Annotated in this window: 48 protein-coding genes, 1 tRNA gene and 1 pseudogene (1 of these 50 cut by a window edge); 30 read left to right on the top strand and 20 right to left on the bottom strand. The window is 61.7% G+C overall.

The annotated features are described in order from the left end of the window. The 5 genes from PYH37_RS26670 to PYH37_RS26690 all read right to left on the bottom strand — a co-directional run. On the bottom strand, positions 1 to 450 hold the start of the coding sequence (locus tag PYH37_RS26670; protein ID WP_280734471.1) for a peptidoglycan -binding protein. 582 nt of this gene lie to the left of the window's left edge; 450 of the gene's 1032 nt are visible here — the first part of the coding sequence; its start codon is at positions 448 to 450; its stop codon lies off the left edge, out of view. Positions 451 to 453: 3 nt separating this feature from the next. Then, complete coding sequence (locus PYH37_RS26675) at positions 454 to 1554, bottom strand: MotA/TolQ/ExbB proton channel family protein (RefSeq protein ID WP_280734472.1); 1101 nt, start codon at positions 1552 to 1554, stop codon at positions 454 to 456. A gap of 361 nt (positions 1555 to 1915) precedes the next feature. Further along, positions 1916 to 2716, bottom strand: a complete 801-nt coding sequence (locus PYH37_RS26680) for an inositol monophosphatase family protein (protein ID WP_280734473.1) — start codon at positions 2714 to 2716, stop codon at positions 1916 to 1918. Between the two features lie 278 nt (positions 2717 to 2994). Further along, complete coding sequence (locus PYH37_RS26685; protein ID WP_280734474.1) at positions 2995 to 4137, bottom strand: tetratricopeptide repeat protein; 1143 nt, start codon at positions 4135 to 4137, stop codon at positions 2995 to 2997. A 9-nt stretch (positions 4138 to 4146) separates the two neighbouring features. Beyond that, positions 4147 to 4800: a thiamine phosphate synthase gene (locus PYH37_RS26690; protein WP_280734475.1), complete on the bottom strand. Its 654-nt coding sequence runs from the start codon at positions 4798 to 4800 to the stop codon at positions 4147 to 4149. 103 nt (positions 4801 to 4903) lie between these two features. On the opposite strand from PYH37_RS26690, the gene PYH37_RS26695 reads away from it, so the two are divergent. Next, a complete protein-coding gene (locus PYH37_RS26695) occupies positions 4904 to 5683 on the top strand; it encodes a sulfite exporter TauE/SafE family protein (protein ID WP_280734476.1) in 780 nt (259 codons plus the stop codon). Positions 5684 to 5800: 117 nt separating this feature from the next. Beyond that, positions 5801 to 6061, top strand: a complete 261-nt coding sequence (locus PYH37_RS26700; protein WP_280734477.1) for an ArsR/SmtB family transcription factor — start codon at positions 5801 to 5803, stop codon at positions 6059 to 6061. A gap of 279 nt (positions 6062 to 6340) precedes the next feature. Here PYH37_RS26700 and PYH37_RS26705 read toward each other — a convergent pair whose 3' ends face one another. Further along, positions 6341 to 6514, bottom strand: coding sequence for a YdcH family protein (locus PYH37_RS26705; RefSeq protein WP_136508173.1), 174 nt, complete (start codon positions 6512 to 6514; stop codon positions 6341 to 6343). Between the two features lie 210 nt (positions 6515 to 6724). Here PYH37_RS26705 and PYH37_RS26710 point away from each other — a divergent pair, with 210 nt between their 5' ends. The 5 genes from PYH37_RS26710 to PYH37_RS26730 all read left to right on the top strand — a co-directional run bounded on the left by PYH37_RS26710 (position 6725) and on the right by PYH37_RS26730 (position 9515). Further along, entirely contained in the window at positions 6725 to 6928 is a 204-nt protein-coding gene (locus PYH37_RS26710; RefSeq protein WP_209603333.1) for a YdcH family protein, read from the top strand. Positions 6929 to 6981: 53 nt separating this feature from the next. Then, a complete protein-coding gene (gene purE, locus PYH37_RS26715) occupies positions 6982 to 7446 on the top strand; it encodes a 5-(carboxyamino)imidazole ribonucleotide mutase (protein ID WP_280735972.1) in 465 nt (154 codons plus the stop codon). Next, positions 7443 to 8492: a 5-(carboxyamino)imidazole ribonucleotide synthase gene (locus tag PYH37_RS26720; RefSeq protein ID WP_280734479.1), complete on the top strand. Its 1050-nt coding sequence runs from the start codon at positions 7443 to 7445 to the stop codon at positions 8490 to 8492. Before purE ends, PYH37_RS26720 begins: the two co-directional genes overlap by 4 nt. Positions 8493 to 8682: 190 nt before the next feature. Continuing rightward, positions 8683 to 8808: a type B 50S ribosomal protein L36 gene (gene ykgO, locus PYH37_RS26725; RefSeq protein WP_065998194.1), complete on the top strand. Its 126-nt coding sequence runs from the start codon at positions 8683 to 8685 to the stop codon at positions 8806 to 8808. Between the two features lie 92 nt (positions 8809 to 8900). Further along, entirely contained in the window at positions 8901 to 9515 is a 615-nt protein-coding gene (locus PYH37_RS26730; RefSeq protein ID WP_280734481.1) for a tetratricopeptide repeat protein, read from the top strand. 414 nt (positions 9516 to 9929) lie between these two features. On the opposite strand, the gene pyk is transcribed toward PYH37_RS26730, so the two are convergent. Then, positions 9930 to 11369, bottom strand: coding sequence for a pyruvate kinase (pyk, locus tag PYH37_RS26735; RefSeq protein WP_280734482.1), 1440 nt, complete (start codon positions 11367 to 11369; stop codon positions 9930 to 9932). Then, positions 11369 to 11749 (bottom strand): annotated as a pseudogene (locus PYH37_RS26740) (DUF1036 domain-containing protein); the annotation flags it as partial. The gene pyk and the pseudogene PYH37_RS26740, both read right to left, overlap by 1 nt. Positions 11750 to 12035: 286 nt before the next feature. Between PYH37_RS26740 and PYH37_RS26745 the strand changes: the two are divergent. The 3 genes from PYH37_RS26745 to PYH37_RS26755 all read left to right on the top strand — a co-directional run bounded on the left by PYH37_RS26745 (position 12036) and on the right by PYH37_RS26755 (position 13724). After that, positions 12036 to 12830 carry an N-formylglutamate amidohydrolase gene (locus tag PYH37_RS26745; protein WP_280734483.1) on the top strand — a complete coding sequence of 265 codons (795 nt, stop codon included), beginning with the start codon at positions 12036 to 12038 and terminating at the stop codon, positions 12828 to 12830. Between the two features lie 21 nt (positions 12831 to 12851). After that, positions 12852 to 13157, top strand: a complete 306-nt coding sequence (locus tag PYH37_RS26750) for a DUF1244 domain-containing protein (RefSeq protein ID WP_280734484.1) — start codon at positions 12852 to 12854, stop codon at positions 13155 to 13157. A gap of 294 nt (positions 13158 to 13451) precedes the next feature. After that, the gene (locus PYH37_RS26755; RefSeq protein ID WP_280734485.1) at positions 13452 to 13724 is read left to right on the top strand and encodes a DUF2312 domain-containing protein; all 273 of its coding nucleotides are present in this window, start codon (positions 13452 to 13454) and stop codon (positions 13722 to 13724) included. Between the two features lie 75 nt (positions 13725 to 13799). Here PYH37_RS26755 and PYH37_RS26760 read toward each other — a convergent pair whose 3' ends face one another. Both PYH37_RS26760 and PYH37_RS26765 read right to left on the bottom strand, forming a co-directional pair. Next, a complete protein-coding gene (locus tag PYH37_RS26760) occupies positions 13800 to 15656 on the bottom strand; it encodes a peptidoglycan L,D-endopeptidase MepK (RefSeq protein ID WP_280734486.1) in 1857 nt (618 codons plus the stop codon). A gap of 180 nt (positions 15657 to 15836) precedes the next feature. Then, the gene (locus PYH37_RS26765) at positions 15837 to 17381 is read right to left on the bottom strand and encodes a sigma-54-dependent transcriptional regulator (protein ID WP_280734487.1); all 1545 of its coding nucleotides are present in this window, start codon (positions 17379 to 17381) and stop codon (positions 15837 to 15839) included. Positions 17382 to 17671: 290 nt separating this feature from the next. Between PYH37_RS26765 and PYH37_RS26770 the strand changes: the two genes are divergently transcribed. Genes PYH37_RS26770 through PYH37_RS26780 form a run of 3 tightly spaced genes read left to right on the top strand, consistent with a single transcriptional unit; the run spans position 17672 to position 21381 of the window. After that, positions 17672 to 19546: a M3 family oligoendopeptidase gene (locus PYH37_RS26770; RefSeq protein WP_280735974.1), complete on the top strand. Its 1875-nt coding sequence runs from the start codon at positions 17672 to 17674 to the stop codon at positions 19544 to 19546. Between the two features lie 54 nt (positions 19547 to 19600). Beyond that, positions 19601 to 20758 (top strand): aminodeoxychorismate synthase component I, encoded by a 1158-nt coding sequence (locus PYH37_RS26775; protein WP_280734488.1) that lies wholly within the window; start codon positions 19601 to 19603, stop codon positions 20756 to 20758. Then, positions 20755 to 21381: an aminotransferase class IV family protein gene (locus PYH37_RS26780; RefSeq protein WP_280734489.1), complete on the top strand. Its 627-nt coding sequence runs from the start codon at positions 20755 to 20757 to the stop codon at positions 21379 to 21381. Before PYH37_RS26775 ends, PYH37_RS26780 begins: the two co-directional genes overlap by 4 nt. Here the strand turns inward: PYH37_RS26780 and PYH37_RS26785 are convergent. Continuing rightward, entirely contained in the window at positions 21346 to 22296 is a 951-nt protein-coding gene (locus tag PYH37_RS26785; protein ID WP_280734490.1) for a GGDEF domain-containing protein, read from the bottom strand. The two genes, PYH37_RS26780 and PYH37_RS26785, sit on opposite strands and share 36 nt — an antisense overlap. A 146-nt stretch (positions 22297 to 22442) precedes the next feature. Between PYH37_RS26785 and PYH37_RS26790 the strand changes: the two genes are divergently transcribed. The 8 genes from PYH37_RS26790 (at position 22443) to PYH37_RS26825 (ending at position 32406) form a co-directional block, all read left to right on the top strand. Beyond that, positions 22443 to 23324 (top strand): heme-dependent oxidative N-demethylase family protein, encoded by an 882-nt coding sequence (locus tag PYH37_RS26790; RefSeq protein WP_280734491.1) that lies wholly within the window; start codon positions 22443 to 22445, stop codon positions 23322 to 23324. 247 nt (positions 23325 to 23571) lie between these two features. After that, complete coding sequence (locus PYH37_RS26795) at positions 23572 to 25023, top strand: homospermidine synthase (RefSeq protein ID WP_280734492.1); 1452 nt, start codon at positions 23572 to 23574, stop codon at positions 25021 to 25023. Between the two features lie 300 nt (positions 25024 to 25323). Continuing rightward, positions 25324 to 25689 (top strand): outer membrane lipoprotein Omp10, encoded by a 366-nt coding sequence (gene omp10 / locus PYH37_RS26800; RefSeq protein ID WP_280734493.1) that lies wholly within the window; start codon positions 25324 to 25326, stop codon positions 25687 to 25689. Between the two features lie 318 nt (positions 25690 to 26007). Next, on the top strand, positions 26008 to 27888 hold the full coding sequence (locus PYH37_RS26805) for a 5'-nucleotidase C-terminal domain-containing protein (protein ID WP_280734494.1): 1881 nt from the start codon (positions 26008 to 26010) through the stop codon (positions 27886 to 27888). 279 nt (positions 27889 to 28167) lie between these two features. Further along, on the top strand, positions 28168 to 29202 hold the full coding sequence (hemH, locus tag PYH37_RS26810; protein WP_280734495.1) for a ferrochelatase: 1035 nt from the start codon (positions 28168 to 28170) through the stop codon (positions 29200 to 29202). A gap of 143 nt (positions 29203 to 29345) precedes the next feature. Further along, on the top strand, positions 29346 to 30338 hold the full coding sequence (locus tag PYH37_RS26815; protein WP_280734496.1) for an SPFH domain-containing protein: 993 nt from the start codon (positions 29346 to 29348) through the stop codon (positions 30336 to 30338). Positions 30339 to 30348: 10 nt separating this feature from the next. Continuing rightward, entirely contained in the window at positions 30349 to 30804 is a 456-nt protein-coding gene (locus PYH37_RS26820) for an NfeD family protein (RefSeq protein ID WP_280734497.1), read from the top strand. Positions 30805 to 30963: 159 nt separating this feature from the next. Further along, positions 30964 to 32406, top strand: coding sequence for an outer membrane beta-barrel protein (locus PYH37_RS26825; RefSeq protein ID WP_280734498.1), 1443 nt, complete (start codon positions 30964 to 30966; stop codon positions 32404 to 32406). Between the two features lie 105 nt (positions 32407 to 32511). Here PYH37_RS26825 and galU read toward each other — a convergent pair whose 3' ends face one another. Beyond that, positions 32512 to 33399, bottom strand: a complete 888-nt coding sequence (gene galU / locus PYH37_RS26830; RefSeq protein ID WP_280734499.1) for a UTP--glucose-1-phosphate uridylyltransferase GalU — start codon at positions 33397 to 33399, stop codon at positions 32512 to 32514. Positions 33400 to 33701: 302 nt separating this feature from the next. Between galU and PYH37_RS26835 the strand changes: the two genes are divergently transcribed. After that, the gene (locus tag PYH37_RS26835) at positions 33702 to 34919 is read left to right on the top strand and encodes a lytic murein transglycosylase (protein ID WP_280734500.1); all 1218 of its coding nucleotides are present in this window, start codon (positions 33702 to 33704) and stop codon (positions 34917 to 34919) included. Positions 34920 to 35024: 105 nt separating this feature from the next. Continuing rightward, positions 35025 to 36296: an SGNH/GDSL hydrolase family protein gene (locus tag PYH37_RS26840; protein ID WP_425336123.1), complete on the top strand. Its 1272-nt coding sequence runs from the start codon at positions 35025 to 35027 to the stop codon at positions 36294 to 36296. Between the two features lie 95 nt (positions 36297 to 36391). Here PYH37_RS26840 and PYH37_RS26845 read toward each other — a convergent pair whose 3' ends face one another. Both PYH37_RS26845 and gltB read right to left on the bottom strand, forming a co-directional pair. Further along, positions 36392 to 37849: a glutamate synthase subunit beta gene (locus tag PYH37_RS26845; RefSeq protein ID WP_280734502.1), complete on the bottom strand. Its 1458-nt coding sequence runs from the start codon at positions 37847 to 37849 to the stop codon at positions 36392 to 36394. Positions 37850 to 37949: 100 nt separating this feature from the next. Then, on the bottom strand, positions 37950 to 42674 hold the full coding sequence (gene gltB, locus PYH37_RS26850) for a glutamate synthase large subunit (RefSeq protein ID WP_280734504.1): 4725 nt from the start codon (positions 42672 to 42674) through the stop codon (positions 37950 to 37952). 590 nt (positions 42675 to 43264) lie between these two features. Between gltB and PYH37_RS26855 the strand changes: the two genes are divergently transcribed. After that, positions 43265 to 44311: a threonine aldolase family protein gene (locus tag PYH37_RS26855; RefSeq protein WP_280734505.1), complete on the top strand. Its 1047-nt coding sequence runs from the start codon at positions 43265 to 43267 to the stop codon at positions 44309 to 44311. A gap of 165 nt (positions 44312 to 44476) precedes the next feature. On the opposite strand, the gene PYH37_RS26860 is transcribed toward PYH37_RS26855, so the two are convergent. After that, positions 44477 to 44938, bottom strand: a complete 462-nt coding sequence (locus PYH37_RS26860; RefSeq protein ID WP_280734506.1) for an Hsp20 family protein — start codon at positions 44936 to 44938, stop codon at positions 44477 to 44479. A gap of 452 nt (positions 44939 to 45390) precedes the next feature. Here PYH37_RS26860 and PYH37_RS26865 point away from each other — a divergent pair, with 452 nt between their 5' ends. After that, on the top strand, positions 45391 to 46374 hold the full coding sequence (locus PYH37_RS26865; protein ID WP_280734507.1) for an alpha/beta fold hydrolase: 984 nt from the start codon (positions 45391 to 45393) through the stop codon (positions 46372 to 46374). A 43-nt stretch (positions 46375 to 46417) separates the two neighbouring features. Here PYH37_RS26865 and hisN read toward each other — a convergent pair whose 3' ends face one another. Beyond that, a complete protein-coding gene (gene hisN, locus PYH37_RS26870) occupies positions 46418 to 47191 on the bottom strand; it encodes a histidinol-phosphatase (RefSeq protein ID WP_280734508.1) in 774 nt (257 codons plus the stop codon). 412 nt (positions 47192 to 47603) lie between these two features. Further along, a complete protein-coding gene (locus tag PYH37_RS26875) occupies positions 47604 to 48485 on the bottom strand; it encodes an N-formylglutamate amidohydrolase (protein ID WP_280734509.1) in 882 nt (293 codons plus the stop codon). A gap of 193 nt (positions 48486 to 48678) precedes the next feature. Here PYH37_RS26875 and cpdR1 point away from each other — a divergent pair, with 193 nt between their 5' ends. After that, complete coding sequence (gene cpdR1, locus PYH37_RS26880) at positions 48679 to 49041, top strand: response regulator CpdR1 (RefSeq protein WP_037389271.1); 363 nt, start codon at positions 48679 to 48681, stop codon at positions 49039 to 49041. Positions 49042 to 49327: 286 nt separating this feature from the next. Continuing rightward, positions 49328 to 49402, top strand: a tRNA-Val gene (locus tag PYH37_RS26885). A 65-nt stretch (positions 49403 to 49467) separates the two neighbouring features. Here PYH37_RS26885 and PYH37_RS26890 read toward each other — a convergent pair. Continuing rightward, complete coding sequence (locus PYH37_RS26890) at positions 49468 to 50148, bottom strand: peroxiredoxin-like family protein (protein ID WP_280734510.1); 681 nt, start codon at positions 50146 to 50148, stop codon at positions 49468 to 49470. Positions 50149 to 50263: 115 nt separating this feature from the next. Then, positions 50264 to 53548, bottom strand: coding sequence for an adenylate/guanylate cyclase domain-containing protein (locus tag PYH37_RS26895; RefSeq protein WP_280734511.1), 3285 nt, complete (start codon positions 53546 to 53548; stop codon positions 50264 to 50266). Between the two features lie 133 nt (positions 53549 to 53681). Here PYH37_RS26895 and PYH37_RS26900 point away from each other — a divergent pair, with 133 nt between their 5' ends. The 3 genes from PYH37_RS26900 (at position 53682) to PYH37_RS26910 (ending at position 56469) form a co-directional block, all read left to right on the top strand. After that, the gene (locus PYH37_RS26900) at positions 53682 to 53888 is read left to right on the top strand and encodes a hypothetical protein (protein WP_280734512.1); all 207 of its coding nucleotides are present in this window, start codon (positions 53682 to 53684) and stop codon (positions 53886 to 53888) included. Between the two features lie 12 nt (positions 53889 to 53900). After that, a complete protein-coding gene (gene ilvD / locus PYH37_RS26905) occupies positions 53901 to 55739 on the top strand; it encodes a dihydroxy-acid dehydratase (protein WP_280734513.1) in 1839 nt (612 codons plus the stop codon). A gap of 154 nt (positions 55740 to 55893) precedes the next feature. After that, positions 55894 to 56469 carry a nucleoside 2-deoxyribosyltransferase gene (locus PYH37_RS26910; RefSeq protein ID WP_280734515.1) on the top strand — a complete coding sequence of 192 codons (576 nt, stop codon included), beginning with the start codon at positions 55894 to 55896 and terminating at the stop codon, positions 56467 to 56469. 21 nt (positions 56470 to 56490) lie between these two features. On the opposite strand, the gene PYH37_RS26915 is transcribed toward PYH37_RS26910, so the two are convergent. Further along, complete coding sequence (locus tag PYH37_RS26915; RefSeq protein ID WP_280735975.1) at positions 56491 to 56895, bottom strand: GFA family protein; 405 nt, start codon at positions 56893 to 56895, stop codon at positions 56491 to 56493. Positions 56896 to 56971 lie beyond the last annotated feature (76 nt).

Raw genomic sequence — 56971 nt, forward strand, 5'->3', positions numbered from 1 at the left:
GCGCAATGCCGCGATCTGCTGGTTCAGCAACTCGATCTGGCTCATCGCGCGGGCGCTGACCTGCTGCTCGGCCTCCAGTTGCGATCCCAGGCGACCGATCTTCTGATTGGCAGCTTCGCTGCTGCCGGCCCCCTCATCGAGCAGTGACTGCAGGCGCGACCGCTCGCCTTCCGACTGGGCAAGCGATGCCTGGAGGTTCGCCAGCGAATCCTCGAGGTCCTGCTTGCCGCTCTTTTCGAGCGCAAGAAGCTGCGTGAGTTCGTTGATCTGGCTGTTCAGCCGGTTCAGCACCTCGTCCTTGCCGGTGATCTCTCTGCCAAGCAGGAACTGCGCCAGGACGAAGACGCTGAGCAGGAACATGATGGCCATGAGCAAGGTCGAAAGGGCATCGACGAACCCCGGCCAATAATTGATCGTCCGCGGATTACGGCCTCTTCGGGCGAGCGCCATCGATCATTCACCCCCGCTCTCGTCAGCATGGCTGAGCTTTGCCTGCGACGCGGCTCTCTCGCTGTGCACAGCGATCCGATCGGCTTGCCCGATGCGTGATGCAAGCTTGTCGAGCGTCTTGCGCATCGATTTCGCCTCCTCCTGTTGCGCTTCGATCCAATCGCGCAACATCTGCTGCTCGCCGCGCATGTTCTTGACGAGACCCTGGATGCCTTCGGCGAGACTGGCCATCGCCGCGGTCGTGCGCTGGTTCACGCCGCCGTCCTGAGAAAGACGGCTGAGCTGATCCGTAAGCCGACGCAATTCCTCGACCGGCGCACCGTCCGGCGTCTCGATAGACAAGCCGGACCCGACATCGGTCACCGAAGAGAGCCAGTTTTCAAGCTCGGTATAGAACCGGTTTTGCGCGCGACCGGCCTGCAGATCAAGGAACCCGATGATCAACGAACCGGAAAGGCCAAACAGCGAGGCGGAAAAAGCCGTCCCCATACCGGTCAGCGGCGCGGACAGGCCGCTCTTCAGAGAGCCCAGGAGATCCTCTGTGCTGCCGGCGCCTGCGTCCAGTGACTGGATGACGGTGTTGATGGAGCCGATCGTGCCGAGCAGACCCCAGAAGGTGCCAAGCAGACCGAGAAAGACGAGAAGACCGGCAAGGTAGCGCGTGATGTCGCGCGACTCGTCAAGCCGTGTGGCAATGGAGTCGAGAATGGACCTGAGCGCGATCGTCGAGATCCCGGTCGTGTGGCGGCCGCCGATCAGAGACCGCATCGGAGCGAGAAGGACCGGCTCGCGTCCGACCTTGTCGGCGCTTCCGGCAGCACGGAAGGAATTGAACCAGCGGACCTCGGGTCTTAAGCCCAGCACATGGTTGAATGCGAGAAGGATGCCGATCAGCATAACGCCGAGGATCAGCCCATTGAGGCCGGGATTGCCGGCGAAGGCGTCGCGCGCCTGGCGGAAGAGGATCGCAGCGACGAACCCGACGATGATCAGAAAGATGACCATCGTCCAGAAATAGGGCATGGGGCTTGAAAGCTTGTGCGGATTGTAGTCTTCCTCCGCGCCCTCCCGACCGCGCCATCCGGACAGATTCAGTTTCGTCATAAGTTTGCCAATCTCCGGTTTCGCGGCAACGCCGCGCGCCTGTTCGGACGAGCAAAGTTGCCACAACACATTGATTGCAGGACCATTCCCCGCCCGGTGGATTGCGGTTTTGAGGAACGACGCTGCTGGTGGCTCGAGGCCACGTGTTGGGCCCGGAGACTAGTGGAACTTTGCGCCAAATTGAAGGGAAAACAAAAGCCTCCCGCACTTAAGCTGCCGAAGCCTGGCGGGTCCGATCGGATCTTCCTGAGCGCGACGAATTCTCACGTCGATCCGGCGCAAACAAAACGGATCGATACAGGGGCGGGAGGCCCATAGGACGGGAAAACGGTTCGCGGTCTGCTCGTCCGCAGGCTCTCGATTACTTTACCGGAACGGGGCGGTGGAGCACTTCGTTCAGCGCCTTGGCGATATATTCGTTGCCGCAGACGATCGAACCGCTGTCCACCGGCCTATTGCCGCCTTCGATGTCCATCGCCCAACCGCCGGCTTCGCGAATGAGCAGAACCCCGGCAGCAATATCCCAGGCGGCAAGGTCGTGCTCCCAGAAGCCGTCGAAACGGCCGGCAGCCACATAGGCCAGATCGAGCGCGGCGGAGCCGAAACGGCGGACACCGGCGACTTCGCCCATCACGTGACGAAGTTCAATCAGATATTTGCCGTGATGGCCGCGGCCAAGATGAGGCGTGCCGGTACCGATGACCGCATCCGAGAGGCTTTTGCGGGCACCGACGCGTAGGCGGCGGTCATTAAGGAAAGCGCCGCCACCCTTCTCAGCGGTGTAGAGCTCATCTGTCGCGGGATTAAAGACCACTGCGCCGACGATTTCGCCCTGACGCTCCAGCGCGATCGACACGGCAAAATGCGGGATGCCGTGGAGGAAATTGGTGGTGCCGTCCAGCGGATCGACGATCCAGCGATGGGCGCCGTCGGTTCCCTTGATTTCCTCGCCTTCTTCGCCGAGGAAGCCATAGGTTGGGCGTGCTTTGAGCAGTTCTTCGCGGATGATCCGTTCCGCCTTGCGGTCGGCCTGCGAGACGTAGTCGCTCGGCCCCTTCAGCGAAACCTGCAGGTTCTGCACTTCTCCGAAGTCGCGCGCCAGCGATTTGCCGGCCTTGAAGGCGGCCTGAACCATGACATTGAGAAGGGCGGAACGAGCCATGTGGCAATCCTCTGATAGCAAAGCCCGGCCGAGCCATCGCGACCGGACATAGAACCTGTCTGACGTTCGCGCACCGAAGAACCGCGCAAGGCGCGATCGAAGCTGCGAATCCGTCGTCAAAAAACCGAGTGAAATCACTCCGTCCGCGGAGGGCGATGCGAAACATGGAAGCCGCGGACAAACCGGGGCCTCCAGACCACAAAAACCCCGGAAGTTCAAGCGAAATAGATCGCCGCCACGCCCGGAAGCATCACAGGATGCGCCTCCCGCGCCTGATGTCAGGACGAGCGAAACTTGTTCGCAGCCGCGAGTGCCGATTTTTGCTGCGCATCGTTGAGGCCGAGATAAAAATCCTCGAGCGCATCGTCCTTGAGCCCTGCCCGGCGGGAGAGAACGTACCACTTCGCCGCCTCTATCGGATCTGGCCGCGTGCCGATTGCGTTGACGTAAAGATGTGAGAGCCGGTTCTGCGCAACGACATTGCCGCCGTCCGCCGCACGCTTCATCCAAGCAAAGCCCTCTTCGAGATTGCGGTCGCCGGCGATTCCCTCGATCAGCCAGATCGCCATGTCGAGCTGCGCGGTGTCGTAGCCGGCCCGGGCTGCCCTGAGCAGCCATTCGCGCGCACGCGCACGCTTGCCGTCATCGATGCCGTCGACATTGAGGTAGATTTGCGAAAGGGCATATTGCGCGTCGGCGATGCCCTGTTCGGCGGATTTCTCGTAATAGGGCATCGCTGCCTTCAAACCCCTTTCGCCGGGCATGTCGGCGACGAGCGTTTGCCCGTAATTGAACTGGGCGGAAGCATTGCCGAGGTCAGCGGCCTTCTTCATCAGCTCTTCGGATTTCTTCCTGTCGCGCTTGACATAGCGCCCTTCCATCAGGATCAGCGCGTATTTGAACATGGCGGCAGGATCGCCGCTGTTCGCCGCCTGACCGTACCAGAAGGCGGCCTCTTTGGCGTTGCGCACCACGCCGAGCCCCTGCTCGAGGATGGAGGCGACAAGCGTCTGCGCCGCCGGATCGCCGAGTTGGGCGCGCGGCAGAGCGAGATCCATCGCCGTCAGATAATAGCCCCGCTGGAAGGCGCCATAGGCGTCATCCACCTTGCCGGTGAACGGTTTTTCCGCCGGAAGCGCGGGTAATTCGGCGCCCATGCGATCGATGACGTTGACGCCCTCCGATGGCTTGCCGCCACCGCCGGACTTCGGCTTCGCCGCTGCGCCGCCAGCTTTCTGCTCCTCACCTTCCGGCAGTACCGCGCCGTTGAACGGCGTGATCCGTCCGCGTTTCGGCACGCTTCCCTCGTCCACGGGCTGGGCGGGAGCCGGTTGCTGAGCCCGGGCCGGCATCGCGGCGAGGGCGATGGCGGCGGCAAGGGCTGCGGCCCGGCAGGATTTCGAGAGAAAACGGCTCAACATCGGCACGTCTTAATCTTCAAACCGTGGCGCTTTTTCGTCAAGCAATGCGTTGACCGCGGCAACGACCGACGGCGCCTGGGACGGCTCGCCGAAGACGGCAAGCCGGAGCGCCACGAACTCGGCACCGGTTTCGGCAACCGCAAGCGCCGATTGCGGATCGGTGCCGCCCATGACCACGCACGGAATCTCGATCATCGACGCCCACCATTCGGCGAGCGCCAGATTTTTCGGATGCGCCTCCGGCTTTATGTCGCCATCGGTGCGGCCGAAGAAGACGTAATCCGGCCTGAGTTCGCCGATTGCCAAGGCATGATGCCGGTCGGAGGCGTTACCGCCGCCGACGATCAGCTTCGGCGTGTGCTTCTCGATCGCCTCGCCAAGCACATCCGCTCCCCCGGCGATGTGCAGACCATCCGCCTTGGCGCGGCCGGCGACCCGCGTGTCGCCTTCGATGAGGGCAGCGGCGCCTGCCTTCTGAATAACCGGCACGAGCGCTTCGGCATGCTTCTGAAATTCAGCATCACTGAGACCGTACTGCGGCAGGATGACGGAGGCGACATCGCCGCCCTTCAGTGCATCGTCGAGAACCTTCGAACGTTCGGCGACATCCGGCATATCGGGTGCGACCAGCACGAGGCGGCAGCGCTTTTCTGTATTGCTCATGTCGTCCGCTCCTGGCGAGGTGCGCTTCGCAGGCGGAAGGCGGCACTCGATTTCGTTCGGGAAAACCGATAGACGGAGATGACAAAAGGATCAACCACCGCCGATGCTTCCCGATCTCGACTTCTATCTCGTCGCCGTACCGGCAGTCCTGCTCGTTGGCCTCAGCAAGGGAGGCATGGGAGAAGCCCTGTCGCTGATGGGTGTTCCAATCCTGTCGATGGCGGTCTCGCCCGTCCAGGCCGCAGCGCTGCTTCTGCCCATCCTCATCGCCATGGATGTCGTCTCCTTATGGATCTGGCGCAAGCATGGCGACCGCACGACGCTCGTCATGCTGCTGCCCGGCGCGATCGCCGGAATCGCCATCGGCTGGGCGACGTCGGCCTATGTGCCGCGCGATGCGCTGAGGCTGATCATCGGCCTCATCACCGTCGTTTTCGTGTTGCGCTATGTCTACACCGTCTGGCGCAGTCGCAGCGGCGCCGCGATCCCTCCCAAGACGCAGCGGCCCGGCCCAGCCGCGCTCTGGGGCTGCTTTGCCGGCTACGGCAGCTTCGTTGCCCACGCCGGTGGCCCTCCCTTTCAGATCTATGCCCTGCCGCTGAAGCTCGCTCCGCGCGAATATACCGGCACGATCGTCCGCTTCTTCGCGGTCCTCAACGCAGTGAAGCTCATCCCTTATTTCGCGCTCGGACAACTCGACGCCAGCAACCTGACGACATCCGCGACTCTCTTTCCGCTGGCGATGGTGGCCACCGCCTGCGGCGCGTGGACCGTGCGAAGGATGAAGCCTCAGGTCTTCTATCCCTTCATGTACACGATGGCCTTCTTTGCCGGATCGAAACTCGTCTGGGATGGGCTCGCAACCCTGCTGGCGAGCAGCTAGCGCGGAGCACCTGCGTCGCTTGGGACGTCGATCGAGAACCGGATGTTGCGCAGCAGCAGCAATGTCGCAATGCACAATTTTCTTGCCGCTCACTTGGAATTCGCTTAACGTCCGGCCATGAGCATCGCGGACCCATTCGACGCCATCGCGGATCCGAACCGGCGCCACCTGCTGGAAGAACTGCGGCGCGCGCCGAAGACCGTCAACGAACTCGCCGAAGGGCTGCCGATCAGCCGGCCGGCCGTATCGCAGCATCTGAAGGCACTGCTCGACTGCAATCTCGTGTCGGTATCTTCGAGCGGCACACGGCGGATCTACGCGATCCACAAGCCGGGCTTCGACCGGCTGAACCTGTGGCTGGATCAGTTCTGGTCGTGATGCGCTCCGCGGGCGCGCGTTTTTGTGCGTCTGGGAAATGCACGGCGGCTACTGCATTAATCGGAACCGATTTAAGGATAAAAACATGCAGCAATTCAAGGTGCTACAGTGACCTTTGTGCGTCTGAAAAGACGCACGGCGCTGTAGAAGCAAATTGACCGGGCAGCGAGCCCGGTCAAGCGATCCGCATCTTCGATGTATGGGAATGATTCTTGACGTTCTTGCGCCATCTCGAGGGAGAGACGACGCCTCTGACGTTACAAGGAAAATGCCCTGCAATTAGTGTGTCGAGGAACGGAGTCTTTCGATTTCGTCCTTGATGCGCAACTTCCTACGCTTGAGCTCGCTGATCAACTCGTCCTCGCAGGAGGGGGAGTTGAGAGCTGCGTGAAGCTCCTGTTCCAGAGCGCCATGTTTCTTCTCAAGCGTTGCAAGATGAGCCTCAATGGTCATTGGCATTCCCTTCCTTTTGCTTGCATCCGGCACGCAAATGCCGGATGTTCCATGGTGGCAACCTTATTACTGTGCCATGCCATTTTTCATTTGTCGAAGGCGAAATGATGACGTCGGATAACTTCCCGTTACCGCCCAAGATGTGATAGAGCGGCGCATGAAATTCCGGATCGCGGATCAACGCAACCGGGCTTATGGGGATCGCTTTGCATGCCGGACCAGGACCAGGCCGAACTCAGACTCACCATTGCGCGCCTGAGGCAGGAACATGAAGATTACGACGTTGCCATCAACGCCATGATCCAGACCGGCTGCGACGCCCTGCGTATCCAGCGCATGAAAAAGAAGAAGCTGGCAATCAAGGACAAGATCACCAAGATCGAAGACCAGATCATTCCCGATATCATCGCCTGAAACGGATCCTGACAAACGTGACCGACACTACGACCCCGCCCGTCGCCATCATCATGGGAAGCCAGTCGGACTGGGAAACGATGAAGAATGCGGCCGATACGCTCGAGGCACTCGACATCGCTTATGAGGCCCGCATCGTTTCCGCCCATCGCACGCCGGATCGTTTGGCCAGCTTCGCCAAAGGTGCCCGCGACGAAGGCTTCAAGGTGATTATCGCCGGCGCCGGCGGTGCGGCGCATCTTCCGGGCATGTGCGCCGCGATGACGCCGCTGCCGGTCTTCGGCGTTCCGGTGCAGTCGAAGGCTCTTTCGGGCCAGGACAGCCTGCTCTCGATCGTCCAGATGCCGGCAGGCATTCCGGTTGGTACGCTCGCGATCGGCAAGGCGGGGGCGGTGAATGCCGCCCTGCTCGCCGCCGCCGTTCTCGCTCTCAGCGATGAGGATCTCGCCGACCGCCTCGACGACTGGCGTGAACAGCAGACCGTCTCGGTCGCCGAATATCCTGTGGATGAAGCATGAAAACCATCGGCATCATCGGCGGCGGCCAGCTCGGCCGCATGCTGGCCATGGCGGCTGCCCGGCTGAATTTCCGCACCGTCATTCTTGAACCGCAGCCGGATTGTCCCGCCGCCCAGGTCGCGAACGCTCAGATCGTCGCGGCCTATGACGACCAGCGCGCACTCGACGAGCTCGCCACGGTCTCGGACCTCATCACCTACGAGTTCGAAAACGTCCCCGTTTCAGCGGCCGTCAGACTGGCCGCGTCGCGCCCGGTATATCCGCCGCCAAAGGCGCTTGAAGTCGCGCAGGACCGGCTCGTCGAGAAGCGGTTCATCAATGACTGCGGCATTGCGACGGCGCGCTTCCATGCCGTCGACAGTCAGGCCGACCTCGAAGCGGCATTTGCCGATTTCGGCGGGATGGGAGTTTTGAAGACCCGGCGCCTCGGCTATGACGGCAAGGGCCAACGCGTGTTTCGCTCAGCCGAGGACGATCCTTCCGGCGCCTTCATCGCGCTCGGCCAGGTCCCGCTCATTCTGGAAAGCTTCGTGCCTTTCGAGCGGGAGATCTCGATCATCGCCGCGCGCGCGTCCGATGGCAGCACCGCCTGTTTCGATCCGGGGGAAAACGTGCACCGAAACGGCATTCTCCACATCTCCACCGTGCCGGCATCGGTGGGCTCGTCGACAGCCGATGCCGCGCGGGCCGCGGCGACGGCGATACTCGGCGCGCTCGGCTATGTCGGCGTGATCGGAGTCGAATTTTTTGTCCTGGCCGACGGCAGCCTGGTCGCCAACGAGATCGCCCCGCGCGTTCACAATTCCGGACACTGGACTGAAGCCGCCTGCGTCGTATCGCAATTCGAGCAGCATATCCGCGCCATCGCCGGCCTGCCGCTTGGCGACCCTTCACGGCATTCGGACTGCATGATGCAGAATCTCGTCGGCGACGAAATCGATGATGTTCCGGCCTTGCTTGCCGAGCGCAACGTGCTCGTTCACCTTTACGGTAAGACGGAAGCGCGCGCCGGCCGCAAGATGGGCCATTTCACCCGCCTGATCTGAACCGGCCTGATCTGAACCGGAAAGCCACAGCATTGTGGGGCTCGGCAGCAAAATCCCTTCCCTTGCGGTTGACACGATTGGGGGGACACGGTATGTGCCTGCCTACTTAAGGAGCGCGCTGAATGGCGCGCTTTTGATTGTTGGAATTACCGGGCGAATTTTCGTTCCCCGAAACCTGCGGATCAGGAAAATGAAGATCAAGAATTCGCTCAAGTCGCTGAAGACCCGTCATCGCGAAAACCGCCTGGTTCGTCGCAAGGGCCGTGTCTACATCATCAACAAGCAGAACCCGCGCTTCAAGGCACGTCAGGGCTGAGGCTCTGCGGCGGCGCTTGCCGCCAGCCGGATCGGCGGATCTCTTCGGTGATCCCCCATATTTGATTTGATCTTGTTTCATGGCGGGCTACGATGTCCGCCATGCGCTTTTTTGTGATCTTGATTCTGACATGCTCCGCGGTGTTTGCCCTTTCCGAAAGGCCGGGCGATCCGCTCCTGGCAGCCGAGCCCTCTCCCCAGACGGAGACGGCAAGCGTCACGACACCAAAACAACGTCTTGACGGTTTCTTCGCGGAGCTGAAGAAGGAACGCGACGAGGAAAAGGCTCGGGAAGTGGCCGACCGAATCCGGCTCGAATGGCAGGATTCCGGCAGTGCCACCGTGAACCTTCTGATGCAATGGGCGAACAAGGCGATTGCCGACGACAAGCATCCGGTCGCGCTCGACATTCTCGATCAGGTCATCGTTCTCGCCCCGAACTACGTCGAAGGCTGGAACCGCCGCGCCACGCTGCACTATCAGATGGGCAACTATCGCAAGTCGATGTCCGACATAAACCGCGTGCTCGCGATCGAGCCGCGGCATTTCGGCGCCCTCGCCGGTATGGCCGCCATGCTCACGGCTGCCGGCAAGGACGAGCTCGCGATGCGCGCCTGGCAGCAATTCCTCGATATCTACCCGTCGGACCGAAAGGCACAGGAACAGCTCGGCGAACTCGCCGAAAAGCTTGCCGGCAGCCGGACTTGAAGCCCATGACCTAGTGCATGTGTCCTTAAATCGGAGGCAATTTAAGAAAAAAACATGCAGCAATTCAAGGCGCTACAGCGTCCTTTGCGCGCCGGATAAGACGCGCGGCGCTGTAGTGCATATTTACCTATATCTGAGCCGATTTAAGCATCAGCGACATTGTGAGCTTGAAAAAACGCGCGGCACTGTAGCGACACGCCGCTCATCCGGCCTGCCGGCCACATTCCGCCCGTGAAATGCAGAGTAGGACACGCGCGGCAAGCGCCGACCTCGGAAAAATCCTCTCCCCGCCTGCAGGGAGAGGGCTTGGGTGAAGGGCAACCGCCCGCACCTGCGGGGCAAAATCAAGCACAGATAAGACTTGCGCCTCGATCGAACGCAGCGGGAGCTTAGGCCCAAACCGGTGAGCGCGGCTCAGACGCCCGTCAGCCCGTCCGAACCGATATAGGCGATGCGCAGCATGTTGGTGGCGCCGGGTGTTCCGAGCGGCACGCCGGCCGAGATGATGATGCGGTCTCCCGGCTTGCCGAAGCCCTCTGCCGCGACGATCCGGCAGGCCCGGTTGACCATGTCGTCGAGATCGGTCGCGTCCTCGGTGACGACGCAATGCAGCCCCCAGACGACGGAAAGGCGGCGCGCGGTCTGGACGATCGGCGACAGCGCAATCACCGGCACCTGCGGGCGCTCGCGCGCGGCACGCAGGCCGGTCGCGCCGGACGACGTATAGGTGACAATCGCGGCGAGCTTCAGCGTCTCAGCGATCTGGTGGGCAGCGAGCGAGATGGCATCGGCGCCGGTTGCCTCCGGCGGCGTGCGCTGGGCGTAGATGATGCCCGGATAATGCGGATCGCGTTCGACGCTGCTGGCGATCGAAGTCATGGTCGAAACCGCTTCGATCGGGTATTCGCCGGACGCGGATTCGGCCGAGAGCATGACCGCGTCGGCACCCTCGAACACGGCCGTCGCCACATCGGAAACCTCGGCGCGGGTCGGAACCGGCGATGAAATCATTGATTCGAGCATCTGGGTCGCGACGACGACCGGCTTGCCGGCCCGCCGACAGGCGCGCGTCAGTTGCTTCTGGAGGCCGGGAACGGATTCGAGCGGCATCTCGACGCCAAGATCGCCGCGCGCCACCATCAGCGCATCCGAGAGCTCGATGATCTCGTCAATGCGCTCGATCGCCTGCGGCTTTTCGATCTTCGACATGATGCCAACGCGGCCGCGAGCGATCTTGCGGACTTCGGCGAGATCCTCCGGCCGCTGAATGAAGGACAGCGCCACCCAGTCGACCTCTCCTGTTGCCAGTACGGCGTCGAGATCGATGCGGTCCTTCTCAGTCAGCGCGCCGACGCCGAGCAAGGTGTCGGGCAGGCTCACGCCCTTGCGGTCCGAAATCTTCGTGCCGGAAACGACGGTCGTAACGATGCTCTTGCCGTTGGTCTTCTCGGCGCGGAGATGCAGCTTGCCGTCATCGATAAGCAGCCGGTCGCCGGGCTTCACGGCCTCGAGAATTTCCGGATGCGGAAGATAGACGCGGCTCGTGTCGCCGGGGATATCCCTATTGTCGAGGGTGAAGGTCTGGCCGATCTTGAGCTCGACCTTGCCTTCCGCAAACTTGCCGACGCGCAGCTTCGGCCCCTGCAGGTCGGCGAGGATGCCGATCGGCCGGCCGCAGCGCGCCTCAACGCTGCGGATCTTCTCGATCAACGAGCGCATCACGTCGTGGCTCGCATGGCTCATGTTGATACGGAACAGATCGGCGCCCGACTCGTGCAGCTTCTGGATCATCTGCTCGTCGGACGATGCTGGCCCGAGTGTGGCGAGGATTTTAACTTTTCTGTTCCGCTTCATTAATTCTGGCTTTCCTGCGTGCCGGGCGTGTCGGAAAGCTGAACCATCCAGCTGCCCTGCCGCCCCGTGTCATATTCTTTGAACCCCATGCGCTGGAAGCCGCGTGCGAAGCAGTCCTGCACGCCGGTGATCTTGAATTCGTTTTCGGCGACGCACATGTTGACGTCGCCCGTCCAGCGGCCGCCCCGGGCCGCGTCTTCCGCGTAGAGATAATAGTAGCGGGATTGAAGCTCGCCCTCGATCAGCGTGGCGCAGGTCGTTGCCGGTACCTGCCACCAGCCCTCCGTGATCCAACCTTCCTTGGCCCGATAGCCGATCGCCACGCCGACCAGATTTTGCGTCCCGTTGCAAACGCGAAAATCGGCGCGGGCATCGCCGGCAAAAAGGAACGAACCGGATACCGCCAAGGAAAACAGGAGGATAGCCCCCAACGTCGTCGACCCCGGCTTCGCTTTGGAAAAAGGATATCTAGACACGGCTTCCGACGGAACTCCGTTTTGATTTGTGTGGCACTTTCTTGCGACGGCCAGCCCCGAAAGTCAACGTAACTCTAATCGATTATATTCGTCATTCCTGTGACCGAAGGCGCGAGACTTTCGCCTTTTTCTTGCGAGCGGACCCTTTGCATGCGATCAGGAACGGAGGTCGGAAGCGAGCAGGAGCGGAATGCAGCATTATTCCCCTTACGAGATCATCAAGGGCAATCCGGCGAACGGTCTCGTGCTTCTTGCGGATCACGCCATGAACGGGCTCCCGCCGGAATATGGCCGGCTTGGTCTCCCCGAAACCGCCTTTGCGCGTCACATCGCATACGATATCGGCGTCGAACCGTTGGTCCGGCGATTGGCGGGAGCGCTTGACGCGCCGGCCGTGCTTGGCTGCTTCTCGCGTCTGCTGATCGATCCCAATCGCGGCGAGGACGACCCGACGCTGATCATGAAGATCTCGGACGGCGCGATCATTCCGGGCAACCACCCGATCACACAAGAGGAATGGGAGAATCGGCTGAACCGTTTCCATCGCCCCTATCACCGGGCCGTTTCGCAGACCATCGCTCAAACGGCGACCGCGGGCGAGAGAGCGCCACTGGTGATTTCGCTGCATTCCTTCACGCCGGCCTGGAAGAGCATCGTCCGGCCATGGCATGCGGCGGTTCTCTGGGACAACGATTCGCGCGCGGTTTTTCCATTAATCGAGCGCCTCGAGGCAGCCGGCGATATCATCGTCGGGAACAATGAGCCCTATGACGGAGCGTTGCGTGGCGATACCATGTATCGGCACTGCATGACCCCCGGCATCCCCCATGCGCTGATAGAGGTGCGGCAGGACCTGATTGCCGATGCGGCCGGTGTCGACGCCTGGGCGCGCCGCCTTGCGCCGATCTTCGCCGAGCTCAACGCCTTACCGGAGCTTCATGTGTATCACCGTCATCCTTCCCGCACAGGCGCTTATGAAGGCTGACGAAAAAGGAGATGACCTCCGATGACGGAACTCAGCCAAAATCAACGCACCGCTTTCGAGGCGGCCGCCTTTCGTCGGTTGATCGAACATCTGCGGGAGCGCAGCGATGTCCAGAATATCGATCTGATGAATCTCGCCGGCTTCTGTCGCAACTGCCTGTCGAACTGGTACCGGGAGGCCGCCGAAGCTGCTGGCGTAGAGATGACCAAGGAACAATCGCGCGAGCTCGTCTACGGCATGCCCTATGACGAATGGCGGGCGCGATATCAGCAGGACGCCTCCGTCGAGCAGCAGGCGGCCTTCGAGCGCAACCGGCCGAAGGAATGAACGAGAGCCAACTGGGTCCTCGCCTTCCTGTTTAACTTACCGCCCGGGTTGTGACTTTTGGTCGGGGCAGCGGACACTGTCACATGTTTCTTGGGCCGGCATCGATTAAAGGCAAAAGAGACAGCAACGTATAGTGCTGCTGCGACGTTTGCGCGTCTGGGACAGGCACGCCCCGCTGCAGGAGTGGCTTCGGGAAAATACCGCGGTTGTTGCGCAATCGCCCTTGACCTCGGCTGCGGTTCGCGGCAGGTCACAGCACCCAAGAAATTCATTCCCCATAGTAAGGAGAAGATCATGTCGGATGCTCACGGCGTCGCACGCGACCAGCTTCGCGCTTTCATTGAACGGATCGAGCGGCTGGAGGAAGAAAAGAAGACCATCGCTGACGACATCAAGGATGTCTATGGCGAAGCGAAGTCCATGGGTTTCGACGCGAAGATCCTGCGCAAGGTCATTTCCATCCGCAAGCAGGACCAGGATGAGCGCATGGAGCAGGAAGCGATCCTCGATACTTATCTGCAGGCGCTGGGCATGATTCCCGCCGCCGAGGCCGAGGATGCCGCATAGCCGGTCTCTCACCGACTTCAGCAAAAAGCCCGCCGGCGGACCGGCGGGCTTTTTCGTTTCCAGAGTAAATGAAGCTTAGTTGGTGCTGAACTTCTTCACTTCCATGAAGTTCACGGCAGTGCCGCTGAAGCGCGCCGTGTCGACCGTACGAGCGCCGCTGGTGAAGCCAGCCGCATAGACGGTGGTCGGCGCAACCCGGAGCGATTTGCTGACGAATCGCGGCGCTTTGACCGGCTTCGACAACGTGGCAACGCGACCGGTCGAGAGAGCCCATTCAGAAATGATCTTCTTCGTCAGCTTCGGCTCCGTACGGACAGACGACCGGCTTGCCGCGTCGGCATCCTGCTTCTTCGGACGGCCGCCCTTCGTCGGCGCTTCCGCCTGCGTATCGAAGGCGCTGTCAAAAATCGCCGCGCGGGAGTTGCGGCCGGTCTGCGGCGCATAGGCAGCCATCTGGATGGGCGGTACCGTCGTCTCGGGCTCGCTCGTCGGTGCGGCAAGCGCAACGCGGGCCCTGGCCTCTGCGGCGACCTCGCTTGGCGCATCGGCAGACGCCAGAACCGGACGCTCCGCAAAGGCCGGAACCGCTACGTTGGCATCGGCAACGGCGGCAAGTGCTGCCTCTCCAGCCGGGCGCATCCCCGGCACCGGCACGAAGCCGAGTTCCGATGCCTGGCCGTCTGCGGCTGCCACAAGCGTCTCGTTAGCGATCAGCGCATTCATGTCACGCCGGTCGAGCATTTGCGGGACGGGCACCTTGAGCGCGCTGAGATCCGCATATTCCGCCGACACTGCCGGAGTCTGGGCCGGCGTCTGCGGCATAGCTGCTGCCAAGGCATCCTGAGCACTGTTCTTTGTCGGAGCGACCAGCGCGACAGCTACCCCGCCATCGGTCGGTGCTTCCTTGAAGGCCGGGCGCACCGCTGGAACAGGCGCATTGATATTCTGCTGTTCTTCGGCAGGACCGGCCGCAACCGAACCAGCGACACCCGGAAGCGCCTCCTGGTCTGCCGAGGCCGATGCGGTCTGAACCTTGGCCGGTGCTCCCTCGCCGTCGTCGGACCCGCCGGCGGCAATTGCCGTCGGTTCTTCGTCCTCGTCCCCGCCACCGCCAAACAGCATGGCGAAGAGATTGCCGCGGCGCTTGCCGTCGGTATCGCCCGGTCCCTTGGTGCCGCCGCCGGCGACCTCGATCGCCGATGCGCCGACGCGCCGCTTGTAATCGGCGACGGCCTGCTGGAAGCCCGGCAGCGGCTTGCCGTCAGCTGGAATGTGCATCGTCTTGCCGTCGGGGAAAAGGCGCGCAAGCTCATTGCGCGTCATGCGCGGCCAGGCGCGCACCCCGCCGACGTCCATATGGACGAAAGGCGAGCCGGAGGTCGGATAGTAGCCGACGCCGCCGACCTGGAATTTCATGCCGATTTCCCTGAGCGTCTTGAGCCTCACGTCCGGAAGATAGAAGTCCATCGCCTTGCCGAGCATGTGCTGGCTCTTCTTGGCGACGCCCTTGGAGCGCGAGCGCAACATCCCGTTGGTGGCCGGCGAGCGATAAGCCGAAACGACGTGGATGTAATCGCGCGAGCCACTCTTCTGATATACTTCCCAGATGAGATCGAGGAGGCGCGGGTCCATCTTGGTCGGCTCGTTTCGCCGCCAGTCCCGTAACAAGCGGTTGACCTGCTGCAGACCCTTGGCGTCGTAGCGGCCGTTCCGTTTGAAGGTGATCTGCGCCTTTTCCTTGGTATGGATGAAATAGAGCTTCAGCGTCCGCGTCTGGCCGGCGGCCTCAACCGGGGGGGCCATGCCAGGCGTGACGAGGGAGGCAGCCAGAGCAACGGAGGCAAGAACCTGCGGCGCCTTGCGCGCAATCACGGAGCAGAGTCTGCGCGTTAAGGAACCAATAGGCTCCTTCAAACCGAACAAATTTGGCATTCAATCCCCGTCCGACGGACAACCGTGCTTTGTTGTCTCAGATGACTGTCAAATAAGGTGACAGCATGGCAAATATGCCACAGTCGTCACCGCCCCTTATAATATAGTGAACAGTTCACTAACAAGGTCTAAACGGCGACGACCGAATTGCACGGCTAATGAGTTGTGAATGCGTCGAATTTACGCCGCCTCACGCAACGGATTATCGGGATCTATGCCGTAATCCTTGAGCTTGCGATAGAGTGTCGAGCGGCCGATACCGAGTTTGCGCGCCACTTGACTCATCTGGCCGCGATAGAATTTCAGGGCAAAGCGAATCAGTTCCTCCTCGACCTCCGCGAGCTTCCTGACCTCGCCGCCTTCGTCGACACTGGCAATGGCATTCTCCAACCGGCCGTCCGGCACCTGCTCGTGGAGAGCGGCTTGCCCGGCCGCGCCGAGATCGGTCTGGGGACCGCCAATCCGTTCGATTGCCGACGGGCGACGCTCCGGTCCCGCTTCGCCCCAGGAGAAACCAGTCCGGTCAGCGACCACATAGCCCGGTATCTGCGTCGCGACCTGCGGAAAATCCTTGACCGTGAGGTCGCTGCCTTCTGCCAGTACGACGGCACGAAAGATCGCATTCTCGAGCTGCCTGATATTGCCCGGCCAGTCATAGGCGGTCAGCAGCGCCATCGCGCCGCTCGAAACCGCCAGGGGATGGTTGAGTCTCTGCTCGGCGGCGAAGCGCTCGACGAAGGCGCGCACCAGAACGGGGATGTCTTCCTTGCGCCGGCGCAGTGCTGGGATGGTGATCGGGAAGACATTCAGTCGGTAGTAAAGATCTTCGCGGAAGCGGCCTTCGCGCACTTCGTTGATCAGATCCTTGTTGGTGGCCGAGATCAGCCGTACGTTCACCTTGCGCGGCTGGCGCGCCCCGATGGTTTCGATTTCGCCTTGTTGCACGGCGCGCAGCAGCTTGACCTGCACCTCGACCGGCAGATCGCCGATTTCGTCGAGGAAGAGCGTTCCGCCATCCGCATCGGCGAATTTGCCGCTGTGCTTCTCGGTCGCCCCGGTGAAAGCGCCCTTCTCGTGGCCGAAGAGGATGCTTTCGACAAGGTTATGGGGAATGGCACCGCAATTGACGGTCACGAACGGCTTGTTCGCACGCTCGCTTGCCGATTGAATCGCGCGGGCGACCATCTCCTTGCCAACGCCCGATTCGCCCTCGAGCACGATCGGGATGTTCGATTGAGCAGCGCGGCGGGCGAGATCGAGCACACGGATCATCGCCGGGCTCGCCGAAACGACATCGTCGAAACCCACGGCTCCCCCGCGCGGGCGCCGCGAGGTCTTCACCTTACCGTCGCGGCTCGCCATCTTCAGCGCATTGCCAATTGCGATCGACAAGCGCTCCGGGGAAACCGGTTTGACGAGAAAGTCGAAGGCCCCGGCCTGCATCGCCTGCACGACGGTCTCGATGCCGCCCTGGCCGGTCTGCACGATGACCGGCATATCGACGCCACGTTCGGCAAGCGCTTCGAGAAAGCCGTGGCCGTTCATCTCCGGCATCAGCAGGTCGAGCAGAATGACATTGATGATGCCGCCCTTGCGCTCCAGCAGTTCCAGACCACTGCGCCCGTTATCGGAGAGATGGGCAACATGGCCGAGCCGTTCGATCATGTTCGTCAGCAATCGGCGCTGCACCGGATCGTCATCGATGACAAGGATATGGGATGTCACGAAAGCCTCCTGCTCTGGACACGCGGTACTCTTTGGCCAGCCTCATGTGCCAAATCATGCCAGCTATTCGTGCCATAAAGGGTTGAACATCGTGTTTTGAGAAATGCTTGCATTTTATCCATTGCCGACGATAGCAATGAGGCCCATATCGCTTGCCTGCACTACGGCGCCGTGCGTCTCTTCAGACGCTCAAAGATTTCCTGTAGCACTTTGAATCGCTGCATGGTTCATCCTAAATCGGCTCTGATTTAAGGAGCCATGCAGTGGCCACGAACGAAAGAAAACCGACGATGAATTCCGCTACGCCCTTCTTCGCCGGCCTCGGCCGAAACTCAGTATGCGCGCAGGCCGGACAGGGGACCGGCGCGCAGGCCGATCTTGGCAATCTACCGTCCTGGCGACTTGAGGATCTCTACGCTTCCTCGACCTCTGACGAATTTCGCACCGACATGGCAAAGGCCGAAACTGATGCGACCGCCTTCGAAAGCAAATGGAAGGGCAAGCTCAGGGAGGCCGCCGGCAAGACTGGAGACGCAGGCATCGGCGCGGCGGTAAAGGAGTTCGAGGCGCTCGAAGACCTGATGGGCCGCATCGCTTCCTTTGCAGGGCTGACTTATTTCTCCGATACATCCAATCCCGCCAACGGCAAGCTTTATGGCGACGTGCAGTCGAAGCTTACCGACATGTCGGCGCATCTGCTTTTCTTCTCGCTCGAGCTTAATCGCATCGAGGACGAGGTCATCGATGCGGCGCTTGAAAGGGACAGGCTGGCGGCCCACTACAAGCCCTGGATTCTCGATCTGCGGAAGGACAAGCCCTATCAACTGGACGACAGGCTGGAGCAGCTTTTCCTCGAAAAATCGATGACCGGCCCCAGCGCCTTCAACCGGCTGTTCGACGAGACGATCGCCTCCCTCACCTTCTCCGTCGACGGCGAGGCGCAGCCGCTCGAAGTAACCTTGAACCTTCTGCAGGATCCTTCCGCCGAGGTCCGCAAGAAGGCCGCGATGGCGCTCGCCGCAACCTTCAAGGCGAACATCCGCACCTTCACGCTGATCACCAACACGCTTGCCAAGGACAAGGAAATCTCCGACCGCTGGCGCGGCTTCGAGGACATTGCCGACAGCCGCCATCTCGCCAACCGTGTCGAGCGGGAGGTCGTGGACGCATTGGCGGCGGCCGTGAAGGCCGCCTATCCGCGCCTCTCGCACCGCTACTATGCGATGAAGGCCAAGTGGCTCGGTATGGAGCAGATGCAGTTCTGGGACCGCAACGCGCCGTTACCGGAGACGCCAAACGCGCTCATTCCCTGGGAGGCGGCGAAGGACACCGTACTTTCGGCCTACCACGCCTTCGATCCAGAGATGGCGGCGATCGCCCGGCGTTTCTTCGACAACCACTGGATCGATGCGCCGGTTCGCCCCGGCAAGGCACCCGGTGCCTTCGCCCACCCGACGGTTCCCTCCGCCCACCCCTATGTGCTCGTCAACTATATGGGCAAGCCGCGTGACGTGATGACCCTTGCCCACGAACTCGGGCACGGCGTGCACCAGGTGCTCGCCGGCGCGCAAGGCGCGCTGATGGCTTCGACGCCCCTGACACTTGCCGAGACCGCCTCCGTCTTCGGCGAGATGCTGACCTTCCGGGCGCTCCTCAACCAGACCAAGGACAAGCGCGAGCGTAAGGCCATGCTCGCCCAAAAGGTCGAGGACATGATCAACACGGTTGTCCGCCAGATCGCCTTCTACGAATTCGAACGCAAGGTTCACACCGCTCGCAAGGATGGCGAACTGACGGCGGATGATCTCGGCGAAATATGGCTTTCGGTGCAGAACGAAAGCCTCGGGCCGGCCATCCGAATTTCGGACGGCTATGAGACCTACTGGGCGTACATCCCCCACTTCATCCACTCTCCCTTCTACGTCTATGCCTATGCCTTCGGCGATTGCCTGGTGAATTCGCTCTACGCCGTCTACCAAAACGCCGAGAAGGGCTTCCAGGAGAAGTATTTCGAGTTGCTCAAGGCCGGCGGAACCAAGCACCATTCGGAGCTCCTGGCTCCCTTCGGTCTCGATGCAACCGATCCGTCGTTCTGGGCACAGGGCCTGTCGATGATTGAAGGGCTGATCGACGAGCTGGAGGCGCTTGATAAGGCTGAGCCGTGAGGGACGCCCCCGTCCCTCACGGCCCGATATTGAGAACAGACGACGACGGCCTCGATGATCGAACACGCGCCCTATGTCCTCTTCCGGGACGACAGCGAGAACCGCACGACGGTCTTCGCCGAACCTTCGCGCGTCGTCACGGCACGCACCCGCGCCGAGTTCCATCGCGGCCTTGCGACACTTGAAGGCGCTCATCGCGCCGGCAAGTGGATCGCCGGCTACATGGCCTACGAGGCGGGTCACCTTTTCGAGGAGAAGCTTAGCCTCTTTGCAGAGGAAAACCGGGAGACGCCGCTGATGTCCTTCGGCATCTTCGACGCGCCGACGGAAAACCATCCGCTTGCCGAACCGCAAAGGCGCCTCGAAAACGAGCCCTTCCTTTCCGAGCCCCGTGCCGAGTGGGACTTTCCCGCCTACCTTCAGCGCTTTGACAGGCTGCACCAGCACCTGCGCCGGGGCGACTGCTACCAGGCAAACCTGACGATGCCCATTCACGCGCGCTGGTCGGGTGACCCGCGTGCCGCCTTCTGGTCGCTGATCGAACGCCAGCCGGTGAAATACGGCGCGCTGGTGGCGCTCGACGGCCCTATCATCCTTTCGCGTTCGCCCGAACTGTTCTTCCGCGTCGACGCGGACGGCTGGATCGAGACTCATCCGATGAAGGGAACCGCGCGGCGCGGCGCGACGGCCGAAGAGGACGCGGCGATCATCGCTGCGATGCGCGACGACGAAAAGACCCAGGCCGAAAACCGGATGATCGTCGACCTGCTGCGCAACGACATTTCCCGCGTCACCGCCGTCGGCACACTGCACGTGCCAAAGCTCTTCGACATCGAGACCTATCCGACGGTTCATCAGATGGTAAGTCACGTGCGGGCGAAGCTTTTGCCAAATATCGGCATCGCCGAGATTTTCGCCGCCCTCTTCCCCTGCGGATCCGTTACCGGCGCGCCGAAAATGCGGGCGATGGAAATCCTGCACGCGTTGGAATCCGGACCGCGCGATGCCTATTGCGGGGCCATCGGCTTCATCGCGCCGAACGGCGTCATGCGCTTCAGCGTGGCGATCCGCACCATCTCGCTGTTCCAGCATGGCCGCGCCGTCTTCAATGTCGGCGGCGGCATCGTCTTCGATTCCAAAGCCGAGGCCGAATACGATGAATGCCTGCTGAAGGCCCGTTTTGCCGTTGGCGACGTCGAGATCGCGCGATGACCGATTTTTCCCTGATAGAGACGCTGCGCTATGAGCCAGAGGCCGACTTCGTCCGGCTCGGACTGCATATCGCTCGATTGACGCGCTCCGCCAGACGCCTTGGCTTTGCCGGAGCGGCGGCGGCAGAAATCAGGCTGCAAGAAGCGGTTCGCAATGCCGAGGGTCCGCTTCGCATTCGCCTCACACTTGATCGTGACGGCACCATCGCCGTCACGACAGCGCCTTTCACGCCGCTGCCTGGCGACGCCCTCTGGCGCGTGCGGATCGCTGCCACGCGGATCGACTCGGCCGATCGTCTTCTTCGCATGAAGACGACCCGACGCGGCGTCTACGAGGCAGCGCGGCAGGAGTTTTCCCTGGCAGAAGCCGATGAGGTGGTCCTGCTGAATGAGAAGGGCGAGGTCTGTGAAGGGACGATAACCTCGGTCTTCCTCGACGACGGAAGCGGCGCGCTGAAGACGCCGCCGATTTCCTGCGGCCTGCTTGCCGGCGTGCTCCGCACCGAACTCATCTGCCAGCGGCGGGCGCGGGTGGCGCGGCTGTCGCCTGCCGACCTCATGGAAGGCGGCCTCTATGTCGGCAATTCGCTAAGAGGTCTGATCCGGGCGCAACTCGTGGTCTGAGCCGGGAAGAGTATAGCGCCTTACTCGGTCACGCCCCTCGCGCTTGGCGAGGTGGAGCGCTTCGCCCGCACGCGAATAGATGTCGCTGACCTTGTCGCCCTCCCGGTATTCCGCAAGCCCCACCGAGCAGGTGTAGTAGAACTCGGGAATGTTCGACAGCGGTCTCGCGCTGCGCACCTTATCCAGGAGGCGATCGAGAATGAGATTAGCCTCACTGACGGTCGTGTCGGGCAGGATCAGCATGAATTCCTCGCCACCGATTCGGCCGAAGCAGTCGGTGCGACGTACAAAACCTTGCATCTGGCGGGCGAAGTCGAGTAGCACCTCGTCGCTGCGCTGGGGACCATATCGATCATTGATCGCCCTGAAGTAGTCGATGTCGATGATCGCCACGCAGCCCCACATCTGCGGGTTCTCAGCGCAGTTCTGGATGAATTCGGCAAGCTTTCCCAGTGTCTGTCGGCGGTCGGGCACACTGATCAGCTCTTCGACCTGCGAATCGCGTATGGCGAAATCCCGGTCCCGCCGGTGCTTTCGTTCCTCCTCGCGCATGCTGGTGACGTCGACCGCGATAGAGAGCCGCCAGCCCTTCTCGTCGACAGTCTCTGTAACCAACAGCGAGCGCCCGTCGTACAGATCGGCTTCCGTCGTACGAGACGGCGCGCTGCCGCGACGCTCGAGCGCGGAGACGATCCACCCCTCGACGTCGCTGGTCCCAATGACCGCCCCAGTGCCGGCCGCGTGGTTGCGACGCACGATGTCCGCCCAGGTCGGTGCCTCATCGACGCCGACATGATAGGCGGAACGAAATGCCGCATTGGCGAAGCGCAGCCGGTCATGCTGATCGTAGAGCGCGATCAGCACGGGCGTTCTGGACTGCAGGCCCATCAGGGCCTTGACGTATTCACCGGTCACGGTCGTCTGCTCCAGTTCGGACAGCAATATCAATCAAAGCGCGAAGCGGATGGCCTAAGTAAAGCTATAGCACGAAACGCTTGTGGCAAGCCACATAGCATGCGAAACGCAAGGGATTGGTTAAGCCGCAGAGATAATCATCGCGCATGAAGCACACGCCTTATGACGGCTCGTCGAAGCCTTTCACGATCGGGCTCGTGCAGCTCGAGCCCGACCGCTGGATAGAGCCGGACGACGACGCATTGGACTTCTATCTGTCGGAGAAGGCGAGGCTCATGCAAGCGAGCCGCGAGAGTATCTTCATGGCGCAGGCCGGGACGGATGCCGCCCAGCGGGAACTCCTCGGCGCGCTGACGGAATACCTTCCTCGCCGCTATCCCGGGATCTACCGGCGCGAGGATGCTGCGATGATCGTCAACGGGCGCCGGGTGGCTCTTGACCGCGACGCTCCACTGCTGGCGGCCGGATCGCTGGTCCAGGACGACTTGGCGATCATGGAGCGCAAGGATGGCGATTGGCGCCTTACCGCGGCCTATGTCGCCTTCCCGTCATCCTGGTCGCTCGCCGAAAAATTCGGCCGGCCGATGCACGAGATCCATGCGCCCGTGCCTGGTTTCGAAGAGGGCAGCCGCAACGCGGAACTGATCACCCGCATGTTCGACAACCTGCCGCCCGGCCGCTTCGTCGAGCGTTTCAACTGGGCGATCAATGTCGACGGCGCGCTGCATCTGCCGAAGTCGAAGTCGGAGGGCATCGGCGCCGAAGCAGTCGCGCTTTCCGAAGACGGCACCTTCGTCCGCATCGAACGGCAGACACTTCGCAAAATGCCAGAGACGGGTGCGATCGTTTTCACCATCCGCATCTATTCCGATCCGCTCGCAGTACTGAGGAAGCGACCGGACGCAGCGACGCTCGCCCGCTCCTTCGTCAACCAGTTGCGGGAACTGACGACGCCGCAAGCAGCCTACAAGGGCCTCGTCAGCAAGCGGGAAGCCCTCGTCGCGGCTTTGCTGGCGATCGCCGGTTAAGCAAAGTCTCAAATCACGGTTGACCCGCCAGCTCTTTATTGTGACAGGAATCTATGCTCTACAGCGCCGCGCGTCTATTCAGACGCGCAAAGGTCGCTGTAGCACTTTAAATTGTTGGTGCACGATTTTGTCCTTGATCGATCCCGACTTAAGGAGTCATGCAGCAGGCCTCACGAAGAATTCGAGGCTCGCTTTTGCGCGCTATTCAACCACCGCCTAGGGACGTTTTCTCAGGAGAAAGACAAAAATGGCAGACACCACCTACCCGGTTTACGGCGAGATCACCGGTCCGATCGTCATGATCGGTTTCGGTTCGATAGGCCACGGCACATTGCCGCTGATCGAACGCCACTTCAAGTACGACAAGGACCGGTTGATCGTGGTGGAACCTCGTGAGGATGCCAGGGACACCGAGATTTTCGCGCGCCACGGCGTGCGCCATGTCCGCGCCCACGTGACGAACGACAACTACAAGGAACTGCTGAAGCCGCTGTTGACGGAAGGCGGCGGCCAGGGCTTCTGCGTCAATCTCTCGGTCGATACATCGTCGCTCGATCTCATGAAGCTCTGCCGCAAGCTCGACGTGCTCTACATCGACACGGTGGTCGAGCCTTGGCTCGGTTTCTATTTCAACACCGAGGCCGATACCTCCGAGCGCACCAATTACGCCCTGCGCGAGACGGTCCGCCGGGAGAAGGAAAAGAACCCTGGCGGCACCACCGCTGTTTCGACCTGCGGCGCCAACCCGGGCATGGTCTCCTGGTTCGTCAAGAAGGCGCTGCTCAACCTCGCCGACGACCTCGGTCTCAAATACGAGGAGCCGCATCAGGACGATCGCGAAGGCTGGGCAAAGCTGATGAAGAAGGCCGGCGTCAAGGGCATCCATATCGCCGAACGCGACACCCAGCGCGCAAAGCACCCGAAACCGCTTAACGTGTTCTGGAACACCTGGTCGGTCGAAGGCTTCATTTCGGAGGGCCTGCAGCCGGCCGAACTCGGCTGGGGCACCCACGAAGACTGGATGCCGAAGAACGCAAAGAAACACAAGAAGGGCTGCAGAGCGGCGATCTACCTGGAACAGCCGGGCGCCAACACCCGTGTTCGCACCTGGTGCCCGACGCCCGGCCCGCAATACGGCTTCCTCGTCACCCACAACGAATCGATCTCGATCGCCGACTTCTTCACCGTCCGCGACAAGAGCGGCGATGCCGTCTATCGCCCAACCTGCCATTACGCCTATCATCCGGCGAACGACGCCGTTCTGTCGCTGCACGAAATGTTCGGCAACAGCGGCAAGGCGCAGCCGGAACTGCATGTTCTGGACGAGCACGAACTCGTGGATGGCATCGACGAGCTCGGCGTGCTGCTCTACGGCCACGACAAGAACGCCTACTGGTACGGCTCGCGCCTTTCGCTGGAAGAGACCCGCCGCATCGCGCCCTATCAGAACGCCACCGGCCTGCAGGTGACGAGCGCCGTTCTCGCTGGGATGGTCTGGGCGCTTGAGAACCCGAACGCCGGCATCGTCGAGGCCGACGAGATGGACTACAAGCGTTGCCTCGAAGTGCAGCTCCCCTATCTCGGTCCGGTCGAAGGCCACTATACCGACTGGACGCCACTCGACGGCCGTCCCGGCCTGTTCCCGGAGGATATCGATACCAGGGATCCCTGGCAGTTCAGGAACATCCTCGTCCGCTAGAACCGAGCCCGGAGCAGCTGCTCCGGGCTTTTTTCAAGAGGCGTATCGGGCGCGAGCTATCGCACCCGGTCTTGCTTTCAACTCCTGATCGCGGCATGTTCGGCGAATGAACCAGGCCACGCCTATCGCGTCAAACGCTGTTCAGGCGCGCAAAGGGCGTTGTGGCACTTTGGGTTGCCTCGTTATTTATCTTAAATCGGTTCCGATTTACGGAATTATGCATTAGAGCGGGATGAGGAAAGTGTGCAGCGGTTTTGCGTTCGCATCCCGCTCCAACTCGTGACGCGGGAGAAAACGCCGATGAAGACCTTCGCCATTCTTACCCTCCTGGCAACTGCCACGGCATTGGCGTCCTGCCAGTCCTCGCCGAGAGAAATCCGCGAAGTTCCATCAGGCCGGGCAACGGGTGTCGAGGGCGCATGGGTCGATCCGAATGGCATCGTCTCCACCTTCGCAGGCGGTACGTTCTCGACGCGCACCACTGATACCAATCAGCTTCTCGCTTCCGGCAATTACGTGAATCTCAGCCCGACGCTGGTTGAAATCAGCATGACGTCGCTGGTGCGCAACACCCAGTCCAAGGTCAACTGCGCGCTGGTGACGACCAATCAGCTCAATTGCACAACGGATGCCGGGGCACAATTCTCGCTGGCGCGCCGCGGCTGAGATTACAGTGCCGTGCGTCTTTTCAGACGCACGAAGATCGCTGCAACGCTTTGAATTGCTGTATAATTCCTCAAATCGGTTCCGATTTGAGGAACCATGCCGCAGCACCCCCTCACAGAAGCCCCCGCAACGGGCTTTTGTTGTTTCTGAGCCGGCTTAACCCTACTTCGAATCCGGCAAAGAAGGTGTGCGTTTAGCGCTTGAAGTCGGCACGAACTGGTGAAAACATCCGGCGTGGGAAAATCGCCTCGGTCGAAGAGGGCCTTATTCAAGAGTTTGGAAACGGCCGGCAGACAACAGGCAAGACAGGAGAGCATCATGATCAGACACATGCGGACCGGCCTTCTGACCGCGTCCATCCTCGCCCTCTCATCGGGCGCCGCCCTCGCCGATTATGAATTGAACATCCTGCACATCAACGATCTTCACTCGCGCATCGAATCGATCAACAAGTTCGAGTCGACCTGCTCGGCCGAGGAGGAAGGCAAGAACGAGTGCTTCGGCGGTGTCGCTCGCCTGAAGACGCTGATCGACCAGAAGCGCCAGGAACTGACTGGCAAGAATATGCTTCTCCTGAATGCCGGCGATAATTTCCAGGGCTCACTCTTCTTCACAACCTACAAGGGTGACGCTGAAGCGGAATTCCTGAACCTGATGAAGTTTGACGCGATGACAGTCGGCAACCACGAATTCGACGAAAGCGAGGATGGGCTTGCCAGCTTCCTCGACAAGGTCACCTTCCCGGTCGTCACCGCCAATGTGCTGCCAAGCCACAAGTCGAAGATCGGCGACCGGATCAAGCCGTCGATCGTGCTTGATGTCGGCGGCGAGAAGATCGGGATCGTCGGGGCTGTCGCTAACGACACACCCGAACTCGCTTCGCCGGGACCGGATATTCTGATCGGCGAGGACGTCGCGACGATCACCAGCGCGGTGGAGGAGATCAAGAAGCAGGGCGTCGACAAGATCATCGCTCTTACCCATGTGGGCTATCCACGTGATCTTGCCGCCATTGCAAAGATTCCGGACGTCGATGTCGTGGTCGGTGGCCATTCGCACAGCCTGCTTTCGAATACCGACGAAAAGGCCGAAGGCCCCTACCCGACCATGGTCGACAATCCCGGCGGCTACAAGGTACCCGTGGTGCAGGCTGCCTCCTACAGCAAGTATCTCGGCGATCTCGTTGTTACCTTCGACGACGGCGGCGTGGTCAAGGCCGCCAAGGGCGACCCGATCCTCGTTGATTCCTCGGTGAAGCCGGACGAGGCGGTTCTCGCGCGCATCAAGGAACTTTCCAAACCGATCGAAGAGCTGAAGACGAAGGTCATCGCCAAGACCGAAGCCCCGATCGACGGATCGCGCGAAAATTGCCGCGCGAAGGAATGCGAGATGGGCAGTCTCGTGGCGGACGCCATGCTCGATCGCGTCAAGGACCAGGGCGTGACGATCGCCATCGCCAACGGCGGTGGCCTGCGCGCTTCAATCGACGCCGGCGACGTCACGATGGGGGAAGTGATCACCGTGCTCCCCTTCCAGAACACGCTCGCGACGTTTCAGCTGAAGGGCGCCGATATCCGGGCAGCCCTGGAGAATGGCCTCAGCAAGGTCGAGGAGGGCGGCGGGCGTTTCCCGCAGGTGGCCGGCCTGAAATATGCGTTCGATCGCTCGAAGCCGGCCGGCAGTCGGGTCGTTTCTGTCGAGGTGAAGGAAGCCGACGTCTTTGCGGCGCTTGATCCGGAAAAGACCTATTCGCTCGTCAGCAACAACTTCATGCGGGGCGGCGGCGACGGCTATGCCGTCTTCAAGACCAAGGGCGAGAACGCCTACGACTACGGTCCGGGCCTTGAGACGGTGCTCGCCGAGTATCTCGCTGCGCATCAGCCGTTCAAACCCTATACCGATGGCCGCATCATGGAAGTTGCCGCTGCGGCAGGAACGACGGCGGCTGAACCGGCGACGCAAGCACCAGCCGAAAGCGGTGCTGCTGCCCCCGCTCCCGCCCCCCAGCCGCCGGCCGAAACGGCTGCTGCTGCCGCCGGTCCGCAGAAACATGTCATCGCCAGGGGCGATACGCTCTGGGATCTGGCCGAATCCTTCTATGGCGACGGTATGCAGTGGAAGAAAATATCCGCAGCGAATGGCGAGCCGGCGCCACGGATGCTCGAGATCGGGCGCGAGCTCGAGATTCCGGCCAAGTAAGACAATTTGCCTCGGCTTCGACACCGGCGCGGGCTTTCCCGCGCCGGTTTTTCTTTTTAGAAGGATTTGAAACTGTCGGCGCAGCGATAGCTACTGCATGGTTCCTTAAATCGGAACCGATTTAAGGATAAAACCACGCAGCAATTCAAAGCGTTACCGCGACCTTAGTGCGTCCGAAAAGACGCGCGGCGCGGTAATGCATGTCGCCCAAAAATGTGCAGCGGTTTTGGGACGATGACATGCATAAAACAAAGACATAAAGTGCCCATGAGGACCGAGATGACGACCGCACAGGCCGAACCGACCACCGAACATCCTGCCGTGAAATACGGCAAAATAGGCGTGCTGCTGGTGAATCTCGGAACGCCGGACGGCACGGATCCCACCTCCATGCGCCGCTACCTCAAGGAATTCTTAAGCGACAAGCGCGTCATCGAGTGGTCGCGTCTTTTCTGGTACCCGATCCTCTACGGCATCGTGCTCAATACGCGTCCGCGCAAGGTCGGCAAGGCCTACGAGCTTATCTGGAACAAGGAGTTGAACGAGAGCTGGTTGCGCACCTACACGCGCAATCAGGCGGCTCTGATGGCCGAGAGCTTTACCGATCAGCCGCAGGTGGTCGTGGACTGGGCTATGCGCTATGGCCAACCTTCGATCGCCTCGCGCCTGGAGGCACTGCAGAAGGCCGGATGCGAGCGCATCCTCGTTTTCCCGCTCTATCCGCAATATGCGGCCGCGACGACGGCGACCGTCAACGACAAGGCGTTCGAGGCGCTGTTGAAGATGCGGTGGCAGCCGGCACTGCGGACCGTGCCGCCCTACCACGACGATCCGGTCTATATCGACGCACTCGCCACCTCGATCGGCAGCCATCTCTCGAGCTTGGATTGGGAGCCTGAAGTCGTCCTTGCCTCCTTCCACGGCATTCCGAAGAGCTATTTTGAGAAGGGTGACCCTTACTACTGTCAGTGCCAGAAGACCGCGCGCCTGCTGCGCGAGAAGCTCGGCTGGCCGGAAGAGAAGCTGCAGGTCACCTTCCAGTCCCGCTTCGGTCCGGAGGAATGGCTGCAGCCCTATACCGACGCAACGGTCGAGAGGCTCGCCAAGAACGGCGTCAAGCGCATTGCCGTCATCAATCCCGGTTTCGTCTCCGACTGTCTGGAGACGCTCGAGGAAATCGCCGGCCAGGCTGCCGAAAGCTTCCTCCACAACGGCGGCGAGAAATTTGCGCATATCCCATGCCTCAACGACAGCGCCGAGGGCATGGCGGTGCTCAACCACGTCGTGCACCGGGAACTCGAGGGCTGGCTGTAGAGCGGCATGAGAAGGGCCATGCGGCTTTTTGCACGCTAATCGGCGCCGCCCGTTTCAGCTGTGCTTGAAATATTCCCGCGAATCGCAACGTGATATCCTGGGCAGCGCTCCAACCCTGGAGTTGCAGAGAGGGAGGATGATCCTTGGTCGGCTTGGATTACGCGGTCATTGCGCTCGTCGTTTTTGTACTTTTCGTAATTATCACAGGGGTCAAGACGGTCCCGCAGGGCTATCAATACACCGTCGAGCGGTTCGGTCGATACGTAAAGACCATTGAACCGGGTTTGAACTTCATCTTCCCCGTCGTCGATCGCATCGGCGCCAAAATGAACGTGATGGAGCAGGTGCTCGACGTCCCGACCCAGGAGGTCATCACCAAGGACAATGCCAGCGTGGCGGCGGACGCGGTGGCCTTTTACCAGGTACTGAACGCAGCACAGGCCGCCTACCAGGTCTCCAATCTCCAAAATGCGCTGCTCAATCTGACGATGACGAATATCCGCTCGGTCATGGGCTCGATGGATCTCGACGAGCTTCTGTCGAACCGCGACACGATCAACGATCGGTTGCTACACGTCGTGGACGAGGCCGCCAGTCCCTGGGGCATCAAGATCACTCGTGTCGAGATCAAGGACATCGCTCCGCCGAAGGACCTGGTCGACGCCATGGCGCGGCAGATGAAGGCCGAGCGCGAAAAGCGCGCCCAGGTGCTTGAAGCCGAAGGCGCCAGAAACGCTCAGATCCTGCGTGCCGAGGGCGCGAAGCAATCCGCCATTCTTCAGGCGGAAGGCCAGCGCGAGGCCGCCTACCGCGAGGCGGAAGCGCGCGAGCGCCTGGCGGAAGCGGAGGCCAAGGCAACGAAGATGGTTTCGGAGGCGATCGCCGCCGGCGACGTGCAGGCGATCAACTATTTCGTCGCGCAGAAATACACCGAGGCGCTCGCCTCGATCGGCACAGCGAACAATCAGAAGATCGTCCTGATGCCGATGGAAGCTTCATCGCTGATCGGCTCGCTCGGCGGCATCGGCGCCATCGCCAGGGAGGTTTTCGGCGATAGCCAGACACCGGCCTCTCCGCGCCAGCGTCAGTCGACGCCCCGGACCGGACCGTCGCCCAATTCTTCGGAAACGCCTTGAGGATCGAGCCATGATCGCGCGCATCGCCCTCGAACTCGGTCCCTGGAGCTGGTGGGTACTCGGCCTCGTTCTGCTGGCGGCGGAAGTGGTCATGCCGGGTGTCTTTCTGGTGTGGATCGCGCTTGCGGCGCTCGCCACGGGCGCTCTGTCGCTCATCCTTTGGGATGCTGCATTCTGGGCCTGGCAGGTGCAACTCGTCGTCTTCGCCCTGTTTTCGGTCGTTGCGGTCCTGATCGGCCGGCGCTTCATCTCCTCTTCCAAAGCGAGTGACGAACCGCTGCTCAACAGGCGTGGCGAAAGCCTCGTCGGCCGTACGGCCGTGCTCGAGCAGCCGATCGCGGAGGGTCGCGGGCGCGTGCGTCTGGACGACACGACCTGGTCGGTCGAAGGCCCCGATCTTCCCGTCGGGACACGCGTTCGCATCGTCGCGAGCAGCGGTCGCCATCTGACCGTCGAGCCTGCCTGAGGGTCGTGATCAGCTCGAAATCATCGTGATCGATTGCAGGAGGGGGAAGCGGGCGGAAAACCCCGCGCAGTTCCTCGTTCCGCTCTCGGAAACCATTGATTAACCATGCGCCTTTACTGTTGCGAAACGATTGCAATCAGGTTCGCGGACAGACGGCCGATGGTGCCCAATATTTCACGCTCGATCACGCCGGGCACGTTGCGCCCGAAGATACCGGCGTGGCTGTTGGCCGGCTGCGCCGTTCTCGCTTTTACCCCGGCGGGCGCGCAAAACCTCGGCAACCTGCCGATCGCAAACGCCTCGGTGGTCGGGACGGCGGGTCAAGCGGGGAATGCCGCGGCGATCCCTGATCCGCAGACGACCGGAGCCGTCGTCGGCGCGGATCTCACTCCAGCGCTCGACGAGGATTTCAACCGTCTGAACCGGCGCGAGGAGACCATCGATGGCCTTCGCACGCGCGCCGATCCCGATGACGGTCAGGCGCCCGGTATTCGCATCGGCACCTTCGTCCTGAAGCCGGCCCTCAGCGAAACCTTCAACCACGAACGGCAAAAGACCGGCGACCGCAGCGAAAGCCGGAGCTTCGTCGAGACCGGCCTTAAAGGGTCGCTCACTTCGGACTGGTCGCGCCACCAGCTGAGCGTCACCGGGGAAGGCGTCCTGCAGAACAACGTATCCGGCGTGGGCGAGGAAGAACCGCGCGCCGACATCGATGCGGAGCTGCGCCTCGACCTCAGCGACGAAACGATTGCCAGGCTGAGGGCGGGTTACAGTTTCGAGCGGGAGGATGCCAACGACCCGAACGCCATCGCCAATGCCGAGACCCAATCCGGCGTCAATACCTACCGCCTCGGTGCGGCGGTCGAACGCGATTTCGGCCTCATTCGCGGATCTGTGGGCGTAGATTTCGAGCGCCGGACTTACGGTGATGTTGAACTCGACGACGGCACGACGCTTTCCGTCGAGGATCGCAACCGCAATCTCGGCACCCTCGACGCTCGTATCGGCTATGAAATTTCGCCTGCGCTGATCCCCTTCCTCGAAACCTCGGTCGGCAAATCCGTCTATGACCTGCGCCGGGACACGCTCGGTTTCGAGCGTTCCTATCAGAGCTATGCGGGGCGCGGCGGCGTGGAGGTCGATTTCGGCGAGAAGCTCAACGGCGAAATCGCGCTCGGGTATGAAACCTACCATTTCGACGACAGCCGCCTCGGCGACCTGCGCGGCCTTTCGATCGACGGACGCGTCAACTGGTCCCCGCAGCGAGGGACGGACGTGCTTTTCGGCGTGCTCAGCTATCTCAATCCGTCGACGACGCCGGGTGACGCGGGTTCAATCGACTACGCGCTGACCAGCATCGTCACGCATGAGTTGCGCTCGGCGCTGCTTGCCAGGCTGTCGAACAGCGTGACGCTGCGCAATTTCCCGTCGGATGCCACCTCCTCCGACGAAACCACCTGGCGCACCGGCGCCGGCCTGACCTGGGACATGAACCGCTATCTCGCCTTGACGGGAGACGTCAGTTACGAGCGTACGAACAGGGATCGCGGCCCTTCGAGCGACACGGCGCGCGTCGGCGTGGGGCTCGCATTGCGGCGCTAGATCGTTCTGAGAGAAAAGCAACCGGTTTCCGGCCGCGTGCTCGCGCCTGAAAATGAGAAAGAGGCTGCGCCCGAGAGCGCGGCCTCTTTCATTCAGGTGAAATCGTCACCTCAGGCCTTGCAACAAAGCCTTCAGCGGTTGCTCGACAGTCGGGCGAATATCGCTGCGCTCGAGAGCGAAGGCGACGTTCGCGAGGATGAAGCCGTCCTTCGCGCCGCAGTCGTAAGTATCGCCGCGGAAGTGATAGGCGGCGAACGGCTCCGTGGCCGAAAGCTTCACCATCCCGTCGGTCAACTGGATCTCGTTGCCCGCGCCGCGCTCTTGCCGCTCGAGAATCGGGAAGATTTCCGGCTGCAGGATGTAGCGGCCGTTGATGAAGAAATTCGATGGCGCTGTGCCCGGCGCCGGCTTCTCGATCATTTTGGTGATCCTGAAGCCCTCGCCGATCTTTTCACCGACACCGACGATGCCGTATTTGTGAGCCTGATCCGGAGCGCATTCCTCGACCGCAATGACGTTGCCGCCGCTCTGCTCATAGAGCTCGACCATGCCCTTTAGGCAGCCCTTCTCGCCCTTCATGATCATATCGGGCAGCAAAAGCGCGAATGGTTCGTTGCCGACGAGGTCGCGCGCGCACCAGACCGCGTGGCCAAGGCCGAGAGGCGCCTGCTGGCGCGTAAAGCTGGTGGTGCCGGCCTTCGGGAGGATGGCATCGAGGAGCTCGATTTCCGCCTTCTTGTTGCGCTCGCGCAGCGTCTGGTCCAGCTCGACTTGAATATCGAAATAGTCTTCGATCACCGCCTTGCTGCGGCCGGTCACGAAGATCAGATGCTCGATTCCCGCTTCCAGCGCCTCATCGACGACGTACTGGATGACCGGCTTGTCCACCACCGTCAGCATTTCCTTCGGGACCGCCTTGGTGGCGGGAAGGAAACGCGTTCCCAGTCCCGCGACGGGGAACACGGCTTTGCGGACTTTACGCTTGTCGGTCATAGACACCTCCTTGCAGTGGTTTCTCAGTCTAGCCTGAAACAGGCAAATTGAATTGGATTTAGTCGCCGATTTGCTATTTTTTTACGAATGAAGACGACGTGGATTTTTCATGGTAAAGACTTTGTTGACTTCGTTTCTGTAGGCTCTCCTCCGATCCGAAACGGTTCAAACCGTTCGGCCCCTAGAAGAACCGCATGCTGCCCTTTCCAGCGGCCTGCTGCGGGCAACATTGCAAACCCGGAGTATTCCGTCCGGCATGAACGCCGGCTGAACGCTCCGCCGAGAAACGGAACCGACAGCTGATGATCAGAAACCGCAGGACGTTCTTTCGACATATCGCAGCCGCTCTCGTTATCGCCGCCGCGCTTGGTTCGTCGCCCGCGCGTGCGGATTCAGGTTTTCAGAGCTGGATCAACAATTTCTACGCCACCGCCGCCAAGAGCGGCATCACCCAGGCGACCTACCGCAGGGCCTTTGCCGGCGTGAAGACGCCCGATCCGGCAGTCATCGAAAAGGCGAACTTTCAGCCCGAATTCAAGCACAAGATCTGGGAATATATCGACTCGCGTGTCAATCCGTACACCACGCGCATCGGCCAGGAAATGGCGGCGAAACACGCCCGCACGCTCAATGCTTTGGAGCGGCACTACGGCGTCGACAAGACCATCCTGCTGGCGATCTGGTCGATGGAATCGAACTATGGCGCCGTGCTCCAAAAGGACGACCGGCTGCACTACGTGCCGCGCGCACTGGCGACCCTTGCCTATGCCGACCCGAAGCGGGCGAAATTCGCGAGGACCCAACTTATCGCGGCGCTGAAGATCCTGCAGCGCGGCGACATCACTCCGCGCGAACTGACCGGCTCCTGGGCGGGCGCCATGGGTCACACGCAATTCATTCCGACGAGCTATCTGCTCTACGCCGTTGATGCCGACGGAAACGGGCATCGGGACATCTGGAACTCGGTTCCCGATGCGCTGGCAACGGCCGCCAATCTGTTGAGGAAAAACGGTTGGCAGCCGGGCGAGACCTGGGGCTACGAGATCGTGGCACCGGCCAATGCGGCGAAATATGCGGGCCAGACGAAGACGCTCGGCCAGTGGGCCGCGCTCGGCTTCATCCGCCCGAACGGCAAAGGCTTCAGCAACCCGAAGACGCGGGCCGAACTCAAGCTGCCGGGCGGCGGCAAAGGTCCGGGCTTCCTGATGACGCGCAACTTCTTCGTTATCAAGCGCTACAACGCCTCCGATTCCTACGCGCTTGGCGTCGGCCTCCTCGCCGACCAGATTGCCGGCTACGCCGGAATGCAGCAGCGCTGGCCGCGTCCGGACGGCTCGCTCGACATCAGCGAGAAGTTCGAGCTGCAGAACCGGCTGAAGGAACTCGGCTACTACAACGGCGAAGTCGACGGCAATTTCGGCTCAGGCTCCAAGGCCGCAATCCAGGCGTTTCAGGCGCAGAACGGCCTGGCCCCGGACGGCGAACCGACGCAACATCTCCTGCGCGCACTGCGCAAGTGATCGCGACCGGCGCGATCTCTCCCGATCACGGCGATTTTCAATCATTCGGTGCCAAATCGCCGTGATTTGGCGTATGGTGGGGCAATCCTGCCACTTGACGGTGAAGTGACTATGCTGACAACCAGAGACGCCGGGAAGGGCCGGTTCTTGCGTCCGCTTCGTTTAGCGCCGATTTTTATGGGTGCGATGGCGATGCTCGTTGCCGGTCTCTTCGCCACCATGGCCGAGGCGCAGGAGCCGGTCCCTCGCCGCAATCTGCTTCAGAAGTTCTTTGGCGTCTTCGTGCCCCAAAGACGCATCTACTACCAGGACCAATACGATTTTCCCCGGCAGCCCAGACCCCGCCGGATGCAGAAGCGCCGGCAGCAACCGGCGGAGCCGCAACAACCGCGCCAGCAACGCGCCAAGCCGCGCCTCGCCGAGACGCCGCCCCCCGCTCCGGTCGTCGAGAAGTCGCCGGACGCAAAAAAAGTCCTGGTCGTCGGCGACTTCGTTGCTGGAAGCCTCGGCGACGGCCTGAAGGTTGCGTTTGAAACGACGCCGGGGATTGCGGTCGAAACACGGGCGAGCGGCTCGTCGGGCCTCGTCCGGAACGACTATTTCGACTGGCCGAAAATCCTCTCCGACTATGTCTCCGAACTGAAGCCTTCAGTGATCGTCGTCAGCCTCGGCGCCAACGACCGCCAGTTGATGCAGATCGGCGACACGAAGGAGAAGTTCCGCACCGACGTCTGGATGGAAGAATACCGCAGACGCGTCAATGCGTTCGCGGCGCTGGCACGAAAGGACAAGCTGCCGGTTCTCTGGGTCGGCATGCCGCCCTTCCAATCGACGGCCATGACCGCCGATATGGTGACCTTCAATGGCATCTTCCGCGAAGAGGTCGAGAAGGCCGGCGGCCAATTCATCGACATCTGGGACGGCTTCGTCGACGAGAGCGGCAAGTTCGTATTGACGGGTTCGGACATCAACGGCCAGCAGGTCCGCCTGCGCGGTTCGGATGGTATCAACCTGACCAAGGCAGGCAAACGCAAGCTCGCTTTTTATGTCGAGAAGGACATTCGGAAGCTGCTCGGCGAGGCAGCCGCAACGGATACCGACGTGCCGGGCGCCGAGGGACTTAAGGATCTTGTCGTGACGGCGCCGCTCGCGAACGAGGATATCGTCAAGACCCAGCCGATCAGCGTGACCGACCCGGCACTGGACGGGGCAACCGCGCTTCTCGGCGGCGACGCCCCTCCGAAAGGCACGGGCAAGAGCCCCAGGGACCTGCTTGTCGAAAAGGGCGAGATACCGCCAGCCCCTCCCGGACGCATCGACGATTTCCGTCTGGTAAAGCCGCAAGCGGTGATCAGTAGGCCGATGAGCCGGAACTGAGCGGCTACTCCCCGTAAGCGGGGCGAAGGAAACGCGTCGCAAAACATCGATCTCAAATCCCCTCGCCCGCGTGCGGGGAGAGGGGCAATCTACGATCAGCGCGGCAGGACGGTGGAGCCCATCAGCGCTTCGTCGATAGCGCGCGCTGCCTGACGGCCTTCGCGGATCGCCCAGACGACGAGCGATTGACCACGACGAACGTCGCCGGCCGTCCACAGCTTGTCGACCGAGGTCTTGTAATCCTGCTCGTTGGCAATGACGTTGGTGGAGCCGCGGCGGTCGATATTGAGGGCCAGCTTGTCGCCGAGGTCCTTGAGCACGCTGTCGGCGAAGGGACCGCGGAAACCGATGGCGATGAAGGCAAGGTCGGCCTTGATGATGAACTCGCTGCCGGCGATCGGCTTGCGACGCTCATCCACCTGACAGCACTTGACGCCGGTCAGGACACCGTCCTCATCACCGACAAATTCCAGTGTGGCGACCTGGAACTCGCGGATCGCGCCCTCGGCCTGGCTGGAGGAGGTCCGCATCTTCGTCGCCCAGAACGGCCAGACCGAAAGCTTGTCCTCCTTCTCCGGTGGCTGCGGGCGAATGTCGAGCTGGGTCACCTTGACGGCGCCCTGGCGGAAAGCGGTGCCGACGCAGTCGGACGCCGTGTCGCCGCCGCCGACGACCACGACATGCTTGCCGCCAGCGAGGATCGGATCGGACGGCCAGCCGACGCTGTCGACATTCTCGCGGCCGATGCGACGGTTTTGCTGTACGAGATAGGGCATGGCGTCGTGCACGCCGGTAAATTCCACGCCAGGAATGCCGGCGTCGCGCGGGGTTTCCGAGCCGCCGCAATAAAGCACCGCGTCATTGTCGTCGAGGAGCTTCCACATCGGCAGGTCGACACCGATATTGATGCCGCAATGGAAGGTGACACCCTCGCCCTGCATCTGCTCGACGCGACGGTCGATGAAGTTCTTCTCCATCTTGAAGTCCGGAATGCCGTAGCGCAGGAGCCCGCCGGGCTTCGATTCGCGCTCGTAGACATGAACCTCGTGGCCGGCGCGGGCGAGCTGCTGCGCGGCCGCCATGCCTGAAGGGCCGGAGCCGATGACGGCCACCTTCTTGCCGGTCTTGATCACCGCCGGCTGCGGTACGATGTAGCCCATCTCATAGGCCTTGTCGGCGATCGCCTGTTCGACCGTCTTGATCGAAACCGGCGCATCCTCAAGGTTCAACGTGCAGGCTTCCTCGCAGGGCGCCGGGCAGACGCGGCCGGTGAATTCCGGAAAATTGTTGGTCGAGTGCAGGTTACGGATCGCCTCGTCCCAGTTGCCGTTGTAAACGAGGTCGTTCCAGTCCGGTATCTGGTTGTGCACCGGGCACCCGGTCGGCCCATGGCAATAGGGAATGCCGCAGTCCATGCAGCGAGCGGCCTGCTTCTGCACTTCCTGGTCGGACATCGGAATGGTGAATTCACGGAAATGGCGGATGCGGTCGGAGGCCGGCTGGTACTTCGCCACCTGCCGGTCGATCTCCAAAAACCCAGTAACCTTGCCCATCTTACGATCCTGATATCTTCAATCTGAACAGGCGCCTTGAGGCGCGCATGAGGCCCCCGTAACCCGATCTCGGGCCGGGGGCAGTTGTCACAGGGGCCGGTTATTCGGCCGCTTCAGCCATTTTCATGCGCTCCATGTCTTCGAGCGCGCGGCGGTATTCGACCGGCATGACCTTGCGGAATTTCGGCCTGAACTCGGCCCAGCGATCGAGGATCTCCTTGGCGCGGGGCGAGCCCGTATAGTGCAGGTGGTTGGAGATGAGCTGGTAAAGCCGCTCCTCGTCGTGGCGCGTCATATCGCCCGAAACGTCCACCATGCCCTTGTGCATGAGATCGCCGCCGTGATGATGCAGCTTCTCCAGCATATCGTCCTCCTCCGGCACCGGCTGCAGCTCGACCATCGCCATGTTGCAGCGGCGGGCGAAATCGCCCTCCTCATCAAGCACATAAGCGACACCGCCGGACATGCCGGCCGCGAAGTTGCGGCCCGTTCCGCCGATCACGACGACCACTCCGCCGGTCATGTATTCGCAGCCGTGATCGCCGACACCTTCGACGACCGCGATCGCGCCGGAATTGCGCACGGCAAAGCGTTCGCCGGCGACGCCGTTGAAATAGCATTCGCCTGAGATCGCACCGTAGAGCACGGTGTTGCCGACGATGATCGACTGGTGCGGCACGATGCGGGCGTTTTCCGGCGGCCGGACGATGATGCGCCCGCCCGAAAGGCCTTTGCCGACGTAGTCGTTGCCGTCGCCCACGAGGTCGAAGGTGATGCCGCGGGCAAGGAACGCACCGAAGGACTGCCCGGCCGTGCCCTTGAGGGTCACGTGGATCGTATCATCCTTCAGTCCCTTATGGCCCCAGCGCTTGGCGAGCGCACCGGAAAGCATCGCGCCGGCCGAGCGGTCGACATTCTTGATCTCCGTTTTGAAGGCAACCGGCACTTTGGTTTCGAGCGCCGTCTTCGCCTTCTCGATCAGCTTGCGATCGAGAATATCGTCGATCGGATGGTTCTGGCGGGCCGTCCAATAGGTCGCTTCCTTCGGCGCCTCCACCTTGTGGAAAATCTTCGAGAAATCGAGACCACGGGCCTTCCAGTGTTCGATCATCCGATCACGCTCGAGCAACTCCGAAGCGCCGATGATCTCGTCGAGCTTGCTCACGCCGAGCGAGGCGAGGATCTCGCGCACTTCTTCCGCAACGAAGAAGAAGTAGTTGATGACATGCTCCGGCGTGCCCTTGAACCGCTTTCTCAGAACCGGGTCCTGCGTGGCGACGCCGACCGGACAGGTGTTCAGATGGCACTTGCGCATCATGATACAGCCGGCGGCGATCAGCGGCGCAGTCGCGAACCCGAATTCATCCGCGCCAAGCAGCGCGCCGATGATGACGTCGCGGCCGGTCTTGAGGCCACCATCGACCTGAAGGGCGACGCGCGAACGCAGCCCGTTCAAGACGAGCGTCTGCTGGGTTTCGGCAAGGCCGATTTCCCACGGGCTGCCCGCGTGTTTCAGCGAGGTCAGCGGCGAGGCGCCGGTGCCGCCGTCGAAGCCCGCAATGGTGATGTGATCGGCGCGCGCCTTGGCGACACCGGCCGCAACCGTGCCGACGCCCACTTCCGAAACGAGCTTGACCGAGACATCGGCCTCCGGATTGACGTTCTTCAGATCGTAGATCAGCTGCGCTAGATCCTCGATCGAATAGATGTCGTGATGCGGCGGCGGCGAGATGAGGCCGACGCCCGGCGTTGAGTGCCGGGTCTTGGCAACCGTCGCGTCCACTTTGTGGCCGGGAAGCTGACCGCCTTCGCCAGGCTTCGCACCCTGCGCCACCTTGATCTGCAGCATGTCGGCGTTGACCAGATATTCGGTCGTGACGCCGAAGCGGCCCGAGGCGATCTGCTTGATCGCCGAGCGCTCGGGGTTCATCGAGCCGTCCGGGCGCGGCAGATAGCGGTCGCTTTCCTCGCCGCCTTCGCCGGTGTTCGACTTGCCGCCGATCCGGTTCATCGCGATCGCCAGCGTCGTATGCGCCTCGCGGCTGATCGAGCCGAAGGACATCGCCCCGGTCGAGAACCGTTTGACGATCTCGGACGCCGGCTCGACCTCGTCGATCGAAATCGGCTTGCGGCCGACGGCCTCCGCGCTCTTGACCGTAAAGAGGCCGCGGATCGTGTTCATGCGCAGCGACGACGCATTCACCATTTCGGAGAATTCGCGGTAGCGGTCCTTGGCGTTGCCGCGCACCGCGTGCTGCAACGAGGCGATCGCGTCCGGAGTCCAGGCATGGCTTTCGCCACGCATGCGGAAGGCATATTCGCCGCCGATATCAAGCGTATTGGCAAGGACCGGATCGGCACCGAAGGCAGCTTTGTGGCGGTCGACCGTTTCAGCCGCGATCTCCTCGAGAGCAATGCCTTCGATCGTCGTCGCCGTGCCGAAGAAATACTGGTCCACCAGCTTCGACGAAAGGCCGACCGCGTCGAAGATCTGCGCGCCGCAATAGGATTGATAGGTCGAGATGCCCATCTTCGACATGACCTTGAGGATGCCTTTGCCGACCGCCTTGATATAGCGATAGACGATCTCGCTGGCGTCGACCTCCTTCGGGAAGTCACCGCGCTTGTGCATGTCGACGAGGGTGTCGAAGGCGAGATAGGGGTTGATCGCTTCCGCGCCATAACCGGCGAGCAGGCAGAAATGGTGCACCTCGCGCGGTTCGCCCGATTCCAGCACGATGCCGACCGACGTGCGCAGCCCCTTGCGGATCAGGTGATGGTGGACGGCCGCAGTCGCGAGCAGCGCCGGGATCGCGACGCGATCGGGCCCCACCTGGCGGTCCGAAAGCACGATGATGTTGTAGCCACCCCTGACCGCAGCTTCGGCCCGCTCGCAGAGGCGATCGAGCATTTCCGGCATGCCTTCGGCACCCCGCGAAATATCGTAGGTGAAGTCGAGCGTCTTGGTGTCGAAGCGGTCTTCCGTATGACCGATCGAGCGGATCTTTTCGAGATCGCCGTTGGTCAGGATCGGCTGGCGGACTTCAAGCCGCTTGGCGTGGGCCATGCCCTCGTGATCAAGAATGTTCGGGCGCGGACCGATGAACGAGACGAGGCTCATCACCAGTTCCTCGCGGATCGGGTCAATCGGCGGGTTGGTGACCTGGGCGAAGTTCTGCTTGAAATAGGTGTAAAGCAGCTTCGGCTTGTCCGACATCGCCGAGATCGGCGTGTCGGTTCCCATCGATCCGATCGCCTCCTGGCCCGTCGTCGCCATCGGCGACATCAGGAGCTTTGTATCCTCCTGCGTGTAGCCGAAGGCCTGCTGGCGATCGATCAGCGACACATCGCGGCGAAGCGCCCGCGGCTCGACCGGCTTCAGGTCTTCCAGGATGAGCTGGGTGTCGTCCAGCCACTTGCGGTAGGGATGCTTGCTGGCAAGCGACGACTTCACCTCCTCGTCGGAGATGATGCGGCCCTCTTCCATGTCGATCAGCAGCATCTTGCCTGGCTGCAGCCGCCACTTCTTGATGATCTTCTCCTCGGGAACCGGGAGCACGCCGGCCTCCGACGCCATGATGACGCGGTCGTCGCTGGTGACGATGTAACGCGCTGGACGAAGACCGTTTCGGTCAAGCGTCGCGCCGATCTGCCGGCCATCGGTGAAGGCAACCGCCGCCGGCCCGTCCCACGGCTCCATCAATGCCGCATGATATTCGTAGAACGCTTTGCGTTCCGGCGACATGAGCTGGTTGCCGGCCCAGGCTTCCGGGATCAGCATCATCACCGCGTGGGCAAGCGAATAGCCGCCCTGAACGAGGAATTCGAGCGCATTGTCGAAGCAGGCCGTATCCGACTGGCCTTCGTAGGAAATTGGCCAGAGCTTGGAGATGTCGTCGCCAAAGAGCGGCGAGGAGACCGAGGCTTGCCGCGCCGCCATCCAGTTGACGTTGCCGCGCAGGGTGTTGATTTCACCGTTGTGGGCAACCATGCGGTAAGGATGCGCCAGCTTCCAGGACGGGAAGGTGTTGGTCGAAAAGCGCTGATGCACCAGCGCCACCGCCGACTGGAAGCGCTCGTCCGCAAGATCCTTGTAATAGGCGCCGACCTGGTAGGCGAGGAACATGCCCTTGTAGACGATGGTCTGGGTCGACAGCGAAACGACATAGAAGCCGAGGTCGCCGCCGTCCGCTTCCGCATAGATGCGGTTCGAGATCACCTTGCGCAGCGTGAACAGGCGACGCTCGAATTCGGCATTGGTCGCGGCATCCCGGCCGGCGCCAATGAAGACCTGCACGTGGTGCGGTTCGGTGGCCGCGATATCCGGCGCTTTCGAGAGCGACGAGTTGTCGACCGGCACGTCACGGAAGCCGAGCAGGTGCTGGCCCTCCTCGGCAACAACCTCGCTGATCACCTCCTTGAAATGGCCGATCAGCTTTTCGTCGCGCGGCATGAAAAAATAGCCAACGGCGTACTCGCCGGCCTTGGGCAGGGTGACGCCCTGGTCCGCCATCTCCTCACGGAAGAATTGGTCGGGGATCTGTACGAGAATGCCTGCGCCGTCGCCCATCAGCGGATCGGCACCGACGGCGCCGCGATGCGTCAGGTTTTCAAGCATGAAGAGACCGTCGCGAACGATCTGATGCGACTTCTCGCCCTTCATATGGGCGACAAAGCCGACACCGCAGGCGTCGTGTTCGTTTCGCGGATCGTAGAGGCCTTGTTTTCGCGGCAGTCCGGAGGGGAATGCGGGCGTTTTCACAGCCGTCGCAGCATTTTGTGCGAGGTTGAGCCCAATCTGATATGATGGCGAATGATCCGTCATCGTCTTCCCTCCTGTTGAACCCGGAATTCCGGGCATACGCGGCCCGCGCGTCGACTGCCGCGTCGCGTCTTTTTCGACCTGCGGCAAGCCGGGCACTATCGTCGCATGATCCTGATCAGGTCGCAAATGAAGCGCGGCTGCACCAGGCACGAATGTCCGCGACCATCCTGATGGCAAGCGTTATCAACCGAATGAAATCCGGTGAAAGCCCTTGCGCTGCAACGCCGGATGCCGCTTTTTCCAAAGCTTCCGGCGATTGTTCCGGTCCCTAGACCGAAATAGGACAGCAAACCTGTCCTATTTCATGCGCTCTATGCCAGAAAGCGCCCCCCTCCGCAAGGGGCACATCAGCAAATATCGGAAGAGATTTTGACGAACATTGCCAAAAATTTCACACTTTTGAAATTTAATTACAATCCTCCGGCACTTTCTTCCCTTTGGTTTCAAACTGGTCTCCGGTTGGCACTACATCAGGTGGAACACGTTGCGTGGTGGCTGAACTCGGTTATGGTCTCGCCGTGCGGCTGGTGGTGGTCACCTTTGCGCGTCTGATCAGACGCGCGGCGCTGTAGAGCCAGGGTAATTCTGCGATGATCTTTTCGTCCGACAACTGGGCCGGTGCCCATCCCGCGATTGCCGAAAACCTGATGGCGCATGCGGGCGGCTATGCTCCCGCATATGGCATGAGCGAACTCGACCAGAAGGTGCAGAGGCGGCTTTCGGAGATTTTCGAGAAGGAAGTGGCCGTGTTTTTCGTCGGCACCGGAACGGCCGCGAATTCACTGGCGCTTTCGAGCGCCAATCGAGCGGGCGGCATCGCTTTCTGCCATCGCGAAGCGCATGTGAACGTCGACGAATGCGGCGCGCCGGAGTTCTTTTCGCACGGCGCGCGGCTAAGGCCGGTCGATGGCGCGCGCGGAAAGATGGCACCTGCAACGCTCGAAGCCGAGATCCGCCGTTTTCCGCCTGAAGACGTACATGGAGGCCAGCCGATGGCGGTGACGCTGACGCAGGCGACGGAAAGCGGCACCGTCTACGCGCTCGAAGAGATCGACGCCATCGCCTCCATCGCCAAATCGCACAAGCTGCCGCTGCACATGGACGGCGCGCGTTTTGCCAACGCCCTCGTCCATCTCGACGCGACGCCGGCCGAAATGACCTGGAAACGCGGCGTCGAGCTGCTCTCCTTCGGCGGAACCAAGAACGGCTGCTGGTGCGCCGAAGCGCTGATCCTTTTCGATCTCTCCAAGGCGCAGGAGATGCATTTTCTGCGCAAGCGTGCGGCTCAGCTCTTTTCCAAATCGCGCTTCGTCGCCGCTCAGTTCGACGCCTATCTTGCGGGCGATCTTTGGCTCAATCTCGCTCGTCATGCCAACGCCATGGCGCAACGCCTCGCCGACGGCATTTCTGCCTCAGCCAGTAGCCGGCTTGCCTGGGCGCCGGATGCCAACGAGGTCTTCGTGGTGCTGAAACATGATGTGGCCGCCCGATTGCGGCAGCATGGTGCGGTTTTCTATGATTGGCACGTGCCGCATGATCTGGCAGGCAGCCTCGCCGAGGACGAAGGCCTCTACCGGCTCGTCACCAGCTTTGCCACTCTCGCGGACGGCGTCGACCGGTTCATCGACGCCTGTTAGGGCGGAACGAAAAAGGCGGCGCCTGTCGGGACGCCGCCTTTTATTTCCGATCTCTACTGCATGTCCTTAGATTCGGAGCCGATCTAAGGACAAAAACATGCAGCAGTTCATAGTGCTACAGCGATCTTTGGGCGCCTGAAAAGACGCACGGGCGCTGTAACCGGCTTAAGCGCTCTGCGTCTCGATCTGCTTGGCCTGCGAAGCAACCGAGCTGATCTCAATTCGACGCGGCTTTGCTGCTTCCGGAATCTCGCGCACGAGATCGATGTGAAGCAGGCCGTTCTTCAGCGAGGCGGATTTGATCTCCACATGATCGGCAAGCTGGAAGCGGCGCTCAAATGCGCGCTTGGCGATGCCGCGGTGCAGGAACTGGCTCTCTGCATCCTTTTCTTCGCTCTTTTCGCCTTTGATCGTCAGCGTATGTTCGCGCGCTTCGATCGAAAGCTCGCTCTCGTCAAAGCCGGCAACGGCCATGGTGATGCGATAGGCGTTTTCGCCGGTGCGCTCGATATTGTAGGGCGGATAGGTCTGCGACTGATCGGGCTGGCCAAGGCTGTCGAGCATGGTGAACAGGCGATCGAAGCCGACGGTGGAGCGGTAGAGGGGAGAAAAATCAAAATGACGCATAGTGTCCTCCTTAAGAGCAACTGTTTGCGATGTCTGGCGTGCCACCCCGTCAGGCAGTGACGCGACCGGTGAACGGACCCGTCATCGGCGTCCGTGTCCAAGACATGGGAACGCGTCCGCGCGAGTTCAAGGGAATTCATGCGGCGTTTTCGGCAACGAAATTCGTGAACGGCACATGAATGGAGGGTTCGGCCGCCGTTCAGCCGCAGGGGCTTATAGAAAAGATACTGGGAGGAAACTCCCAGGGCTGAAGTGACACGTCCCTTCCCCTTCAGCGGCCGGAAACGGTGATCGCCCGGATTTCATCCACCGTTTCCGGCTTTTTTCTTTGACGGGCGACGGGCCACCGCCTATCCCTGAAGCGATATGGGAAGAGTGTGAGCGATTTTCCGTCCATGTTCAGCCCTGACTTGATTCGACCAACGCGATTTGCACTCTGGCCTTCGCCCTTGATGACGACAATCCTTCATTCGACGCCGGACAATCCGATCCCGGGCAATCCCGTGGCAGGTTTTTTCGACGGAGTGGGCAACCGCAAGATCCGCTACGCGGTCTTCAAGACGAAGGCGCCGTTCGCGCGCGGCACGATCGTGCTGCTGCAGGGCCGCAACGAGTCGATCGAGAAATATTTCGAAACGATCGACGAACTGACGACGGCCGGTTTCTGGGTTGCCACTTTCGACTGGCGCGGCCAGGCCGGCTCCGAACGGCTGTTGCGGCAGCCGGGTCGCGGTCATGTGGACCACTTTTCCGACTACGAGCGCGACCTGGCTAGATTTCTCGAACAGATCGTCCTGCCGGACACTCGCCTGCCCTTCTCGATCGTCGCCCATTCCATGGGCGCTCTGGTCGTCCTGTCATCGGCGCCGATGCTTGCGAGCCGCATCGATCGCATGGTTCTGCTTGCGCCCTTCGTCGGACTTAGCGGCCAGGCCATCGGCGCGCGCGGCATTGCCGTCATGGCTGCGATCATGAACCGGATTGGTCTCGGGAGATTGCCGATCCACGCCGACAAGGCCAGTCGCATTCCGTTTGAGAACAATGTGCTGACCGCCGATTTCCCTCGCTACGCCCGCAACCTGGCGCTGACCGGCAGCTTTCCGCACTTTCGGCTGGGGCCGCCGACGGCTCGCTGGCTGAATGAGGCCTTCAGGACCATGCGGCGCGTCATGCGTCGCGAACACCTGACGAAGATCACCGTGCCGACGATAATCCTGGCGCCGATGGCCGACGGCCTTATACCGCATCTCGCCATCGAATTCCTGGCGAGCAACTTCCGTGCCGGCCATTTGATCCCGATCGACGGGGCGCGCCACGAACTCCTCCATGAAGCCGACCGCTATCGCGCCCAGGCGATGGCTGCAATTTTCGCATTTCTGCCCGGGGCCGACGGTGACGATGCCGAAACTTCGCCGCACAAACTGAAAGACGTCTAGATCACGATGGTTTGGGTCGAATCGACCATTTTCTTATTCCGCTCTAGATCCTCAGCATCTCCAGCGCCCGCTCATGGAGCTCGGGGCTGCCGGCAGCGATGATTTCGCCGCCCATTTCCGCAGGCCCGCCCTGCCAAGTGGTGATCACGCCCCCTGCCTGCTCGATCAACGGAATAAGACCGCCGACGTCGTAGGGCTTCAGACCGCATTCGATAACGAGATCGACGTGGCCGGACGCAAGGAGCGCAAAGGCATAGCAGTCGCAGCCATAACGAAAGAGGCGCACCCGTGCCTGCAGCGCCTCGAAGCGCTCCCTGAGTTCGCCCGCATAGAGATGCGGCGACGTCGTGAACAGGACGGCATCCGAAAGCGTCTCGCACGAGCGCGTGGAAAGCACCTTCTCGCCGCCAGGACCGCGATAGACCGACTTCTCGCCGTCGGCGAAATAGCGTTCGCCGGTAAAGGGCTGGTCCATCAGTCCCATCACGGCGTTGCCGTTGCGGTAGAGGCCGATCAGCGTGCCCCATACCGGTAAGCCTGAAATGAAGGCACGCGTCCCGTCGATGGGGTCGATGACCCAGACATGTTCGCGGTCGACACCGACGTTTCCGTATTCTTCGCCCAGGATGCCGTGGCCCGGAAACGTGTTTTCGATCAGCGTCCGGATCGCCGCCTCGGCTGATCTGTCTGCTTCGGTGACAGGATCGAAGCCGCCTTCGAGCTTGTTGATAACGCTCCCTCCCATCCGGAACCGCGGCATGGTTTCCGCCTTGGCGGCGTCGGCGAGACGGTCGAAGAAGGAACGGTCGGGCAACATTTCAAACTCTCAGGGGAAACAAGGTCGAGTGCATCGTGCATAGAGGAAATTTGCCGAAAGGCAACAAGCCCGCGCACCAGCAGCGCCGTGCATTTTTTCAGAAGCATGGCCTTAAAATCGGTTCCGATTTAGGAAACCATGCAGCGGGCTCGTCGCTGGCTTTTTGGATCCCTCAGAACGACATCTGAAATTTTTCTGCTGCGATGCAAAAGTTTTCACTCGAATCTTGACATTTGTGCAGCGCAATATTAAGCTTTCTTTGCAGTCACTCGTGGCTGCAAATACCCTCCTTGGGTGTTTCCTCCCTAGACTTGACCGCGCCGCTGGCGCGGTTCTTTTTGAGCGCAATTCAAAGTTTCACAGCTATCCTCGTCAGTCTGAAAAGACGACCGGTGCTGTCGGCGCTCGGCCTCTACTCCGCCGCCAAGGGGAGATAGGCGCCATAATCCTCGACATGCCGTGCAAGTGCCGCGATGAACGTCGCAAGATCCGCCTCCAATGCGGCAAATCCCGGCTTTTTCACGAGCGTCGCCTCGTCGACATAGAGGCTGCGGTTGATTTCGATTTGAAGCGCATGCAGTCCGCGCGTCGGCCGGCCATAGTGCTCGGTAATGAAGCCGCCGGCATAGGGCTTGTTGCGGGCGACCACGTAGCCGAGCTGTTCCAGGAGATCGACAGCAGTCCGGGACATTTCTCCCGCCGCGCTCGTTCCGTAACGATCGCCGATGATGAAATCCGGGCGCTGCCCGCTGCCCGGAAGATGAACGTTGCCGGGCATTGAATGGCAATCGATAAGGACGGACATCCCGAACTGGACATGAGTGCGGGCGATCAACTTCCTGAGCGTCGCATGGTACGGTTTGTAGATCGCCTCGATCCGCGCCAGCGCCTCCTCCACCGGAAAGCGGCTGCGATAGATTTCCATGTTCTCGGCAACGAGGCGCGGTACGGTGCCGAGGCCGCCGGCGACGCGCATGGAGCTTATGTTGGCATGCGCCGGCAGCGCACCTTCGAACATGCGCGGGTCGAGCTCGTAAGGTTCACGGTTGACGTCGAGAAAGGCGCGCGGGAAATGCGCACACAGCAGCGGCGCACCCAAGAAAGTGGCGCTGCGGAACAACTCGTCTACGAAGTGATCTTCGGAACGGCGGATCGCATGCGGGTCGAGCCGCGACTGGTCGAGAAAGGATTGCGGATAGTACCGGCCGCTATGCGGGGAATTGAACACAAAGGGAATCCGCTGGCTTGCGGGCTCCAGAACCTCGAAAAATTCCCAGTCCGTCGCTTCCCCCATCGGAACCCTTTTTTACCATGCCCGGATCTTGTTGTTCGGATCATGTTGCCAGTTGGCCGCCTCTGTGTCCATAGTGGCCCCCCCGCCGGTTTCGGGGGATTGACGCACTCTGTTCACCGGATATTTACCCTGTTGCGGTTTGATAAGCTGCCGCATCCCACAAGCATTCAAAAGAAGTAGCACGGCCGAATTCATGACTGCGAAAATCCTCCTTGCCGAAGACGATAACGATATGCGCCGCTTCCTCGTAAAGGCGCTGGAGAAGGCTGGTTACAAGGTCTTGTCCTATGACAACGGCGCCAGCGCCTATGACCGGCTTCGCGAAGAACCCTTTTCGCTGCTGCTGACCGACATCGTCATGCCTGAGATGGACGGCATCGAGCTTGCCCGCCGAGCGACCGAGCTCGACCCGGATCTCAAGGTGATGTTCATCACAGGCTTTGCCGCCGTGGCGCTGAACCCCGACTCGAAGGCGCCGAAGGATGCCAAGGTCCTCTCCAAGCCCTTCCACCTGCGCGACCTCGTCGACGAGGTCAACAAGATGCTCGCGGCCTAAACCGGACGCGCAAAGCACGCCCGCGGCTTTCCGCGCGCGCCGCGTTCCGACCGAAAAGACCCGCTCTCGCGGACAGCGCTTCAAGGCCGCTGCAGACCAACAGGATCGGCAGCGGCTCTTGCCGTTTCAAGCGCTTAGCGCATTCGCCATGGACGCAAACCGGCGGAGGGCGAAGGCGAGGCGCCGGAAATTCGACTGTGAAACGGGTTCGAAATTTCTGTCAAAAAACCTTCGAAAAAGCTATTGACGGCAACGCGGGTTTTGTGGTCTATGCGCCGCATCGGATGGGCGTGTAGCTCAGCGGGAGAGCACTACGTTGACATCGTAGGGGTCACAAGTTCGATCCTTGTCACGCCCACCATTCCGATCCCCATAGATACAGCGAGAGACGCGCCGCGGCCAACGAATGGCTGTGGGCGGCCGCGCTCAATGCGCCACCTGCGATGCCGCCGACATCACCTCCTCCGGCGCCGGGCTGCGGAACATATTGCCGCCATCCGGTGTCGCTTCGGTGAAGCACCAGCGTACGACGCCGTCGCGGTCGAGCAGGAACTCACCGACAAGTTGCCCCATCGCGGTGGCCTCCATCCGCTTGTCCTCCTCCGTCATCTGGTAGCCGTCCGCTTGCTGGAGATATTGGGAGCCCGCGATTGGATTCATCGGCTCCGGCAGTTCGCCAGGCATCTCGACACGCATGGACATCACCGTCTGCATGCTGATCTTGCGGGGCCAATCGTCCTCATCTTCCGTGAATTCCGGGTTGGGCAGACCGAAGGCCTGATGCGAAATCCGTTCCGGATCAGCGGCCGCAAGCAGGTTCGGCAGGGGATGGTAGCGGAAATAGAGACGCGCCCGCTCTACCGGCGTGTTCACGACCGTCAAGGTCTCTATGCCCTTTTCATTCAGCGCAGCCTTGAGCTGCGAGATCGCGGCGATCTGCCGGCGGCAGAATGGGCATTGCAGGCCTCTGAACAGGCCCACCAGGACCGGCTTGTGCCCCCGAAAATCATCGATGGCGATCTTGCCTTCCTTGGTGATCGCGTCGAGCACCACATTCGGCGCCCGGTCGCCCGGCCTCAGTGGCCCGCGGTTGTGCTGATCGGCCATGGCTATTCTCCTCCCATTGTACCCCACAGCGCTTGTCGAAGATCTTTGCCCAGGATGAAACCTTGATTCCACGCAGCTCTTAAGCATTCAGAGGCTCACTTGGACCGGGAGTGCCCTAGTCGAGAAACGGCAATATCACCAAAGCTTCGGGATCAAGATCATGACGCGCGCAGACATCTCGAGCCAAACCAAAATATCGCTCGGCCTCGGCAAGATTGCCTTCATCGAGGCAGAGTGTCGCCAAGCCATCATAGCACGGAAACAGCACCTGCGCCTCGCCCGTCTCGCCGGCGAGTTCAAGCGCCTCGCCGTAGAGCTCTCGGGCATCGCGCGGCCGCTCATGGCATTGGTATATCTGTCCGAGGACCAGAAGGGACACCGGTAGGTGATCGCGCTGGTCCAGCGCGCGGTCGATTTCGATCGCCCTCTCGGCAGCCGGCACACCTTCGATCCCACAGCGGTCGGTAAAGGTGCAATGGGCAACCGCTAGATTGGCGAGCAGCCGCGCTTGAAAGCTGAGATCGCCGATACGGCGAGCCATGTCCAAACCGCGTCGGCAGACGTCGATCGCCAGCTTCGGGTCGACAATCGTGTATAGCACGCCGAGATTGGTATATCCGCGGCAGGCCGCATGCATCAGTGTGGCGGCCTCGGCGACCGCCACGCTCTCCTCCACCGCACTGATCGCCTCGCGCGTCCTACCGCGCCGCGCCAGGGCCACGCCCTTGGTATTCAGCGCTTCGGCGGTAACCAGCGCAGCCTCGCGCCGCGTCTCGTCGCCGGCGGCGGGCGTGAGAGCCTTGACTCGCATCAATGCCTCGTCGGCCCATGCGGAAGCAGCCAGATAGTCGCCCATGCGGAATGCGAGATGCCCGCGCTCCTGAAGAAGAGAGGCGTTCTCGACAGGAGCATCAGCATTTTTGAGCAGGGTGGCGGCCTCGGCGAAGTTTACCTGCGCCTGATCGCGATTGCCGGCTTCCCAAAGGAGATGGCCGAGCTTGCGAAGGATCCGAGCGGAGGCCACGGGGTCTGCTGCAACGCGGCCGCAACCGAGCAGTGCGCGATAGTGCTCCTCCGCAGCGGCACGCTGACCGGATGGCCCGAGGAGATCGGCGATCCGCTCGCGGGCAACGAACCATTCCGGTCTTTCTTCACCGAGCGCTGCAAGCGCACCCATGGCTTGCCGATAGAAGCGGATGGCGTCCTCGTTGGCGCAGAGCTGGCGCGCACGGTCGCCGGCCGCCATCAGATAACGTGCGCCCTTGGCCCGGTCCGCCGACTGGCTGAAATGATGGGCGAGGAACGCCAATTCTTCGAACCGCTGCGGGTCCTCGCCGTAGCGACGCTCCAGCGCGTCGGCGATGGCCGCGTGGATCTGCATGCGGCGCTTCACGAGGAGATTGTTGTAGACCACTTCGTGAAGCAGCGATTGCACGAAGCGATAGGCTTGCGAGGCTTGTGGTCCTCCGGCGGTCTCTTCGATGATTTCTGCATCACAAAGCAGTTCCAGGCCCGCATCCACTTCGGCCGGGTCGGCGGAGATGGCTGCCAGCAGATCGGCATCGAAGCTCGGCCCGATCACAGCGGCGCAATGGACCATACGCCGCACTTCCTGCGGCAGCCGATCGATGCGCGCGAGCAGCATCGCTTCTATGCCGACAGGGATGTCGACGCCGGTTTCGCCGTCAGCGACGTACCAGCGGGAACCGTCGCGCCGGAGCGTTTCAAGCTCGATCAGCCCGCGGACGATTTCCTCTATGAAAAGCGGGTTGCCACCGGCACGCGTGAGAATGCGCTCACATAGATATCCTGGGAGACAGTCCTCCCCGAAAAAGGCCGACAGGAGGCGCTGGCCATTCGCGGGAGAGAGCGGGCTGAGCCGCAAGGCGGTGACGCTGGCGCGGCCGGGCACCAGCCGCTCCGGACCGGAGTAAGGCCGCTGCGTGGTGAGCAGCATCAACGGGCTGCGATCCAGCCGGTCGAGCACGAAGCGCAGCGCCTCCAGCGAGGCCGAGTCCGCCCAATGCAGATCTTCGATGACGAGGAGAAGTGGCGCCCGTTCGAGGCGTCGCTCGAAGATCGTGCGAATGATGGAGAAAAGCTGGCGTCGAATCTGCTCCGGAGTGATGTGCTGCAGGACGCCCTCGCGATCGCCCATCCCGAGAATATGAAAGAAGAGCGGCATCAATTCATCGACTTCCGCGGCGGGAAAGCCGATTTCCGCGAGGCCCGACGCGAGCCGCTCCCCCGTCTTTTCCGCCGTGTCGCCGGGCGATATGCCGTAAGCGCTGCGTAGAACGGTTGCGAGCGTCCCATAGGAAGGTTCCCCTAGCGGAGAACACGCGGCCCGCCTCACGACGACATGCGCAAAACGCGCATCCTCGCCGACGCTGGCGAGAAATTCGCTGACAAGACGCGACTTGCCGATACCGGCTTCGCCCGTGAGTCGCACCAGTTGCGCTGTGCCCGCGCAGGCAAGTGCAAGGCAATCCCTCATCCGGCCGATTTCCGCGTCGCGTCCGATCAGCGGCGCATCGAGACCGAGCGCATCGAGCCCTCTCGCCGCGCGCGGGGTCTCGAGCGCTCCCGTGACGCGGTGGACCTGCAAGCTTCCAGTCTTGCCGCGCAAGGAGACGGCGCCGAGGGTTTCGTAGGCGAAAGCGTGCCGGGTCAGTTTATGCGTCACCGGCCCGACAAGTATTTCGTCCGGCCCGGCCATCGACTGCAGCCGTTGGGCGGTATTCACCGTATCGCCGGTGACCGAATAGGATTTCGTATCGCCGGCACCGAAGGCACCGGTGACGACCGTACCGGTATTGACGCCGACATGGAGGCTCAATGGCGAGCCGATCCGTTTGCGCCAGCGCTCGCCTACACGCCCCGCCCGGCTTACCATCTCCAGCGCGGCGAGAAGCGCCCGTTCCGGGTCGTCCTCATGCGCCAGCGGTGCGCCGAAAAGGGCAAGCAGGGCATCGCCGATGAACTTGTCGACGAAACCGCCATAGGCCTCGACGGCCTCCGTCAGTTCCTCGAAGAGCTCGTTCTGCAAGGCCTGCAGGATCTCCGGATCGATCTGCTCGCTGAGACTGGTGAAGCCGCATAAATCGGCAAAAACGACCGTGACCGTGCGCCGGTCGGCGCCGGCATCCGGATGTGTCGGCAGCGGCGAAGTGGCGCGGGCCACCGCGGCGGTCGGCGGCAGCGGAGGAGATGATTTTGGCGTCGGAACAGGCTTGGAAGCAGTGGAGGCACCGACTTGCCTGCCGCATTGAGGACAAAAGGCGAAATGCGGAGGACAGGGATAGCCGCAGTCCGGGCATGGCTGCGGCTGTTTCGCACCGCATTTCGGGCAAAACGCGAAGCCGCTTTCTATCTCACAACCGCATTCGTGACAGTTCATCCCAGACGAACCTCGAAGCGCGCCAAAGCACCGAAGTCCCGGCGCACGGGCGTGAATTTCGTTGAAAACAATGGACTTGTTGTACCTGGATGGCAAGCATTGCAGATGACGTCGAGCGCCGGGAAATCCGCTCATGCACATTGGTTTTGCCGCTGCGCCAAGCCTCATTATGGCAGAGTGGGTAAGAGTGGCCAAACTCCGCTGGAACAGGGAGAACGCGCATGGCCGCACCGGAAATAATCTGGCGCAGAAGATGACGCGCGCGCAATTTTGCGCTACTACCCCCCGTGCATTGGCGCTCCAGCGTCGCCATATTCCGCGTAATGACATTTGTCCGTGAAGGAACACGTTCATGCCTGCCTATCGCTCCCGCACCACCACCCACGGCCGCAACATGGCCGGCGCCCGCGGCCTCTGGCGCGCGACGGGCATGAAGGACAGCGACTTCGGCAAGCCGATTATTGCGGTGGTGAACTCGTTCACGCAGTTCGTGCCTGGCCACGTGCATCTCAAGGATCTGGGCCAGCTCGTTGCCCGCGAGATCGAGGCGGCCGGCGGCGTTGCCAAGGAATTCAACACGATCGCCGTCGACGACGGCATCGCCATGGGTCACGACGGCATGCTCTATTCGCTGCCGTCGCGCGAGATCATCGCCGATAGCGTCGAATACATGGTCAACGCCCATTGCGCCGACGCGATGGTCTGCATCTCCAACTGCGACAAGATCACGCCCGGCATGCTGATGGCCGCACTGCGCCTGAACATTCCGGCCGTCTTCGTCTCCGGCGGGCCGATGGAAGCGGGCAAGGTCGTTCTGCATGGCAAGAAGCACGCGCTCGATCTTGTAGACGCCATGGTCGCCGCCGCCGACGACAGTGTCTCCGACGAAGACGTCAAGATCATCGAGCGTTCCGCCTGCCCGACCTGCGGCTCCTGCTCGGGCATGTTCACCGCGAACTCGATGAACTGTCTGACCGAGGCGCTCGGCCTGTCGCTGCCCGGCAACGGTTCGACGCTTGCCACCCATGCCGACCGCAAGCGCCTTTTCGTCGAGGCGGGCCATCTCATCGTCGATCTGGCGCGCCGCTACTACGAGCAGGAGGACGAGCGGGTTCTGCCGCGCACGATCGCTTCCAAGCAGGCCTTCGAAAACGCCATGGCGCTCGATATCGCCATGGGCGGCTCAACCAATACGGTGCTGCACATCCTGGCCGCGGCCTATGAAGGCGAAGTCGACTTTACCCTGGACGACATCGACCGGCTGTCGCGCAAGGTTCCCTGCCTATCGAAGGTGGCGCCGGCCAAAAGCGATGTTCATATGGAAGACGTGCATCGCGCCGGCGGTATCATGTCGATCCTTGGCGAGCTCGACAAAGGCGGCCTCATCAACCGTGACTGCCCGACAGTGCACGCGGAGACGCTCGGCGACGCCATCGACCGGTGGGACATCACCCGCACCTCCAGCGAGACCGTCCGCAATTTCTTCCGCGCTGCCCCGGGCGGCATTCCGACCCAGGTCGCCTTCAGCCAGGAGGCGCGCTGGGAAGAACTTGACACCGACCGCGAAACCGGCGTCATCCGCTCCGTCGAACATCCCTTCTCGAAGGATGGCGGTCTGGCGGTGCTCAAGGGCAACATCGCGCGCGATGGCTGCATCGTGAAGACTGCGGGCGTGGATGAGAGCATTTTGAAGTTTTCGGGTCCGGCCCGGGTCTTCGAAAGCCAGGACGCGGCCGTGAAAGGCATTCTCGGCAACGAGGTCAAGGCGGGCGACGTCGTGGTCATCCGCTATGAGGGACCGAAGGGCGGCCCGGGCATGCAGGAAATGCTCTATCCGACGAGCTACCTGAAATCGAAGGGGCTCGGCAAGGCCTGCGCACTCATCACCGACGGACGCTTCTCCGGCGGCACATCCGGTCTATCCATCGGCCACGTCTCGCCCGAGGCGGCGAATGGCGGAATGATCGGGCTGGTGCGCGAAGGCGACATGATCGACATCGACATCCCGAACCGCACCATTGGCCTACGCGTCGACGAGGCCGAGCTCGCTGCCCGCCGCGCCGAACAGGACGTCAAGGGTTGGAGACCGGCCGAGCCGCGCAAGCGCAAGGTGACGACCGCACTCAAAGCCTATGCCGCCTTCGCGACCTCCGCGGACCGCGGCGCCGTGCGGGACCTCGGCGACCGCTGAGGCACCGCCGTCTGGCCAATCCTCCAAGGAAGGCCTTTGACGCGCAGAATGAGGCGGCCGTGACGTGACTGGCCGCCCATCCTGCAGACTTGGAATCGGTCACGACGACTCGTGGATCGATTCAGCCTAACCATCGTAATCGGGGCCGGAGTTCATGGCGAAAAAAGTCTATCTCGCGGGACCGGAAGTCTTCCTTCCCAACGCCCGTGAAATGCTCGACCGCAAAGCCGCCCTCGCTCGCGAGGCGGGGCTGATCCCGCTGTCGCCGGGGGATCTGGAAATTCCGCCAACGAATTCCAAACGCGAGCGCGCCGCAGCGATAAGCGCCGTCGACGAGAAGATGATGTTCGAAGCGGACGCGATCATCGCCAACCTGACGCCCTTTCGCGGCATCGCTGCCGATACCGGCACGAGTTTCGAGCTCGGATTCATGTGCGCGCTCGACAAGCCTGTATTCGCCTATACGAACGTCGCCCGCGATCATACGGCACGCATCATTGATCACTTCAACGGTGCCGTGACGCCCGATGCGGAGGGACACTTGCGTGACCCGGATGGACTGTCGATCGAGAATTTCGGACTGATCGACAATCTCATGCTTCATGCCGGAATAGAGCGGCGCGGGGGCAGCGTCGTCATCGGGAATGCCGCAGCGGACGCGCTCTACACAGATCTCACCGCCTTCAAGGAATGTCTGGCCATAGCGGCCGAGAGGCTGCGTGAAGGCTGATCGCTCCGACACGACATCTGTTTAAAGATGCCGCGTCTCGGCGGGTGCATTCCACCAGTTGTTGTGCAGCCCGTCCATGTACTGAATCGGCAAGGCCGCAAGCACGGCCGGATCGACATCGTCGAGGCATGCCACGTTGATGGAGACGAAGGCGCCACCGATCTCCTCGACATATCCATGGCCATAGGGCGTGACACCGCAAGTCGTACAGAACCGGTGATGGCCGCTCATCGTGCCGAACTGATAGTCGCCGATACCCGACTCATCGCACATCAGGCGGAAATCCTCCGGTCTCACGGTCGCGCCCCAGTAGCGCAGTTTCGAGCAGAATGAACAATTGCAACGACTAGTCCCAGCCTCAAGATCGACATCGACCTCGTAGCGGATCCGTCCGCAATGGCAGCTACCTTTGTAAGTCATCTTCATCATCGTTCCTCCCGACTGAAAAGCTCACCGTGGCAACAGGATCGCAATATCACGATACCGCGCCGGTCGCCGCGAT

Origin of the sequence: Sinorhizobium numidicum, from assembly GCF_029892045.1 — a bacterium.
GTDB lineage: Bacteria > Pseudomonadota > Alphaproteobacteria > Rhizobiales > Rhizobiaceae > Sinorhizobium > Sinorhizobium numidicum.

Excerpts from the sequence above, each read along its gene's own strand:
- PYH37_RS26875 (WP_280734509.1), bottom strand. The coding sequence starts at position 48,485 with ATGGGGGAAGCGACGGACTGGGAATTTTTCGAGGTTCTGGAGCCCGCA.
- omp10 (WP_280734493.1), top strand. The coding sequence starts at position 25,324 with ATGAAGACCTTCGCCATTCTTACCCTCCTGGCAACTGCCACGGCATTG.
- PYH37_RS26745 (WP_280734483.1), top strand. The coding sequence starts at position 12,036 with ATGCAGCATTATTCCCCTTACGAGATCATCAAGGGCAATCCGGCGAAC.
- PYH37_RS26720 (WP_280734479.1), top strand. The coding sequence starts at position 7,443 with ATGAAAACCATCGGCATCATCGGCGGCGGCCAGCTCGGCCGCATGCTG.
- PYH37_RS26865 (WP_280734507.1), top strand. The coding sequence starts at position 45,391 with ATGACGACAATCCTTCATTCGACGCCGGACAATCCGATCCCGGGCAAT.
- PYH37_RS26755 (WP_280734485.1), top strand. The coding sequence starts at position 13,452 with ATGTCGGATGCTCACGGCGTCGCACGCGACCAGCTTCGCGCTTTCATT.
- PYH37_RS26900 (WP_280734512.1), top strand. The coding sequence starts at position 53,682 with ATGCACATTGGTTTTGCCGCTGCGCCAAGCCTCATTATGGCAGAGTGG.
- PYH37_RS26695 (WP_280734476.1), top strand. The coding sequence starts at position 4,904 with ATGCTTCCCGATCTCGACTTCTATCTCGTCGCCGTACCGGCAGTCCTG.
- PYH37_RS26845 (WP_280734502.1), bottom strand. The coding sequence starts at position 37,849 with ATGGGCAAGGTTACTGGGTTTTTGGAGATCGACCGGCAGGTGGCGAAG.
- PYH37_RS26750 (WP_280734484.1), top strand. The coding sequence starts at position 12,852 with ATGACGGAACTCAGCCAAAATCAACGCACCGCTTTCGAGGCGGCCGCC.
- PYH37_RS26795 (WP_280734492.1), top strand. The coding sequence starts at position 23,572 with ATGGCAGACACCACCTACCCGGTTTACGGCGAGATCACCGGTCCGATC.
- PYH37_RS26730 (WP_280734481.1), top strand. The coding sequence starts at position 8,901 with ATGTCCGCCATGCGCTTTTTTGTGATCTTGATTCTGACATGCTCCGCG.
- hemH (WP_280734495.1), top strand. The coding sequence starts at position 28,168 with ATGACGACCGCACAGGCCGAACCGACCACCGAACATCCTGCCGTGAAA.
- PYH37_RS26675 (WP_280734472.1), bottom strand. The coding sequence starts at position 1,554 with ATGACGAAACTGAATCTGTCCGGATGGCGCGGTCGGGAGGGCGCGGAG.
- PYH37_RS26710 (WP_209603333.1), top strand. The coding sequence starts at position 6,725 with ATGCCGGACCAGGACCAGGCCGAACTCAGACTCACCATTGCGCGCCTG.
- PYH37_RS26700 (WP_280734477.1), top strand. The coding sequence starts at position 5,801 with ATGAGCATCGCGGACCCATTCGACGCCATCGCGGATCCGAACCGGCGC.
- hisN (WP_280734508.1), bottom strand. The coding sequence starts at position 47,191 with ATGTTGCCCGACCGTTCCTTCTTCGACCGTCTCGCCGACGCCGCCAAG.
- cpdR1 (WP_037389271.1), top strand. The coding sequence starts at position 48,679 with ATGACTGCGAAAATCCTCCTTGCCGAAGACGATAACGATATGCGCCGC.
- PYH37_RS26835 (WP_280734500.1), top strand. The coding sequence starts at position 33,702 with ATGATCAGAAACCGCAGGACGTTCTTTCGACATATCGCAGCCGCTCTC.
- PYH37_RS26805 (WP_280734494.1), top strand. The coding sequence starts at position 26,008 with ATGATCAGACACATGCGGACCGGCCTTCTGACCGCGTCCATCCTCGCC.
- pyk (WP_280734482.1), bottom strand. The coding sequence starts at position 11,369 with ATGAAGCGGAACAGAAAAGTTAAAATCCTCGCCACACTCGGGCCAGCA.
- PYH37_RS26680 (WP_280734473.1), bottom strand. The coding sequence starts at position 2,716 with ATGGCTCGTTCCGCCCTTCTCAATGTCATGGTTCAGGCCGCCTTCAAG.
- PYH37_RS26895 (WP_280734511.1), bottom strand. The coding sequence starts at position 53,548 with ATGAACTGTCACGAATGCGGTTGTGAGATAGAAAGCGGCTTCGCGTTT.
- PYH37_RS26775 (WP_280734488.1), top strand. The coding sequence starts at position 19,601 with ATGATCGAACACGCGCCCTATGTCCTCTTCCGGGACGACAGCGAGAAC.
- PYH37_RS26820 (WP_280734497.1), top strand. The coding sequence starts at position 30,349 with ATGATCGCGCGCATCGCCCTCGAACTCGGTCCCTGGAGCTGGTGGGTA.
- PYH37_RS26705 (WP_136508173.1), bottom strand. The coding sequence starts at position 6,514 with ATGACCATTGAGGCTCATCTTGCAACGCTTGAGAAGAAACATGGCGCT.
- ilvD (WP_280734513.1), top strand. The coding sequence starts at position 53,901 with ATGCCTGCCTATCGCTCCCGCACCACCACCCACGGCCGCAACATGGCC.
- PYH37_RS26760 (WP_280734486.1), bottom strand. The coding sequence starts at position 15,656 with ATGCCAAATTTGTTCGGTTTGAAGGAGCCTATTGGTTCCTTAACGCGC.
- PYH37_RS26915 (WP_280735975.1), bottom strand. The coding sequence starts at position 56,895 with ATGAAGATGACTTACAAAGGTAGCTGCCATTGCGGACGGATCCGCTAC.
- PYH37_RS26860 (WP_280734506.1), bottom strand. The coding sequence starts at position 44,938 with ATGCGTCATTTTGATTTTTCTCCCCTCTACCGCTCCACCGTCGGCTTC.
- PYH37_RS26855 (WP_280734505.1), top strand. The coding sequence starts at position 43,265 with ATGATCTTTTCGTCCGACAACTGGGCCGGTGCCCATCCCGCGATTGCC.
- ykgO (WP_065998194.1), top strand. The coding sequence starts at position 8,683 with ATGAAGATCAAGAATTCGCTCAAGTCGCTGAAGACCCGTCATCGCGAA.
- PYH37_RS26780 (WP_280734489.1), top strand. The coding sequence starts at position 20,755 with ATGACCGATTTTTCCCTGATAGAGACGCTGCGCTATGAGCCAGAGGCC.
- purE (WP_280735972.1), top strand. The coding sequence starts at position 6,982 with ATGGGAAGCCAGTCGGACTGGGAAACGATGAAGAATGCGGCCGATACG.
- PYH37_RS26770 (WP_280735974.1), top strand. The coding sequence starts at position 17,672 with ATGAATTCCGCTACGCCCTTCTTCGCCGGCCTCGGCCGAAACTCAGTA.
- galU (WP_280734499.1), bottom strand. The coding sequence starts at position 33,399 with ATGACCGACAAGCGTAAAGTCCGCAAAGCCGTGTTCCCCGTCGCGGGA.
- PYH37_RS26825 (WP_280734498.1), top strand. The coding sequence starts at position 30,964 with ATGGTGCCCAATATTTCACGCTCGATCACGCCGGGCACGTTGCGCCCG.
- PYH37_RS26790 (WP_280734491.1), top strand. The coding sequence starts at position 22,443 with ATGAAGCACACGCCTTATGACGGCTCGTCGAAGCCTTTCACGATCGGG.
- gltB (WP_280734504.1), bottom strand. The coding sequence starts at position 42,674 with ATGACGGATCATTCGCCATCATATCAGATTGGGCTCAACCTCGCACAA.
- PYH37_RS26890 (WP_280734510.1), bottom strand. The coding sequence starts at position 50,148 with ATGGCCGATCAGCACAACCGCGGGCCACTGAGGCCGGGCGACCGGGCG.
- PYH37_RS26690 (WP_280734475.1), bottom strand. The coding sequence starts at position 4,800 with ATGAGCAATACAGAAAAGCGCTGCCGCCTCGTGCTGGTCGCACCCGAT.
- PYH37_RS26910 (WP_280734515.1), top strand. The coding sequence starts at position 55,894 with ATGGCGAAAAAAGTCTATCTCGCGGGACCGGAAGTCTTCCTTCCCAAC.
- PYH37_RS26685 (WP_280734474.1), bottom strand. The coding sequence starts at position 4,137 with ATGTTGAGCCGTTTTCTCTCGAAATCCTGCCGGGCCGCAGCCCTTGCC.